Genomic DNA, 57,671 nt, shown 5'->3' with positions numbered 1-57,671 from the left:
AAAATAAGATTGTTCAAAGCCATTATAATCCCTAATGGCTTTGAACAATCCTATCATCCCCTCTTGGATAATATCTTCTCTATCTGCCCCAATTAAGAAGTATCTGTTAGCCTTATTCTTTACAAAAGATTGATATTTCTTCATCAGAACTTCTAGTGCCTCCATATTTCCTTGCCGGACCTTTTCTATTAATACTCCATCTTCAAAATTAGCACATAGGAATGACGGTTTTTCTTCGATAGCTATACTCACAAAAATCCCTCCACCGGCTGCATTGAGTTGAGCCTTGTTGTTTAAACAGACGACCATTTTATATGCGATATGTTACCAGTTTATTTAATAATAGCCTTTAGCAATCTCCGATGATATTAGATTCTTTCGACAATTAACTACATTCCTTTACACCTTCGTTTAGTTTGAAGGAACCGTTTACACCCTCTTTTTATGCTGTTTTATTGCATATCTCTTTTAATTAGGAGGAGATTGGTATATGAAAAATACTACATCAACCTTTTTCAGGTATTCGTGCTCGATATGTAACCATGCTATTGGTATCAATTCTGATAAAACGACCAACATTGCTTCCATTGTCTTATTAACAATTATTAATTTAATTACTATTAACGATATTATACATTTTGTTTTCCTGCTTCATTCACCTAAGATGCCATCGTGGTGAAAATCATTTCAAAACCAATAGAAAAAGCCGAGGAGTTAACCTCGACTTGTGTATACACCATTTAATGTTTTACCACTGTAATCGTTCTCTTAGAACTAGTATTTCCTGCTTTATCTTTTGCAGTTATGGAAAGTGTCGTTCCTTTTTTCTGTGCTTTAATGTTAACTGAGTAGACCCCTTTAGAACTAGCTTTTGCTGAACCAATGGATTTACTTCCTACTTTAACAGTTACAGTTGAGTTTGCTTCAGCTTTCCCTTTTACAACTTTATCGTTATCATCTACTTTATTTACTGTTGGCTTGCTTGGTGCAACAACATCAGCAACAGTTACCGATACACTTGAACTCACATTGCCGGTACTATCTTTAACTGTGACTGTCAATTTAGTTCCTGCTTTTTGAACAGGTATTTTAATAGAGAACGTACCTTTTGATGTTGCTTTTGCTGAACCTAACACCTTACTTCCATTTTTAACAGTAACAGTAGAATTAGCCTCTGCTTTTCCAGTTAATACTTTGTCATTATTATCAACCTTATAAACAGTTGGCTTAGATGGTTTAACATTGTCTACAAATCCAGTTCCGATAGCATATATGTCTTCTGTTGTATTATCGTCAATATATTCGTTATCTAGGTCTATGACACCCACATAGTATGTGCCCTTCTTAGCTTGATACGCTTGTATTTCAACTCCATCCGCATCTTCCTCATAGCCTAAATATTCTAAATTATTGTTTTCAACAAAATCTTTTTGAACTGCCCCGAACCCAAGATCAATAAAGTATGAGTCCGTAAATCCTGCAACTAACAAAACTCCATCACTAGGAACGACTACTTTATGTAAATCCAAATCATTCAAAGGAAGCAATTGACCAATAGATGATTTTTCATAAGAAGTAATATCTGCTGAATCAAAGTCGTTATTGGGCTCAGATTCCAATATATAATTACTACTGGAAGAACTACTGATTCTACCCATTTTGTTAGAACCTTTAACTGATAGCGATTGAGAACCATTTAGTTTTATTTCAAGTTGATTAAATGTTTTAGAATCAATAATAGCTTTTTCAAGAGGCTTTTCCACTTTGTTTTCAAAGGCCTTCCTCGCCACCCCGTTATCGTTTCCTTCTGCCTTAACAACACCTACAGACAATGATGAAGCAAATAGACCTGCAGCTACCAATGACAATATACCTTTGTTACGCACAATACGTCCCCCTAAATTCGTTATAAAGAACTATTTACTCATATTAATACATAAGTACCTGAATTTCCATAAGTTTCTTTTTTATACTTTTTTACATAAAAATACATTAAAATCCAAACGATTAAGGTTCACGCTGCGAATTAGGAAGAGAAATGGCGAAGAATAGCAATTGAATTCCCCTATGAAGTTACATAGCCTAAAATTTTTTCTGTTCTTAGTGGAGAGAAGTTTCATTGAAACTTTTTTTTTATTTTTTCGTATATAGCTTTATAATGTTTGTTTCATTATTGATGAACGCCTTATTAAGATAAGGTTCATTATATTTTAGGAGGGGCTTAATTGTTTAAACGGATTTCCTTATTTATTTTCGTTAATATTCTCGTATTGATCACCATTACCACGATCACCACGTTAATAGGCGTAGAAAGTTATATTGGTGGCGGTGGTTACGGTTCCCTACTTGCTTTTAGCGTCATCGCCGGTTTTGCTGGTTCCTTCATTTCTTTGTTATTGTCCCGTAAAATGGCGAAATGGGTTATGGGTGTTCAATTAATTGATGAACATTCCCCGCGTGGCGATCACGAACGCTTTGTATTGGAAGAAACCTACCGATTAGCACATACAGCTGGTTTGAAATGTATGCCGCAAGTTGGTATTTATCATTCACAAGAGGTCAACGCATTTGCTACTGGACCAAGCAAAAAACGTTCTTTAGTAGCTGTTTCAAGCGGTCTGTTAGAAAGAATGGATCGAAAGGCGATTAGTGGAGTTATTGCACACGAAATAGCACACATTAAGAATGGTGATATGGTTACAACCACACTATTGCAAGGAATGATAAACACGTTCGTTATTTTCTTCTCCCGTATTGCTTCAAAAATCGTTTCAAGTTTTGTAAGAGAAGAAGTTGCCGGTATTGTTTACTTCGTATCTTCTATAGTTTTCGAGATTCTATTCGGTATTTTAAGCAGTCCCATTATCTTTTGGCATTCAAGAAAACGTGAATTTAAAGCGGACAAATTAGCTGCCGATTTAGGTGGAAAGGCAAATATGATTCACGCTTTAGAATCATTAAGACATACCACGAACTTGGTTGATGACAGCCAAAAGTCTATTGCTGCCTTTAAAATTAGTGGCAAGGGGAAATTTTCCAGACTGTTTTCTACACACCCACCATTAGAAAAACGTATTGAACATTTGAAATCACTTTAATAGATAAGACTTCCTACATTTAAACAATGTAGAAAGTCTCAGTTTGTAGACAAAAGGGGTTCGGAATTAAAAAATTCCGAACCCCTTTTGAAATTCCTTTGAAATTTTGACCAAAAATTAAGTGATTTGGGCTCTTCGAGCCACAATGTTAAGCCATTTTAGGACCTTGCCATGTCCAAGTGGCCATCTTCTTTAAATTAATGGCAGCGAAAGTAAGCATCGCTTGCATCGACAATTTTTTAAGTCCCCTTAAAGTAGTCCAACGCATACCATGCTTTTCTTTTGCATCCGCGAATACACGCTCAATCGTTTCTTTGCGTTTCGCATATATAGGTTTTACCTCTTGATGATGACGCAGATGATCTGCTTCTTCCACATATGCTTGCCAGATATGCCGTGTCACTACTTTTTGATGTTCTTTGCTTTCAGTACACCGTGATAAAAATGAGCATGTTGCACAAATTTGTTTTGGCGATTTGTACTCGCGATAGCCCTCTTTATTTGTTGTTGAGTACTTTAAAGTTTCTCCCGAAGGGCAAAGGTAACAATCAAAGTGTTCATCGTAAACATAGTCATGTTTGCGAAAGAATCCTTCTTTTGTACGAGGACGTGTATAAGGTAAAGCAGGTGTTATTTCTTTGTTAAATAGGTAGCTTGTTATCGCTGGTGTTTTATAAGCTGCATCTGCGGCAACTGCTTCTGGTTTTCCAACTTTCTCAATCACTTGCTCAACAAGTGGCTCCAAAATATGACTGTCATGTGTATTACCAGGTGTTACAATCGTTCCCAATACAAAACCGTTGCGGTCTGCGGCCGCATGGAATGAATAGGCAAACTGTTTTGTTCGTTCATCTTTCACATAGTAGCCATTCTCAGGATCCGTAGTACTTTCTTTAATTGCTTTGGTTTCTTCCTTATCAAATTTATCTGGTGGAAAAGGCTTCTTTCCATGGTTTTCACGATCTTGATTTATTTCATCTTGAAGACGTCCTTGAAATGCTCGTGTTTCTTTGCGTACGATTTTCTTTTCAAATTTGCTCTTATTCGCATTGGCTTTCACATGTGTGGAATCGACGAATACGTGTTCAGCACTTATTAACTTTCTATCAGCAGCTGTCATTAAGATGCGATAGAAAATCTGTTCAAACAGGTCTGTATCTTTAAATCGTCGTTCATAATTTTTCCCGAACGTTGAGAAATGGGGTACTTTATCATTGAAACCATAGCCTAAGAACCAACGGTAAGCCATATTTGTTTCAACTTCTTCAATCGTTTTACGCATGGAACGAATACCGAAGGTATATTGAATGAATGTCAGTTTAACTAAAATAACTGGATCAATACTTGGGCGTCCTACCTCTGAATACATATCTATCACCAAATCATAAATGAAAGTGAAGTCAATGGAAGCCTCCATTTTACGAACCAAATGATTCGCCGGCACCAGTTGATCTAAAGTAATCATTTCAAGTTGATCTCGCTGAATAGAATGATGTTTCGAAAGCATCCTCATCACCTCAAGTTTTAATAGTTCTATTTTAAAACAAAAAAGACTGTAGGCAAAAGGAGTTTCCATCTAAAATTTTAAACATAGTTGATTGGAACGGAAGGTGCGAGACTCCTGCGGGAATAGCGAGTCTAAGGGAGACCCCACAGGCGCAATAGCGCCGAGGAGGCTCCCGGACCGCCCGCGGAAAGCGAGTGCCTGAAGTGGAAATCAACGTCCAAATTTGTACAAGCCAAAAAAAATGTAGACAAACTCGATTTTCATCGAGTTTGTCTACAGTCTGAGACTTCCTACATTTAAACAATGTAGAAAGTCTTTTTTTGTTAGGCTGTTTTCTAAATTATTGCTCTCAGGATAAAAAACCAACAACTTGCATTTTATGGTAAAATACTTAATATCAGTTTAGAGTTTTATTTCAAGCACCTATTAGGACAATTATTATTTTTCCCTAAGATGATTTAATAGTGCAATAGCTAATAAAAGTATTGATATGCCAGTCCCTGAACTATCAGGTCCTACATCGAAGAAAATTGGAGAAACAAAGTGATTTAAAACTGTAATGATTACGGCAAATGTAATCAAAGAAATATTTGTTTTCTTCAAGAGAAAAAACCTCCTATAAAATATCAAAGCAAGTAAAAATTCTCCTTTAAATTGTAACTCTTATTGAACTATCCTCCCTCAATAAACTAAACACAATCTCACGATTGCTCTAGAATTCTTAGGATTTCATAGTCATATCATTAACCGTTATCTATGTAAGCTCGGCATTACGCCTCAAGAATAGGGATTTACCGAAAAAAGTGCATGCTAAACTAGCCAATCATAGGAAAAAATTGGTTTAAACAATGTTATGATCGCACTTTAGGATATCCACATGTCTCATGGAGGTCAACCCTCCCATGTCTCACAGAGTCGATGCTCCTACATTCCTTCGTTCAACCTTTCCATGAGGTGGATGTCGGTCATGCTGCCCCACAGGATCTAAGTCCTCACGTTAGTTGCTTTGCCGACTAATCCGTGCTTCACTTTTAAATGAATGTTAATTAAATGACCGTGTAACCTTAAAATCCAATGAACTATGCGACTGTTTGATGTACTACAAATGTTGCCATATGAGGGATATCCTTTAACATCTTGTCTTCTTGAAACGTAAATTGTTTTTTACCGATTGAAAACAGAATTCGAATAAGCTTGTTACACAAGGCTATCAGAGATTGCATTTTCTTTAAAGGATTGTGAGAACGTGTTGTGTAATATATATGAAGAGCTTTAAAAGCCTTGTTCTTTGCCACCAGTACCATGGCTGCCCGGAATAAGAGAGCCCTCAATTTCTTTCGTCCCCTTTTGGTAATCTTGGTCTGACCTTTGTGCTTTCCGGATGTGTTTTCTTTTAAACTTAAACCTGCTAATTTCACGATTTGGCGACGATGTTGATAGTCTCTGAGGTCGCCGACCTCTGCGAAAAACCCTGCTACAGTATCTCGACCGATTCCTGACACCTCTAACATCTGTGTGACACCTGGGATATGGTCTAATAACTGATCATTAGTAAACTCCTTCATCTAAAAATATTTATTGACTTCCATTAATAAAGAACGTATAGTTTCTATAGATATAATTGATAATGATTTTCATTACCGTTTATATAGATTATTTTTACATAACAAGATACTTTTCATTCCATAGGGGGCCATTATGAAAAGCAAGTTAGTTACGACTTTTTTAATTTTACTCACAGCTTTTTTCATTTTACCAATAAATAGTTTTGCAGCTACTGCATCCGATGATATGAAAAAGGCTAATGAGATAATTGTAGACACTATCCAATCTGTGGATAAGGGCGACACAAAGGAAGCTTTTAAGCAATACAAAACCTTTACATCTACTTGGATTTCAATTGAAGATGGAGTGAAAAACCATTCTCAGCAAGCCTATCATGATATTGAAGATAACATGGGTCAAGCTCAGTTCGCTATTGCTCAGCAGCCTGTGGATAATGAGAAATTAAAAAATGCACTTATTAGATTAAAAGAGACCAACCAAAAGTTTATAGAGGGTAAGTATTCTTCTTCATCTAAAAATGGTAATAATTCAGGTACCACTGGAAATGTAGCAGAACTTGTGACACTGCTAAATCAGTCTCTTTCGAAAATTAATGATAATGATATCGAAGGCGCAAGAGGGGACATTGAGAAATTCCGAAAATCATGGTTGAATGTCGAGGGAATTGTCCTTACTCAGTCCTCAAAGATATATGGTAATGCAGAAAGGGATATGGTTGTTAGCTACGCCATGCTATCCTCCAATCATCCAGATGTGCCAGGTGCAAAAAAAACGATTGAAGGTATGCGTGATTACCTCTCTCCACTGGTAGCAAAGACAAGTTATACGATGCTGGATGCAACGACCATTCTTCTTCGCGAAGGATTGGAAGGATTGCTAGTAGTGATGGCTTTGCTTGGATTTTTGAGAAAAGCTGGCCATGAAGCGAAAAGTAAATGGATCTGGTACGGAGTAGGAGCCGGACTTGGAGTAAGCCTTGTACTTGGAGTAATTGTAAACCTAATATTTTCTGCAGGTACATTCGGCAGTAATAATTTTATGATATCCGGCTGGACAGGGATATTTGCAGCAGTGATGCTTCTATATATGAGTTATTGGCTTCACAGTAAATCAAGTCTTGCTGAATGGCAACGATATATTCGGACACAAAGTACAAAAGCACTGGATACCGGTAGCTTGTTCTCCCTAGCCATTCTTTCGTTCCTGGCTGTTTTCCGTGAAGGAACAGAGACTGTCCTATTCTTTATCGGTATGGCTGCTTCCATTAAGTTAGCATCGCTTTTACTAGGGATTGCCATTGGACTGCTCATCCTTGTAATTGTTTCATACCTCATACTCAAGGTAGGTTTGAAAATTCCAATGCGTCCATTCTTTCTCGTATCAAGCATTTTGATGTTCTACCTATGCATTAAGTTTGCTGGCATGGGGATTCATGGGTTGCAGCTTGCCGGGTTATTACCCGCAACTCAGGCACCCATCCCTAGCATTGACTTTTTCGGTGTATATTCAACCTGGGAAAGTATTATTCCTCAGGTGATCTTACTTATAATTGCTGTTATTGCAGCACTTTTAAATAAAAGAAAAGATAGTAAAATAAAAGTACATACTGGAGGTAACAAAATTGAAATCTCGTAAATTACTAGTTCCTATCCTCGTAGTAGCTGCATTAAGTTTAACTGCTTGCGGGACCAATAACGAAAAGAAAGCTGATGAAACCAAGAAAACCGAACAGTCCTCTCCAAAATCTGTTTCCATTAGTAATGGCGCGAAGGATATGAAACAAACGATTGCTGACCTAAATACACAGCTAAAAGCCAAGGATGCTAAAAAAGTAAAAGAAAGTGGAACGATGCTTGAGGAATCTTGGCAAACATTTGAAGACGACGTGAAAGCTAAAAGTCCAGATCTATATGGTAAGGTCGAAACTCCCCTTCACACAATAGAAGCTGGTGCAACATCTTCCCCGCTTGATGTGCCAACAATTACAAAAGCGGCAAAAGAGTTAGATGGTGTTTTATCTGACGTTCAAAATATAAAATAACAGGTAAATCATTTTATATTAGTTAAACCATAGAACAAAAAGGGATAGAAGCCTATAGGCTCTATTCTTTTTTGTAGGTGGAAATCATAGTTATTGACTGTAAATAATCAGTATTATGTTAACTAATCCTCCCTAATTGACGAACCATATACTAATCCAGAAGAAATTTCAAATCCAAATAATATAAAGATTTGAGAACATATCGATATTCGTTTTATGATATCCACACAAAAAAAGTAGTAAATATACATCTGCTACTTTTTTTGTGTTTCTTATTTTACAATGAAGCTTTTAAGATAGATAAGATATCTGCTTTATTTAACTTTTTAAAGTTGCCAAATACTCCATGCTCCATATCACGAGCAGCTATTTCTGCAATTTCGTCTAGTCTCTCTTCTCCGATATCATAATTAGATAAGCGAGACGGTGCACCAAGGCTTGACCAGAAAGTACGCAGCTTATATTCTTCATCATCTATAATTTTCTTTTTTTCTTCAAAATCTATATTTAGCCCACTAAATATCTTTCTCCAAAATATAACAGAAATATTCTTGGCTAATTCAACAACAAAGTAGCAACCCTTTTTTTGTTTAAACAATTCCTTTAATAATGCAATTGCAATACCCTTTCTTCTATACTTTTTCAAAATAAAAATATCATTAATACTGTAATCATAGTCCTTATATAAAAACCGCCTTTCTAAAGTAATAAAAACCCTACGATTATTTTATCTTTTTTCAAAAAATATGGTGTTAACCCTTCCGTCTTCCAAATTAATTCAAATGAATCAAATTCAAATGAACCATCTGATGATATGTCTAAACCCATGGTATACTCAGAAAGGTCATGTAAATAAAGGGAATATAAATTCTTAAGAATATGCTTTTCATCTGTGGAAATGTGATTTAATGAAACAGTAAGAGGGATTGGGATACACCAATAGAAAAATTGCCCATAAGTCTACTCATAAAATTTAAAAAGGATAAAATATAGAATAAAGAAATAATATAAGCGACTTTATCATTCTGATTGGATTGATAAAGCCGCTTGTTGTTGTTTTATTATAAAGTTTTTTGTGAAGAAAAAACGTGAGAATTACCTTCTAGAAACTTAAAGATTTTGTACTAGATCCTATTTGAATAATATTCACAATTTTAATCTATGAAGTATCTCTACACCCACTTCTGTAATTTCTGTTCCCTGTTTTTTAATTCCAACTTTAATGCATTTAGATTTATTTAATATTGATAATCGATGTCGCAATTGTGAATCAGACAAAAAATAAGGGAGCATTTCTTGCATAACTCCTCTCCCTACACTTATTTCTCTCTTTTTACAAATCCATAGTGCTTGTAGTATGGATTTAAAATCTTCTATGAAATTTCCTGTTTTTAAAAAGAGAAGTGTCTCATCAATCTCTGATAATGAATTATCCGATGAATTAACAGTTTCTTGTGATAATAAAATATGTTCTGGTATATGATTCTCAGTGACCATATTTCCTTCAACAATGACCATTAAATAATGGATGAAATTTTCAAGTTCTCGTATATTACCTGGCCAATTATAGTTCATTAATAGATTTTTTACACTTGAGTCAAACATTAGATTTTTCTTTAATAATTTTAAAAAGAAATCTATTAGTATAAATAAATCTTGTTTTCTTTCTCTAAGTGAAGGGAGTTGTAACGGTAAAACATTTAGACGATAATATAAATCTTGACGAAACGTACCATCTTGAATCATTTGATGTACGTTTTGATTGGTGGCTGCAATAACTCGTACATTTATTGGTATGACCTTATGGCCACCTACACGCATAACTTGGCGTTCCTGAAGAACTCGTAAAAGGGAAGACTGAATACTTAGTGAAGCATCTCCAATTTCATCCATGAAAATAGTGCCATTATGTGCTAATTCAAATAAACCCATTTTCCCTTCTTTCTTAGCGCCTGTAAACGCTCCACCTTCATAACCAAATAATTCACTTTCTATTAATGTTTCAGTTAACCCTGCAAAGTTTACTGCTACAAATGGACCGTCTTTCCTTTCAGAATTATTATGTATGGCCTGTGCAAATACCTCTTTCCCCGTCCCGTTTTCTCCAGTAATTAATACTGTATAATCACTTTGAGCCAACCGGATTGCTTTTTGTTTTGCAGATACAAGTAAATGGCTATTTCCAATAATATTATCAAATGAATATTTTGTAGTTAAACCTAACTCAGCGCTTTTTCGTCTAATTTCTTGCTCCATTCTTTGAACTCTTGTAACATCTTGAAACGTGATCACAAGGCCTGTTAGTTTTTTATCAAAGGTTAAGGGAACTTTCGTTACTAACAATGAACGATTATTTATTTGAAATAAGTTATCAAGTTGTTCCTTTTGATCAACAAAAGTCTCATTAATCTGAAAATCAGGTATAACCTCATTGTAATGCTTTCCAATACAGTTAGAAGGGAGTTGTAGAATTTGATGAGCATCTTCATTAATTAATGTAATGATTCCTTTTTCATCTAGCCCTATAATCCCTTCATGTACTGCATTTAAAACAGATTCTAATTTCTGTATTAGTTGTTTCTCATTTTGAATAGATAATGATAAATTCCTTCCCATCTTCACAAAATCTCTAAAAAATTCTGCTGTATAAAAATGGGCCTTTTCTAAAGAAAGGTTCAAAAGACGAGCAATATCGAGCATAGTGGTTAAATCAATTGGTCGATTTTCTAAATTAATGATTTTTTTAATATGTTTAGGTACAAGTTCATCTTGTCCAAGCGTAATAGCAAAATCAATATTTTCTGCCTGTTTGACATTTGCTATCCCAGGAACATAAGGAATTAAATTTAAATGCCCAAATCCGAACGAGTGCAGAAGATCAATAGAATCTCTAACATTATTTATATAGTTAGTAACTAATAAAATATTTGTTTTTGGTGCCAAATCTAAAAGTTGCTCTAACTTTGCAATTCGAATAGAACGTCTAGCAACCATAACAGGAATACTTGAATTCAATGCTTTAATAGAGTCTTCAAGCACTGGACTAGATAATAAAATTAAATCAGCGTTATGAATGATTTTCTCAGTTAATTGTAGGGATTCATAGCATGTCTCAATATAGATTTTTGAACCAAAAAACATTCTTAGATTTTCTTCAAATGTTTTGCATACTTTTTTGCTGATAGTCACAAGAAGTATAGTGGGCTTTTTCATCTTCTTCTCCTTACCACACGGTTGCTTTTTGTTCTTATTCTATCAGATTTTAAAAAAACTTAGAAAGGTCCCCATTTTATTAATACACCAATTGTTAAAAAGATAGCTGCTAAGATGGCCCATATAATAGTTAACGGAATCATAAATTTAAGCCATTTTCCATATGAAATACCACTAGTAGCCAGTATTGCCATTAGTACACCTGATGTTGGATTAATACAGTTTACTACTCCCTCCCCAAATAAAACGGATTGTACCGCTACCTGGCGAGTAATATGTAGCAAATCAGCAAGTGGTACCAATATTGGCATTAACATAGTCGATTCTCCTGAGCCAGACGAAATTAAAAAATGAATAGCTGCACTACCTACAAACATGCCTAGTGTTCCTGCAATTGGAGAAAGTGGAGCTAAAAGGGTAGAAAGACCATGCACAATCGTATCTAAAAGTTGTCCCTGTTCAAGCAGAATTATCACAGCTCGAGCCATTCCTACAATTAACGCCCCATATACAAGTTTCTGGCAGCCATCCATAAATGTTTTGGCAATATCATTAACATTCATACGGGAAATAAGTCCAGCACCTATAGCCATAAAAATAAATAAACCTGCCATTTCGTTTTCAGTCCATTTAAAAATGAGAGTACAGATAATAAATGCTAGTAAAGACCCACCGGAAAACAATAAAACAATCTTATGTTGTAATGTTAGTTTCTGTATTTTTATTTTGTTCTCATTTGCGCCTAATGAATTTGGAAACCGCTCTAAACCTAGTATACTTTGACTAGCATCTTTCTGGATTTTACGTGCATACCAATATATATAAGAAATAGTACATAGTAAAAAAGTGAAATAAATGACAATGCGAAAGCTCATTCCAGATAATAGTGGCAGTTCAGCAATTCGCTGCGATAACCCTAATGTTTGTGGGCTTATCAGGGATACATTCCACCCTGCGTAAGTACCTAGATATATAAGAGATACCCCAAAAATGGCATCTAATTTTAATTTACGAGCAATCATTACTCCTATAGGGATAAATGCAATAACAGAGTTAACAATGATACCTGTGGTACCAAGTATAGAAAACATTAAACAAATAGGAATAATAAGTAGAAGAACTCTCCCCTTACATAAATTTATAACACTTCGAATAAACGTATCGATAGCCCCTGTCTTATCAATAACAGCTAATGCACCACCAGTAAATAAAATAAGAAAGATTAAAGGAGCTCCAGCAACCATTCCGCTTTGAATTGCAGTAAAAATTTCAAGGAAATTAACCGGAGTAGATTCCACTAAATGATAACTTCCAGGAACAGTCATCGTAATGTCACCGTTTTTTACTCGATCAAACACCCCTGATGGAACAAGATAGGTAGCTATAGTGCAGATTATTAAAATATAGAACAAAAGGACATAAGCATCAGGTTTAAATAACTTTCTTCTAATAGGTTTATGAATCGTTTTTTGAGCTGTAGATTGCATAATATAATTCCCCCTCAAAATTAATATGTATTGGATTAAGAAACTCTCGCTATCCCTCCCTCACTTATATTGTGATTATTCAGAAATTTTATCCCTGAATACAACTAACACCATATACCTAAACACAATGCAAAAATCGTGCCAGTTTTTAAGATTAATAAATTATCCCTTTAAAGTATTTTACATTAAAAAATTAGTTTTTATAGGTCTATTTATAGGATATAAACCAACCATAAAACATCCTATAAAAAAATTAGTAGGTTAAAGATAGTCGATTTAATTAAAAAACAAAGTTGGCAAGGTTCTTGCAATAGTATTAATTAAAGTATATAAACATACAGAATTGGTTTACAGTTCAGAGGAGGAATTATTTTGAGTAAGTTACTAATCGAAAAAAACGTTTCTAGCTATCTGCAAGACCATGAACAAGCCATGTTAGATGATTTAATTGAATTCGTAAAAAAAGAATCACCTTCTTACAATAAAGAATTAGTAGATGAGTGCGGTACATATTTAAGCCAGCTATTTCAAAGACGCTTAGACGTAGGGTACGAATTAATAGAAGAAACAAAAGTGGGGAATCATCTGAAATTTACAATTGGAGAAGGAGAACAACAAATTTTGATCATTGGGCATTTTGATACAGTTTGGAAGGAAGGTAGACTTAAGCTTAGAAGAGAAGGAAATAAACTGTATGGTCCTGGTATTTTAGATATGAAAGGCGGCATTATCCAGTCTCTATGGGCAATTAAAGCTATCCAGGAACTCGAACTTCCATTAAATAAAAAGATCGTTTTCCTTTGCAATTCAGATGAAGAAATTGGTTCAATTGCTTCTAAAGAATACATTGAAGAAGAAGCAAAAAAAAGTGATGCTGTATTAGTGGCTGAGCCTGCTGTGGCTGGGTCGGGTGCTTTAAAAACAGCTCGCAAAGGCACAGGGATTTTCAAGTTAAAAGTATGGGGACGCGCTGCCCATGCCGGTAACCATCACGAAGAAGGCATTAATGCTATTGAAGAACTAGCTCGGCAAGTTATTGTTTTACAAGAGCTAACCAATTATAAAAAAGGAACAACTGTAAATGTAGGAACTTTTACTGGAGGAAGTGGAACAAACGTGGTTCCAGAATACGCAGAAGCTCGCGTTGATTTACGTGTTTCAACAGAAAAAGAAGCAAAACTTGTGACGAATATTATTTTAAATTTAAAACCGATTTTAAAAGGAAGTAAATTGGAAGTAACCGGTGGTATGAATAGACCTCCAATGGTGAAAACCGAACAAACGAAAGAACTGTTTGGATGTGCTCAATCCATTGCATCCGAACTTGGCATGAAATTAGAAGAAGCATCTGTTGGAGGGGGAAGTGATGGGAATTTCACAGCAGCTATTGGTATTCCTACTCTCGACGGTTTAGGTGCGTGTGGAAAAGGAATTCACGCAGAATATGAACATATTCAAATTGAAACACTCGCTGAACGAGCATCTTTATTTGCCAATTTGTTATTGAGACTGTAATGCATGCAAACAAGATTGAATAACATCAAAATTCACCCTACATAAAGGAATTTTATAACGTTAATACGAACAATTAAACAGTTAAAAGATTGGACCGCCCCCAAACTGGGTGACGGTTCTTTTTAATATAAAAATAAAAGAAGCCACCTATTATATATAAACTTAATTCTTCCACTAAACTCCCTCAATAAACAAACACTTATCTCTTAAATACGCAGTTTTTCTCAATATTGCTATCTAACTTGTTTAACTTTACAGATTTGGTTAGAGCGAAAAGAACACAATCAAGCTGTTTACGAAGAAAATAAGCGCAAGAAACCAGCCAACCTTCGGTTAATTTCAAAAAGTTGGATAATTAGGTATGTACGCACCAATGGATGTCCACATATCTTACGGGGGGTCTACCCTCCCAAGTCTCACAGAGTCTACGCTCCTACATTCCTTCGTTCAACCTTTCCATAAGGTGGATGTCGGTCATGCTGCCCTACAGGATCTATGTCCTTACATTAGTTTCGTTGCCAACTAATCCCATGCTGATTTTGTCTGTTGATCTGTCTAAATATATTTGTCAAAAGTCAGTTTTATATTGATTAAGCTGCTATTGGTTCTTGAATAAATGCATGCATATGGGGGATATCCTTTAACATTTTCTCTTCCTGGAATACAAACTGTTTTTTCCCGATAGAAAAGAGAATGCGTATGAGCTTATTACATAAAGCAATTAAAGACTGCATCTTTTTCAACGGATTGTCAGGTCTCGTTGTGTAATAATGATGTAAGGCTTTAAAGGCTTTGTTCTTCGCTACTAGAATCATAGATGCCCGAAATAATAAGGCTCGTAATTTTTTACGACCACGTTTCGTTATTTTGGTCCTCCCTTTATGCTTACCTGATGTATTTTCTTTTAAGCTGAGTCCTGCCAGTTTGGTTATTTGACGAGGATGATTATATTCACTCAAATCGCCTACTTCAGCGAAGAAACCCGCCACTGTATCGCGTCCGATTCCTGTTATCTCTAACATTTGATCAACGCCTGGAATATCTTGAAGCAGTGTATCCAGAATTTGGTCAAGCTCTTCGAACTTGGCTTGAATGAGTTCATACTTTTGAATTAACGCTCTCAATTCCATTTTAGCCATCATGGCGCCCTGACGAATGCCAATCGAGCGATTGGCTGCTTCCTTTAAGGCCTGAATCTTCTTTATCCCTATACTACGTTTCACTGCCTGCCTAAGGTATTCTAGTAATTCTTCGTCTGTATATCTCACAAGTTCATCCGGTAATGCTTCAAGCTTTAATAAATGAAGAGCTGCCTTTCCTTCCCAACTTTTAAACACGGTAAAGAACTCTGGAAAGTATCGATCAATCCAGTTGTGTACTTGTCCCTGCACAATTTGTAAGTCTACATTTAATAAATCGCGTAATTTCTTAGCCACACGCAGTTCCGCGAAAACCCCTTGTGGTATTGTTGGTTCAGCGTATCTACCATCTTTAACTAGTTGTGCAATGACTTTTGCGTCTTTAACATCATTTTTTGTTGGAGAGTTATCGTCTAACTCCTTACTATGCTTGACGTGTAAAGGGTTGACCGTTACGAATTTAATCTGTTTTTCCTTTAGGATATGAGCTAAATTAAGCCAATAATGACCTGTTGGCTCCATTCCAGTAATGACAGACTCCATTTCGCATGACTCTTTTATTTGATTAATCCAATTAATAAATGCGCTAAACCCTTCTTGGGTATTATCAAAAAAGCAAGTAGATCCTAACTCCATACCACGATAATCCTGTGCTCTAGCCACGTGATGATGTTTGGCAATATCAATACCAATTACTAAGGTTTTAGGTGTAATTTGAGCTATTTTATGATTTTGGTTATAATTCATAGTAAGACCTCCGAGTAGATGTTTTGTCCCTTTTAGCTGGCCAGCTCAGGACATATTCATCTTATCAAGAGGTCTTTTTTCATTCAAACCGCATTTTCAGTTATTACAGGAATGCTGCCCCGTTAGTTGAATAACAAAAAGGTTGCTTCAGCAACCTTGAAGCTTTTTTGGAAATGGTTTCACTTCAATCACCTGGGTTTTTGTTTCATTGCTTGCCCCAAAAAGTCTGATTGGGATTGCTGGTGGTACCTTCAATCCCATTGGTGGTACAGCATCAATTATTATACCGATTGTGATGGGCTTCCTGGCCAAGGGCGGTAATTTTGCTCCTGCGCTTACCTTTATTGCTTGTATAACCATTGCAGGAGCCCTGTCCTATATTTTCTTGGTTGGTAAAATTGAAAGGGTTCAGGATTATGCTGATTTTAATTTACCGAATGATAAAAAGTTATCGAGCTAATGATGAATACGTAGAATACCTAAACAAAGCAGTGCATCCCGAAGGATCACTGCTTTGTTTAGGTATTTCAAAGGAATAGGAAAGAAAACGTCCTACACCCTAGAAACTCGGATGCCTGTCACTTGGTAAGGTAAAGCTGCCCAAATAACTTAGAATGGTTCAGTATAGAAGAAGTTTTAAAATTATTATCCCAACTCTAGCTATACATCACTAATTTTTTGAATAGTAGATGGTTGAAGTTGAAGCTGGTCAAATCTTTTAAAGGATCTAGATAAAATTCAAAATTTATGAGAAATATTATACAAAACTTGATTGTTGAATTGCCTTTACAAGAGCAAAGGCTCACTTTTTTTTCAAGTTTCTTCTATTAAATATTGTTCTTTCATGGAGCATCATGGTCATATAATTTTTCGGGACTACATATGATTGTGTCCTCTTCTTTATTGCTTCGCCCACTTCTTCACTATGTAAAAATTTTACCAACAGGCGCTTTGCAACGAATTCATTATCAAAATGTAAGTATGTCAAATTTCTTTAATATAGGTCCATCCATTGTCCGAATAAGGATTGATTTCCCTTCCGAAACTACATATTCACTTAACGAAAAAGCTCCTTCTAACGCCTCCACCTGCACATCCACATGAACTGGAATTATTTCTAATCCTGCTTTTATATCCTGAGCAAGTTGTGTTGTGAATCCTTCTGAAAAGCGAATAATAACATCAATATCACTTGTCGCCTTGACCGTCTCTTTTCCGCTCGCAAGTTCAAATCCAATACTACCACCAGGTCCCCACATAAGGGAATAATTATTCATCAATTCACTAACCCGTTCCAGATAATGAAAAATCTCTTTCGAATAATTACGCCACTTTTTTCCTAGTGCCAACTGCTCTGGCGTAATCCTGCTTACAATTTGATTTGCCGGCAAAAATGCTGCAAACCGTTCATTTCTCATCGAACCGCGCACACCGACCGCCACAAGCCCTTCAGGCGCACGGGCACGCCGCACCACCACGTAAGGCGCAATGGTGAGCGCCGTTTCCACCCATTCTGGTATGTTTGAATAACAAATTAAATCCTCCACACCTTTAATTTCTAGTAAATCATGTGGCTTTATTACCATTGTTCAAACAACTTTTCTCTAACCAAAATCGCCGCAGCTCGGCCTCCTGATTGAGCAATAGATGAAGTTAACCGTCCACTTAAATCCCTAGATCCATCCAACCGCACATCTTCAATAGCCTGGCCAATCTCTTTATAAATAATGTCCCGATCCTTTCGTTCCGGAGCGCTCGCTTCCACTCGGTCAACTAATGAAAACAAAGCTCCGAGCTTTTCAAATGATTCAATATCATACGCCATAGCTGGTACTTTTTTCGTTGCAGTCTCCAACTCTTCCAGGCTTCGCTGTGTAATGCGAGCAGCCGATTGTTTTGACATTACATGCACATTAACACCTGGATCGCGCAGTGCAATTAACCGGTTCGCCTGCAATCCATGTGATAAAAAAGCACCGGAAATCGCATTGCCTGGGATGAAGGATACAACGGGATGGCCAGCCAACCTTGCTGTCGCATAGGCATCAACAGCCGCAGCGCATGCTTGATGAATACCCAGTAGCTCTTCATGGTATCCATATGCCTGACTCGGCACATCGACAATCGCTACGATCGCTCGTTTTTCTCCGTCTTGATCTGCCGCGATTACTTTCCGAATATGTTTCGCAATCGACCAGCCTTCCTGCAAACCAACTTCTCCTTTTCGCGCTCGCGGAAAACGACTTTGAGCATCCGGTACTACTGCAATGTAACGTACTTTCGTATTCCCAACCATGCTATCCGCGACACGAACAGAAGGAATATCACCTATCTCGACAGCATCATCGCGTAGTAAATCAAACCAGACCTGTCCGCGACCTGCTGATTTTTCATTTTCTGAAACAACTTCTGCTTTATTCTCAATCTTTCTTTCAGAACAACTCCACAAGTCTTGCACTTTTTCAGGTGACAAGCGCTGCAACGGATTAATCAAGTTTAAAAATGCTTGATATCTCTCCACCTGTTCCGTCTTTACTTTAAGGGTAACTTCACCATTTATAATGGAAGCAACCGCTTCTTTGACAGCTTCTGTATAATCTTCAATCAATATATCCGCAAGTCCAGTGGCTGTTCGCTGATTCCCGCCAATCGTCCCCCAGATAAGCTGCCGGTCTTTTGAATCAAACTCTCGAATACCCACTTCCTGCTCAATTACTTCCGGTCCATTTAATCCAAGACGCCCTTCTCGTGTCATGATGATTGCACTACAAAGACCTGCTGTAATGGACATCCCACCAAATGCACCGATTTTCCCCGGGATAACAGCGATAACAGGCACGTGGCGGCGAAGAGCCACAATCGCCGCACCAATTTCAGCGATGGACAACAATCCATAATTTGCTTCCTGTAGCCTCACGCCCCCTGTATCAAACATCAATACAGGAATCGTTTTTATACCTGCTTCGCAATCTTTCAATGCCATTTCGAGAGCACCGGCAATTTTTGCACCGGATACTTCGCCAATTCCACCGCCCTGAAAATTTCCTTCAATGGATATGACAACCACTCGCTGACTGTTGAGTGTTCCTTTGGCAATAATAACACCGTCATCGCTTTGTGGTACGATACCCTGCAGCTCCAGATGAGGCGATTCTATTCCATCAAATGGACCGAGCAACTCTTTAAACGTTCCATCGTCCAATAATTTTTCAGCCCTCTCGCGGCCGTTGCATTCCACAAAACTATCTTTTAACGTTCTAATCATTACAGCTCACCTCCAATGCCTGTGCAAGACGGATTGAAACAACACCTGGCGTAGCGCCAAAGTCATTAATTTTCACTTTCGCCGCGACATCATGTTGAGTGAAAAAACGCTGGATAACGGATTCCCACGTATCTTTAAACCCCGTAATCCCGGTCCGAATTGTCACTTCGGTCTGGCAACTGTCACTCGGCTCCATCATAATCTCTAAATCTCCTGATCCAACGACCCCAACGTGAGCGCGTTTACCAATTCTTTTTGTTGCAGGAAATGTGTATGTAATATTCTCCAAATGAAACTCCCCCATTTAATGTATATATTCATATTCTTTCCGGAATTCATTGACCGCTTTATTTGCTTGAATTTTATCTAAAAACAACGTAGCCGCCAGCAAATCCGCACTTCCTCCTGGAGAAATATTGCGTCTCGTAAACTCATCATTTAGGTTTTCCAATTCGCTGAAGTTTCCTGAATTTAACAAGGAAGCTGCCTGATTTTTCGCAAATGAAAGTGCTTCAGCTCCGCCTCTATGCAAAATACATGTATCATCTAAATGGGCGATTAATGCCAGAAGCGCATGCAACTGAGCATCGCCTTCTGACCTCCCTTGTGATCGCACCCTCTTTAACATCGGTAGTGAAAAGCGCATAATATGCGGAAAATCCTGTTGCGCTTCTCCTTTTGCTCCATTCACACCATATTTTATAGCAACCCGCCCGCCATTTGTTTTTACAATTGGGCAATATCTGTCCGGAAAACGTGCTGTTTCACCGGCCTTTGTCACAATTTTTCCGATTGTATAAGAACCTTTTCCCATTGCAGCGGCCGAAACAAGGAGACCTAGCGCCCAAATAGCACCTTTATGAGTATTGATGCCTCCCGTTACTTCATACATTATTTTTTCACCTTTGCGACCAATTTCTGCAATTTCTTCACGCAAGGTTTGGGAAGGGCTGATACCATAACTGACACTTGCCATTTCAGTAAAAGTGTCTTTTAAGGATTCGGCTGATTTTCTCATTAAATGAATGGTTAAATCACTATGAGAACCAGTATTGGCGCTGTCGACAAGACCCGGTTTCGGTGTAAGCTCCACTTCTTCTATTAAAGATAGGACGGCTGCCCTGGCAGCGTATTGACTAAAAAACTGCTTTTCGTTGTTCATTTCGTCCCTCCCTGTTTACCAGCTTCTGAATTTCGCCGGCGGCTCATACAATCCGTCTGACCACTCGACAATCTCCTCCACACTTTTCGCAGCTAGAAGCGATCTCTTTGCATCTGTCCGGCGAATCTGTAAATCTTCTGGAAGCGCAATTAGTCCTTCACGACGTAGCTCATCTGTCTTTTTGGAATTATGTTTTAGTCCAACCGGTGTAACACCCGCCACTGCTGCAAGCGCCTCTCTCCGTTTCTCTATGCTGTCCGTTTTATACAAATAAGCAATGCCTTCTTCTGTTACAACGTGCGTGACATCATCTCCATAAATCATAACCGGCGCTATCGCAAGTCCAGTATCCTTTTTCACGTTCACCGCATCAAGCGACTCGACGAAAACAGGCTTATTCCCTGATTGGAATGTTTCGACCACTTGCACAACTAATTTTTTCCCACGAGCTAGCGGATCCTCTGACGTCATCATATTTAACCAAGCAGGTGTTGAATGACGGCGTCCACCTGGGTCATGCCCCATATTTGGAGCACCACCATAGCCAGCAAGCCTTCCACGTGTTACGGTAGAAGAATTTCCGTCTTGATCCATTTGTAAAGTCGAGCCGATAAACAAATCTACCGCATATTGTCCAGCCAATTGTGAGAGTGTCCGATTTGAGCGTAAACTGCCATCACGTCCGGTGAAAAAAACATCGCGGCGTGCTGAAACATATTTTTCCATACCGACTTCTCCGCCGAAACAATGAACGCTGTCAACCCAACCGCTTTCAATAGCCGGAATGAGTGTTGGGTGCGGGTTCAATGTCCAATGTTTGCAAATCTTGCCCTTCAAACCGAGCGATTCTGCATATGTAGGCAGTAACAATTCAATTGCTGCTGTATTGTACCCGATGCCGTGATTCAATGACTGCACTCCATGCTTCTCATAAATTCCTCGTATGACCATCATGGCCTGCAAAATTTGAATATCGGTAATATGGCGAGGATCGCGGGTAAATAATGGTTCCAATTCATACGGCTCTTTAGCGACGACAATAAAGTCGACCCATGAGCCAGGGATATCGACGCGCGGAAGCTCATCCGTCAATTCATTTACCTGAACAATCACAATGCCATCGCGAAATGCTGCTGCTTCAACCAGTGTCGGTGTTTCTTCTGTGTTCGGTCCTGTGTACAAATTTCCGTAACGATCAGCTTTATCTGCAGCAACCAACGTAACAGATGGAATCAAGTCAACGAAAAGACGCCCGTACAACTCAATGTACGTATGGATTTCACCCATTGTTAATTTGCCGTCTTCAAGCATTTGTGCCATACGGAGACTTTGCGGACCCGCATAGGCAAAATCCACTTTTTTCGCAATTCCTAGTTCAAATAGGTCGAGATGTTCCGGTCTTGAAATACTAGGAATAATCATATGCAAATCAAACAAATTTTTCGGGTTAGTCTGTGCTAATGTTTCTGACAAAAACGAAGCTTGCTTTTGATTATTTCCTTCTAGAACAACACGATCACCCGGCCTGATCAATTTCTCCATGGCTTCCACAATGTGATCAGTAGGAATGACTAGTCCGTTAACAAGATCTTTGACACTCTCCAATCGTTTCTTCTTTGCTTCAAACCGTGTCGTCCATGATCTTTTTTGATTGACTACCTGTTTCGTCGCTTCCATCATTCAATCCCCTTTCATCATTTCAATCGTTCACGTTTTGCTACAAACAGACAATCATCAAACCCATTCTCTGTTACAGATAAAGCTCTAGCTTCCGGAAATGCTTTGGCCGCCAAACGTGACAGTACATTTCCAGGAGGCATTTCGATAAATAGTCTAACCCCTTTTTCATACAAAACTGTAGAAGCATCATGCCATTGAACGGCAGAAGAAATACTCTCAGCGAGATCCAGTCGAATGTCGACCGGATTTAACAAAAGCCGTGCCCTTCGATTTCCTGCGTATGGAATAATAGGTCGATGAATCGGTATATCATGTAGGGCTTCGGTGAGCACATCTGAAACTGATGCCAGAAGTGGGCAATGTGATGGTGTACTGACATTTAACAATGAGGCACAACGTGCATCATTCTTCCATGCAGCATCCAGGACTTTTTCTATGCCGGACAAAGCACCTGAGACCGTTATTTGATCCGGCGCATTTTGATTCGCCATAAATACCGGGTATTTTTCATCGAAGTGATGATTGATGAGTGATTGAAGTTTATTTGCATCAAGTCCAAGTACTACACCCATGCCGTATCCTTCCGGGTATGCCTGCTCCATTAATTCTCCGCGTAACGCCACTATTTTCACTGCGTCCTGAAAATCAATGACACCGGCCGCCACTGCTGCGCTAAACGCTCCTATGGAGTGTCCGGCAACAAAGTCCGGTATCACCCCTTCCGATTCAAATGCTTTAAAAGCAGCCACTCCGGCAGTCAAAAGAGAGATCTGTACTGCTTTTGTCGAAGCAAGAGCTTCTTTAGAATGATAATTAAAAACGCTTTCATTTAGCTTTTCACTCGCTATTTCCAGCATATCTTCCACTGCATTACATGCCGGCAAATCATTAAGAAGACCTGGTTTTTGGGAACCCTGTCCAGGAAACAAAAAAGCGAGTTTCACGATGTTCAACTCCTCCCATTTAGCAAAACTTATGAACGAAGCATTGTTTGAATGTTGGATATAACGTCTTTATTGTGTTTCAACAAAACTATTGATAATTCCTCCATATCTTGTTTCGATAATAACTCGATAATGATTTTATGTTCAGTAATCGATTTTTCGATTTTCCCTTTGTTTGTAAAGGATAAATTTTGAACTCTTAATAGCGGCCAACCTAGTCGTGAATACATGTCTTTAATGATTTCACTTTTGCTCATCTTAATGAGGCACATATGAAAAGAGTGATTCAATTGCGTATAAGCATGGACATCCTCCACTGTTTTCATCTTTTCATGAAGTTGATTCATTTCTTGTAACAAACCTGAATCTGTTCCGATCCCTTTAATCCGATCCATCGCCATATTTTCAAGCATGTTCCGTATTTCCAGTAAGTCGTATATTTCATTTTCTGTATATTCTTTTACAACCGCACCTTTCCGCGGAATTCTTTCCACGAGCCCTTCGGTGGCAAGCAGATAAATCGCTTCACGAACCGGAGCTCTGCTCGTACCGTATTCTTCAGCATAGCTGTGTTCCACTAATTTTTCACCTGGCTTCAGGTCACCAGTAATAATTTGTTTTGTAATATGTTCTGCTATTGAATTAGATAATGCATTATATGTGAAGTCAATCGCCCCCATGAAGCATCCCCCTCAAAATTTAGAATATTGTCGACTAAACCGATTTTCATTGAATTATACTACATGCATTAAGTAAATTTCAATATTTTGAGAAAATGCCCTTTTTTTATCAGGAGCCCTTTTTAATTATCAAAATAAAGCTTTTGTAATTAAAAAGAGTATAGACGGGCATAAAATACAGCCTATTCCCGTATGAAATGTAGATGTCATTGCACCATAAGGAACTAACTTAGCATCTGTTGCTGCTAAACCAGCTGCCACACCACTTGCAGTACCCATCACACCTCCATAAATCATTGCAGTTCTAGGATTATCAAGACCAATAAACTTGGCAGCAAACGGTGTTGTAGTCATAACTAAAATGGATTTAAGGACTCCTGCGGCAATACTTAATGCAATCACATCCGAACTAGCTCCGACAGCCGCCCCTGTTACAGGACCTACAATATAGGTTACTGCTCCTGCTCCAATGGTAGTCAAAGCCACCGGGTCACTGTATCCAAATGATAAAGCCACAAAAACGCCACTGAAAAACTGAAGGAAAATTCCGATAAGTAATCCAATGAAGCCACGTACACCTGTTTGTTTCACTTCACTTAAACTCGCTCCAAATACAGTGGAGACGATCGCAAAATCTCGAAGCATAGCACCGCCCATCACACCAATGCCTGCGAACATGGGAATATCCGCAAGACCTTTCTCACCATTTGTTTGGATGCCTCCTATGTATGCGAGAATTAACCCAATTATAATAGCGATAGCTGAACCGTGTAATCTTCCCCTAGTGAGCTTATCCGAAAGTGTATAAGAAATATAAACGGTAATGCCTACCACCGCAAAAGCTGCCAAAAGAGCATTTTCTTCAAGAACGGACATTATTATTTCTATCATAACCACATTCACCCCTTGTATATTTTAAAAGTGAGCTTCTTTAGCTTCTGATTCAAGTTCCACTTCATTTTCATGAGGTTCCTTATGGTTATTACCCTTACTTAGAATCGGAACTAATGCATAAGATAGTATAATGGCAGCAAGTGCAGAGAATATAGCCACCGGTCCACCCTCCAATGCCTTCACTACATTTTGCTGTGCTGCCATGGCTACAACAATAGGAATGTACATGGCACTCCAGAATTTTAACCCTTCTTGAGATTTCATGTGAAATTTGTTTTTTTTCTTTAGATTGTCTGTTATTAACAATAACAGCACGATTGCAAAACCTATTCCTCCAACATTAGCGTCAATACCGATAATCTTGCCTAATAGTTCTCCTAAGAATATTCCTACCAATGTACAAACTGACAACAAAGCAACCCCATAAATCACCAAATCCGTTATCCCCCCTTGTTTTTTTAAAATGTAGAATACATTTTAATTTCGCATGTGTTACTTAACAGCCATAAAGATGATAGCGCTTACTAAAAATCAAATTACATTTTTAGATAGTCTATTGTCGACCGTTTTTATATCATAAAATATACCTTTGGTATTTGCAAACATTTTTTGTAATATTTTGATTATTATTCATCTTCCTCAATCACTCAGGAAGAATTTATCTGAATATTTCAAAAAAAATATTGTGTTTCAACAAAACAACGTTTAAAATTTTTAGAATACTGTCGACTTTATTCTAATTGAGTTGTCAATCAATAAAAAGGGTGTGAATTAGTATGACTTTAGACAAGTTTCAACAAGTAATATTTGATCAAAAGGAAAATTATTTAGAACAATTGTTTACACTTTTACGTCAAGAAAGTATTAGCACGCAAAATATAGGGATTACTGAATGTGCAGCATTACTCAAGGAAATGATGGAAGATATGGGAATTGTAACTCGGTTAATGGAGACAGATGGACATCCCGTTGTTTACGGTGAAAAGATACAGGATAAAAACCTATTTACATTGCTTATTTATGGGCATTATGATGTTCAGCCACCTGACCCAATTGAAGATTGGATATCTCCACCTTTCGAACCCACTATACGAGATAAAAGGATTTATTGCCGAGGAGCAGGAGACAACAAGGGACAACTTATGGCCCAACTCCTTGGTATTAAAACATATATTGATACCATAGGGGAATTGCCCATTAATATTAAATTTGTATTTGAAGGAGAAGAGGAAATCGGCAGTGTCAATTTATCCTCTTTTGTAAAAGAACACAAAGAACTTTTGAAAGCAGATTTGGTTTATACAGCGGACGGTTCTTCACATAATAGTGGCTCTCCCCTTATTTTATTAGGTGTAAGAGGTATGCTTTCACTTGAATTAACAGCAAAAGCAGCAGAATGGGATAACCATTCAGGAAATACAGGAAATATTCTACCAAATCCAGCTTGGAAGTTAATTGAGTTATTACAGACAATGCGCAATAAAGACGGACGTGTTTTAATTGAAGGTTTCTATGATCATATTCGTGAACCCTCTGAACGAGAAAAAGAATTGCTTAAACAGTTACCTTTTGATGTTGAAGACATTGGGAACAAAATCGGTTATTCACATTTAAATATGGATGGGGAAACGTACTATCATAAGTTAACCATGGAACCAACATTTAATATCTGCGGGATGGAAAGTGGATATACAGGAAAAGGGATAAAAACGATCATTCCGTCTACAGCTTCAGTAAAAATGGATATTCGTCTCGTAGTTGATCAGGATCCTATGTATATTTACGACAAAATATGTCAACACGTGCAAAAACATGATCCTAACATTAAGGTAGAGTATTTAGGGTCTATGGAACCGTCAAGAACTCCTGCAGATCTTCATATAGTTGAAATTGTAACCAATGCTATCCATCAGGCTTACCGACAAAAGCCACTTGTTCAGCCAAGCCTTGGAGGTTCACTTCCTGATTATGTATGGACAAATATTTTGGGGGTCCCTTCCATTATCATGCCTTATGCGAATTTTGATCAAAGAAATCATTCTCCTAATGAGAATATGCAAGTCGATTATTTTTTAAATGGGGTTAATTGCACTTGCCATGTAATTCATGAACTCGGTGAGTATATAAAAAAACGGTAGACTTATATTTGAAAGGAAGTTTAGTATATGGGGCAAATAACTACGGAAAATCCGAAACCTGGTAGAATTTTAAACACTATTGAACGCTTAGGAAATCGACTCCCTCATCCTGCCATGCTATTCCTATATCTAATTATCATCATCATGATTATTTCCTGGTTACTTCATTTTTTAGGAGCAAGTGTAACACAACCTGGCACAGGAGAACATCTTGCGGTAAAGAGTTTGGTATCCAGTGAGGGATTACTTTATATAATAGATTCCATGTTTAGTAACTTTATTGAATTCAAACCATTAGGATTGGTGTTAGTCTTCACTCTTGGTGTGGGATTAGCAGAGAAGGTTGGTTTTTTTGACGCAGCTATTAAAAGGACAATAATACGAGCGCCTAAATCAATTATTTCATATGCTGTCATATTTATTGGCATCATGGGTAGTATTACAGCAGATGCAGCATATATCATTGTTCCACCAATAGCCGCAATGATATTTATGCTTTTTGGTAGAAATCCTATTGCAGGGCTAGCCGCTGGGATAGCCGGAGTTGGTTGTGGCTTTTCAGCAAACTTATTTGTTTCTGCATTTGACGCAATGCTATCCGGAATATCAACAGAAGTTGCTCAAACTATAGATCCCAATATGATAGTAAAACCTGTTGATAATTGGTATTTTATGAGTATATCTGTATTTGTACTTACGATTGTGGGTGGCTTGGTTACTGAAAAAATTGTCGAACCAAGGTTAGGACCATATAAGGGAAATGAAAAAATTACATTTGATAATGATAAAGATCCCAAGGTAAGTTTATTAATAAGCAAAGCCTTGAGAAATACTCTTATCGCAGCTATTGTATACATTGCTCTCGTTATCTTGGCCCTTTTTATACCTGACTCACCACTAAGAGGAGAAAACGGAAGTATCATAGATTCACCCCTAATGAGTGGTATTAGCACATTTATTTTTCTTTTCTTTATTATTATTGGTTTAACTTATGGGATTACTGCAAAAAAAATTAATAGTCCTACAGATGCAGTAAATTACATGATTGAAGCAATAAAGGACATCTCTGGATTTGTTGTCTTAGTCTTTATTATTGCACAATTTATAGCATATCTTCAATGGACAAACATATCCTTATTAACGGCAGTTAACGGTGCTGAGTTGCTTAAATCAGTTGATTTGGTTGGTATTCCAGCTATTGTCTTGTTGGTTCTACTAACTGTAATTTCAAGTTTATTTATAACGAGTGGTACAGCTCTCTGGTCAGTTTTAGCCCCTATATTTATTCCTATGTTTATGTTAATAGACATTCACCCTGCTTTCATACAGGTAAGTTATCGAATTGGTGATTCTGTGACAAACATGATTACTCCTCTTAATCCTTTTGTTGCCGTTATGTTAGGGTTTTTAATGAAATATGATAAAAAAGCAGGGTTAGGCACACATGTGTCTTTAATCCTGCCTTACACCATTGCTTTCTTGATTGTTTGGCTTATTATGCTCATTGCATTTTTATTATTAGATATTCCTATCGGGCCAGGGGTAACAATGAATATAAAGTAAGTCAAAGTTGGAAATAGTGGTGAAGCTATTCGCGCCTCCTATAGCCATCAAGTTAAGAAAAATACCTGGTTTATTTGAATACTTTGATGTATCCTTCCATAGAAAAATGAATGGAAGGGTTTTTTTATGAGAAATTGAAAGTTAAAGACGGACCAATCTGTTTTATACCCTGCTGCTGCTGCTACATGATCGCTTTGGCAGCAAGTCGATAACTGAATTTGAACTGACCCCTTAAAGTTAGACAGGTTATATCGTTTTGTTTGGCTGCTATACATCCCAAGAAAATAGTGAACTTTACAGAAGATTTGTTAACCACCTTAAGGAACTTCTTTATATCCTTCACTGTTAATCATTTGGTAACAACTTTTGATTTGGATAGATCATCTTGTTCATTTAATCTTGTTCATTTAACCTTCTTCAGCTAAAGTAGATGGGTATATACGATGTAGAGGTGAAGAGATGGCATTGCGGCTATTACGTTATTTTATTTTTTTTCTTGGATTAACTTTCGTCCGTTTTGAGGAAAAACGGTTAGAAATAAAGGTGCTAAAGAAATATTAAAATCCCCTAAATCATTTATTTTTGTACCGTTTAAGCTCTCTTCTAAGTAAAACGTAGACGAAACTGCAATGTGATATTCTTCTTCAAGAACAATTACATTTGTAATAATATCGTCAAAAAACCTATTATCTAAGTCCGTTTTTAATTTTTGACGATATCTTTCTAAGCTTTTTTCTGCATCCTCCGAACCTAACCTTGTTCCAAGAAACATATCTCCAATAAAACTTATGTGCTCTTTTGATGGTGGCTCCGCCTCGAAAACTTTGCTTATTTCTGTATAACTGCCCTTATTTAGCAAATCTAAAAGGGTCCTGTACATATTAGTAACAGATTTCTTCGTATGATATTCTTTAGCAGTTGCCCTATAAGTAAATAAAAACTCCTGCTCTGCATTTCCCGGTGTGTAATCATAGTCTTCAATTGGTCTAAATATGCTATGATCGTGATAACCACAAAATCCAGTGAAAGTAGTGGCTTTTTTACGACCTTGCTCTTGAAGTGAGTTTGTCATTTCATCCCCTCCAACCGCACCAAACATTAGAACTTTACCATTTTCTGAAATTTTGTTAAGTATTTTGTTATTTTGTATTGAATGAGCTTTGATTATCCTTTGACTGCAATTACTGTCTGTATGAAAACAACCACTCCATAGATTTTTGTTTTTAAACTTATTAAATTCAATTGAAAAGTCCCTAAATTCCTTCTCCATTCTTCCCTAATCACTCCCAACCTATCCTTACACTAATTTTACATTTTTTTAGTTTAATAAACTATTATTAGGAGTAATTAATCGATAACAATATAACTAAAAAATTGCCCCGATAGTTCAAGAAGTGTATTTTTTAGTTGAATTTGAAGGTACGATAAGGTTAAGAATCGCACATTAAAAAAAGGCCGCCAAATGAAGTGAACCCAAAAAGTTAGACACTTTATTTACTTAGGCAGCCTTGAGGGCATGAACCCGGTAATCTACTGGGCTCATGCCTTTTTTTAGGTCCTCATACCTTAAGGCATGCTTTTTCAATCATTCCTCACTTAAAAGGAGTGGATGTCTATCAGATTATGAAGAGTCTGGCCATGTGCAGCTTTTCACTTTAGAAATATATTTAGAGAAAGTTTTTGAAAAAGGACGCCATGCGATTCATTTGTGGTTTGGGGAGTATATATAGAAGAAGATCTTCATATTCAGAGGGATTTTTGTGATTTTTAGCGCGCACTTAAAAGATCCAGTTTCGAAAATGGTTAAATTAAGAAAATGAAAAAAGAGGGAGAACAAATCATCTGGATGACTTGTTCTCCCTCTTTTTTAGAATCCCTTAGGTAGGCACGACAAAGGAATGATAGAGACTGGGAGGGAAAGCCGCCAGGGGCGGCGTTGGAAAATGTTCATAACAAGTTAAAAAATGGAGTTCTAATTATTTAGTTTGAAAAACTCGGATTAAAATCTTTAATTCTTCTCCCCGAACTCTTTTCCTGCTGATTTTTGATCCTTTATTTTAAAAGAAATGAGGAAGCTAATTAACGAAAGTACAGCGATGACAATAAATGAGATTTGCGCGCCATACATATCAGGATGGACTATCTCGGGACGCTGCTGAGCATTTTCGGTAGCTGATGTCATCACAGTAACAAGTATTGCCGTACCTACAGATGCGGCAATCATTTTCATCGTATTATCCATTGCTGCACCATGGGCGATTAAACGTTTAGGCAGCTGGTTTAAGGCGGCTGTTGAAACAGGCATCATAACCATGGCTAATCCGAACATCCGAATACTGTACATTACCATAATAAATGTAAAACTTGTCGAAGGACCAACATCCATAAAAGTAAAGGATGAAGCGGTTATGAGGAGTAATCCACCAATAACCAGCCACCTGGCCCCAATCCGGTCAAAAATACGTCCAATGAACGGTGACATTATTCCGGTAATAAGTGCTCCAGGAAGTATGGCTAATCCAGCTTCAAACGCAGTAAATCCTCGCATGTTTTGCATAAATAGCGGGATGAGCGTTTCTGCGCCGATCAGACCCATAAAGGTAATGGCTCCAATAATGATAGCAATCGGGAATAATGAATACGTGAACACACGGAACTCCAGCATTGGATGCTTCAGTCGCAATTGCCTGTTGATGAACCAAACAAGTGAAATTGTCCCAATGCCTAGGGATATGATTGTACTCTCGTCTGTCCAGCCATAATTACCTGCAGCTGTAAATCCATACAATAATCCACCGAAACCTGCGGAAGATAAAACAATTGAAAGCACATCCACTTTTGGCCGTGTAACTTCTGTTACATTTTTTAAAGCGAAGAACGCAACTATGATATCAATAATAGCAATTGGAAGAATGATAAAGAATAACACCCTCCATGAGTAGGTCTCCGTAACCCAGCCCGACAAAGCGGGCCCAATAGCCGGCGCGAAGGAAATGACCAGACCGACCAGTCCCATGGCTGCACCCCGTTTATGAACAGGGAAAATCATTAGGAAGACTGTTTGCATTAACGGGAGCATGATTCCTGCTCCGCTCGACTGAATCATCCTTCCTAGCAGCAGCATTCCAAAATTAGGAGCCAGCCCCGCTACCAATGTACCAATAGCAAATATCCCCATCGCGGAAAGGAAAAGCTGTCTGGTGGTAAAGCGCTCCAGTAAAAACGCGCTAACAGGGATCATGATCCCATTAACCAGCATAAAAACGGTTGTTAGCCACTGTGCACTATTTGCCGTAACATTCATCTCCTCCATTACAGGAGGAATGGCGGTAATCATTAAAGTTTGATTCAAGATCGCAATGAATGTACCCGCAAGCAAAAGAGCAACAATTGTTGTCTGTTTACGATTTGTTGAACTCAATTATGGTCCCCCTTTACGATTTGGAAAAAAACATACTTTTGTAGATTACACGAATTCACATCAGATTTCCAGTAATTTGCTGTTAAAATGAAAGCAATAAAGTCGGCATTAAATCATTACTTCCCCTACAACTAAAAGGGGATTTCGTTTGAAGAACAGGTTGCGATTGATGCGTATTAGCCTAGTCTAAGGGTAGCTGTTGAGCCAAACACGAAAGGAAGTACCTTCAAAAGTCACTCCCCTATAAGAGCGGATCAAATAGCTGCAGCAGACATCAAAACATTCTTATAAAGTGATCGACCTTTATTGCATAAAAAGCACTCTTAACTGGCTATAACAAATAATCACCATTGTAATTACGTTGCCGATATTTGCTTAGTATATTTCCACGTTTTGATACCGTGGTCCCTATGATCTAAAAGCAAATGATACTTTTTTGTTTTTTATAAATAACCTAGAAGAAAGTCGTCATTTTCAGGGTAGTTTTGCTGTATTTTGGATTCTATTGAATGGCGGTCACTTAAAACATAAATGGTTTAAAAATTAAAGATATGAAAAGCAGTCCGAATTTACAGATATTCCCACACCTAATCCTACAAATATAAAAAGCACCCCATTTAATGGATGCTTAGATTTCCTTTCTTTCGTAATCTTATTTCAAATTTATCACTGAAAAATTCATTTGCATTAAAAATCGTACTAATGTCTGAAATATCACCTATGTTCACAATTAATGCTTCATCAACTTCTTGATCTGTGAGAACTATGCGATATTCATATTGATTTTCAAAGTATTTATCTTTCCAAAAATAAATATCTGTCCCTTGGTTTTTATAAGAGCTCATCCTAGCTGAGGAATTGATGTTATAATCATCATATTTTACCAAGCCCCCTCTGTAAGCATAACCTTTTTCATTGAGTGTTCTAGTAATTCTGTCAATAAATTGCGATGGGGTAACAAAAATTAAGCTATCTCCGAACTCCCTGATCATTTTATCGATTTGTTCATTAGGTAAATCAAATTTGGTATAGTAATAGTTTTCATCCTCGTTAACCACTTTTAACATATCGCCAATAATTGCAAACATACAATATAATGGTCTTTTTTCATTTATATTTTTTCTGAAATTCAATTTTTTAGTTCGCCCCGACATTATTAATTCATTGGTATCTTGAGTAAAAAAATTCATGGTTAATTCCGTAAAAACATGTGTTGCTTCAAATTTGTCTCCTACACCTTTTTCTCCTGAAGCACTTTCTATATCAATATACTTTTTGAAATTATTCATATATAAATCTCCAGACAAAAAACTTTCCACAAAAGGTGTGAACTTTATAAATCCAAAAACTTGACCTTTAAATCCAACGTCTGACATTTTCATACGCTTCATTCCCTCCTATTTAACTACTAAATTCACAAAAGGGACTATTCACCAGTATTTATTCCAAGACTATTATTAATGTTTACTATTAGTGAACATGTAAAAATGTATGCCTAGTTTACAAAGAATATACTTCAGTAAAAAACGCTTATCCAAAGGTATACAGTCTTTTCTTCTTTACAGTCTTCTTTTTAACCTCTCCTGATTTCATAATCTCTCCCCAAAAAAGCAACCAATTTATCACGTGCATTTTATCAAAAAAATCCTTGTAGATACGACTCAAAATGTAATGTTTAAAAAAAATACGAAATAAACACTATCCACTTTTATTGTAGGGTTCTTTTTCAAATTTAATTAAAGCAGGAATCGTGAATATACCGAATATCCTAGGGCAGCGGTACTGTATAATGGAAGTATAAGTTTACTCATTTTTAATGCTGATTAATTGGCGTTCAGCTTATTAACTAATCCATCGGCAGAAAGGTTGGTAACTATTTTGAGTATAAATCCAAATATGGTGGAGATAGCCTCCCTCCTTGGGGAAACGTCACGTGCAACAATACTTGCAAGTCTGCTGGACGGGCGTTTTCATACGGCAGGTGAATTAGCATTGATGGCTGCAATATCACCTCAAACCGCCAGCTTTCACCTTTCTAAGTTAGTGGAAGGAAACCTTGTTATAGTTGAAAAACACGGACGACATCGCTATTATCAGCTAGCAAATGGAGAAATTGCTCACATTTTGGAATCGTTTCTTGCCATTTCCCCGCCTCCTGAAGTTCGGTCGTTAAAACAATCAAGTCAGGTCAAAATGCTTCAGGAAGCCAGAACTTGCTATGATCATTTGGCAGGAAAACTAGGCGTCCAATTAACTGAATCGATGTTGAAAGCAGGATATTTGAAAAAAGAAGAGAGAGAGTTTACAGTTACACCCAAAGGAGATCATTTTTTTTCAGAATTCGGCGTCGATTTACTTGATTTAAGAAGAAAACGCCGTTCATTTTCCCACTCATGTTTAGACTGGAGTGAACGTCACCATCATCTAGGCGGAGCTTTAGGGAATGGGCTTCTTACCCATTTTTTTGATTTAGGCTGGATAGTCCGTGTTCCATCTATTCGCGCAGTAAAAGTCACACCTAAAGGGAAAGAAGGATTTAAAGAAGTTTTTTGTATAGAGGTATAATTTAATAATCCCTCACGATGAAAAAGAAAAGGGCCCTTTTCTTTTTCATCATGAGGGAATTTCTGTCTTTAGCGGCAAGAATCAATCCATACGATTACTATAAAGCTCTTTTAACGAATTTATTTTCCTTTTGAAAATTGCTATTTACAAGATAGATGCCAATGATGATAAACAGTCCGCCAATCAAGAGTGAAGTGTATATCTGTTCACCTAATAGTGCCCACCCTGATAATACACCGAAGAAAGGTGCCAAAAATAAAAAGGCACTTGTTTTTCCTGAATCACTCTTTTGTAAAAGGTAATACCAAACAGCAAATTGCACGATCGATGACATGATACTTAACCATAATAAAATGAACAACGAATTGCCATTCAGTATGAAAAATGGTTTTTCAAGAATAAAGCTGCCAAGTAAAAGCAGTAAACCGCCAAAAAGCATCTGATAGGCAGATAAAACCCATGTATCGGAAATTGCCCCCCACTTTTTCGCCAATAAAGTGGAAATCGCCCAGAAAACAGCAGAAAGAATGCCGAAAAGAATACCAACCTTAAATTCAAGTTGCGCCCCCATCGTTATAATTACTCCGACTAATCCTAATAAAACACCAATCCATTGATATAGTTTATAGCGTGTTTGTGAAAAGATTGTACCGAAAACAACAACAAGCAACGGGTTCGTGAATGTAAGAATGGAGGATTCACTTGCTGTAATCGTGCGTAAACTCAGGAAAATGCACCCCATTACTCCGGCTGTTTGAAAAGTGCCGATAATGAGCATTTTTATCCAATCCCCTTTAGAGTTTGGGTGCGGTCTTTTTAAAAAGATTACGATTATCGCCATTATGAGTCCGGCAAGTGTGAAGCGTAATGCTGCTAATAATAATGGGGATGAATACGGTAGACCAATTTTAACTACTGCAAAAGAAGAACCCATCAAAAATGTCGTTAAAAGTATCAACACTGTAAATTTGTAAACATTCATTTTTTTATCTCCTGACATATTTAAATGACCATCTACAGATAGTATAGCTGTTGATTAATTCAGCTCTCATCGAAATATGGAATACAAGTGGATCAAACTTAATGGTATCGACATATCATAGGGAATCTTCATAGTTTAATTGATATAAGTAACCTCTTTAAATCATCGTATTCATCTTTGAAATCAACTTAAGAAATAGAGGTAACCACATCCTATTTTTCATATATTTCAAGAGGCAAATCATCCGGATCACTAAAAAAAGTGAACCTTTTTCCTGTTAACTCATCAACACGGATTGGTTCGACTGGAATGTTTTCTTTTTCTAAATCTTCAATCGCTTGATTAATATCTTCCACTTCAAAAGCAAGATGTCTAAGCCCCCTAGCTTCAGGATAACTAGGACGATGCGGGGAATCAGGAAATGAGAACAATTCCAGCTGATATTCCCCTCCGACGATTAAGTCCAATTTATACGATTTCCTTTCTGACCGATATGTTTCCTTCTCGATATCACACCCTAAAATATTTACATAGAAGTTCTTTGACTTTTCATAATCGGAACAAATTATTGCTACATGATGTATTTTATTTACTTTCATTTGCTTCCTCCTTAAAAACATTGGTTATTTTCATCTGATTTTACCAAAGTTATACATGTGCTTCCCTCGGACTCTACTGCACGATATGGTATATTCATTTCCCTTTGACAGGTCCACCATTTAGATTAATTGCAGACATTAGAAAAGTTATATATTCATAATGGAAAATGCCAAGGCCATACTGTTTGATTAATATTATTGCTAATGGCGTATAAAAAAATAAAAAGCCCTGTTAGCTGAAATTCAGTAACATCAGGCTTTCAAGATCTAACCGGTAGAGTTTTTGCACTATCTATATATGATTTCGAACAAACTATTATAAATCATACCCACTTTTTCCTGCATTGATTTCAAACTATTTTATAGCAGGAATTGTTTTGGATGTTCAGTCATGAAATTTTCCTTATCCGATTTCAAGGTCATGAAAGCGATAAAACAAACGACTCCGAATGAAACCAATAACCAAACAGCTCCATTAAACGATCCATCGAAAGCGTCTATGACAAACCAATCGTTAAAGGAGCGATGGAGCCAGCCAATTGATCTCTAAATCGACCACCCCCACTGCAACCTCCATTAGGGTGCAGTTCACTTCACGTATGCTTTTCTTTACCAGTTATTCGTTTTATCTAATAATTGATCAATATCAAATGCATCGAGATGAAATGGAATTGACTCTTCGGCAAGTTCTTCAGTAGCAAAAAGCAATTGGTCAATATCTATTATAGTCAAAAACAATTCCCCTCCCTTTTAATCACTTTTCCCTCAAACATTACTTTAATAGTTAATTTTTTTGAGGGCATCTTTATTCAGAAATTGTTTAGATCCTTTTTAATTCTAGAATTTGAAGAATGAATAGCTCTCTATATGTAAATATTCATACACCAGAATACATTTCTAATAATTTCCATTATACCGCAAATGAAACTGTATAATTTTACAATTGTATAACAATTATCGTTTAGCATTTAACTTGTGTTTATCGAATTTTCAGTTGAGCCCAAAAAACCTCATGGGACTTATTATTTTTGTAAGAATGCTAATAATATAGTTCTATAAGTAAAGCGATTCTTAATAAAAGATTGCTCCCTATTGCGGAACAAGAACCGGTTGAAATAAAGCTAATTTCAGGAAATTCAAACCATATTCTTTTCCGGCTTTTACTGGTATAATATGGATGATTTTGTTAGTGAGAGGGGAGAAAAGATGAATCAATTTGTATTTAAGCAATTTGAGATGACGAGAGAATACTTCATCAAGAATGTAGAGTCCATTTCTAAGGAACTAAACGATGTGCAGCCAGATGGCTTTAATAACACAATTCATTGGCATACTGGTCACGTTTTGACAATTACAGAACAAACTATGTTTGGTTTCCCGAATGTAACAACCCATCTTCCCACGAATTATATAAAGTTGTTTGGGAATGGCACAAAACCAGCGGATTGGACAGGGAATATACCTGCTATGGATCAGCTGGTTGTACAGTTGAAAGATCAATTAACTCGTTTAAAGCAAATTCCTCCTGAACAGCTAGATCAAGATTTGGATACACCATTCCTAGGATGTAAGACTGTTGGAGAACTTGCAGGTTTAACATTAATGCATGAAGCGACTCATATGGGGCAAATTCAGGCAATGAAGCGGATGATTGAGCATATAAGTCTCAAAAACTGAATTTAACAAAGTGTTATATTAAGATGAAAAAGCCAGTCTAATAAAACTGGTTTTTTCTTTTGTTTATTATATTTTATACATCATTTTTTTCTACATAACACTCTCTATTTTCATTACTCCACAAACTATTCTTTCTTGAACACACTTAATCTACTTATTTTTATTAAGCTATTCTGCCCCTTAGCTATAATTTATCTAAATGAGGTTTTCTATTATGTCAAAAAACAATCAACAGCAAAAAAATAGACACTCAACTATCTGTAGCAACCTATACTGGTACTGAATTAGGACAAGAGCTTGCAAATATTCATCAAGAAGATTCTCAATTAATTTAATTCGTATCTCCATTCAAAATTCCCCACAAGGTTGCCCAGCAAATCTAGCTTCAAACTCATAAAAAAAACAGATAGTATCATATAGTTCTCAAGCTCAACAACAAATGAAGAAAGCAGATCAACAAGAAGAAACTCCAATAGAAAAACACAATATATGAGATTATGATAGGGCATGGGAAGATGACCGTCTTTAATAAAGTGCATTTTCCTTTAATTTTTTTGACTTAAGTCCTTCATTTCCTTTCACTAAAAATGAGATGCCGTTCAGCTCCTGATAATGAAGTAAAGCACCTGTCAGCCATCCATAAAGCGCAAAAATCAGCGCTCCGCCACAGAGAATGGTGGAAAATCGTCCATACTCATTCTATGGCTGGGTGAGTAAGGCGATGAACTATGGTGCCAATAGAGCCCATTCGTTAGTTTGACTCCAACGGCCTCGGTGCATCACAGACTGTCGCTCCCTTAAGGGGTTGACAATAAATAATGGATGATAACAATACAACCAGGCTCGGACCTTTTTTCGTGGATCTCATTAACTAGCTCACCTCGACAATAAACCCATGAGCTAGCCTGTTTTATCCCTGATGATGTAGATGTACAAGAGTTCCCAGATTATCCTCTGAGGTTATTGTTTACTTTAAGGTATCCAATCCAACTTTAAAGAATGAGTTTAATTCATAAGCCACTGATTGAACCGTATTCGCATTATCCAATAGTGACTGTTTATTCTCCCCAGTTGGATTCTCTTTTGCACGTATGTAGGAGGCTTCCAGAGCTGACAACTTTTGTTTCAACTCATTGATTTGCTCTTGGACTGAACCCTTAATTGCAGTGGCTTCCCTGAAGCACTGTTTACCTTTTGGACTAATCGTTGCTCTGCTTATCTTCCCAGTTGTACTCTTTTTGATAGCTATGAGCTTCTTGTTCGCAAGTATCACTAACTCAGCCCTTACCACTTCAAGATTTTTATCGTACTTTTCAGCAATTTTACTTACACATCTTTCTCTATTGCATTCCTCAAGGAAAGAAAGTATTTGCTTTTGTAGCTGATTCATATTGGTTTCTCCTCTTAAGTTTGTTTCCATTTGCAAGAATTATAAAGTTTCTTTATACCGTTTCTTTAAAGTTTGCATACCATAAAACCCAAAAACACATATATTGTTTTATTCGTATTTTCTCTTACAAAAAACACCTTTAATTTATCACAGGAACCACAGAATCTAATATAAAACTACAGAAACTAACAAATGTTTTTTAAATATTCAATTAATCGCACAAATATTGGAAGTATATAACGTAAGGGAAAGAACGAGACAAGCATTGTTTAAGAATATAGGGACAAGAGGATCAGTGCCATTCGATTGCGGGAAGTATAAGGCTCAACAACTCGAAGAGTAAGAAAAACAGCTTCTATGTTAACCGAAATCGATGAATATAGTAAAAGGAGCTAAGAACATCTCACCAAGAAAAGCTGATGGCAGAAATTATGAAAGTAAATAAAATATCCATATGGGTTATACCAAGATAAAATCCTCTGGCACCCGATTTTTCTGAAGTATATATCAATTAGGGTTTTCCATCCTTTTCCCAAACAATAGTAAGCTCGGATTTTGAAGATATATCTTCTATAAATTCTTCATCACGATTTCTATATCTCTTTTTCTCCGTCTGAAGTAAGTCATTCACCTTGTGAATTCATATTTCCACTCAAATGCTTTACTATTACCGCAACAGACTCGATTTTATGAGTCCAATGTATTTTCCTTTCGGATAATTGATTTACCGTTTTATCTCCAAGGCTTTTTACACTTTTAAATCTTTCGATTAATCTTTAAATATTCGTTTCCAATATCACAATCAGTCCCTTCCAAAAATAGTATTTTCTTAAAATTAACTTGAAATTTTTGCTACAACCATTAAAATAAAGTTTTCTTCAACTAACTGCCCATTTAGTTCATTAAGAAAAACCGAAATCAGGTCATTTCGGTTTTTCTTTTTTATAAACAGTACAATTTTTTTCTAATCCACAATTTCGATTCTTACCGCAGTTTAAAACATCTATTAATAACCGATAAAACTTAACAACTTTCATTTTCTTTTCATTTGTATATTCCGCAAAACTTTTGCCCTTTTTAAGCCATTAAAAACCCCTCTAGATAGTAGTTGTAACATCGTTTGTTCGTGATCTTATTACACTGCCTACCTTAATTATGACTAGAAAATCCAAGTAGTCTTACTCTCTCGTGTCTATCTTAGTCCATATTGATTTGAACTTGCCCAAAACTTTCGAACTTTTTATTAAAATAACTTGAATTAAGGTCAGATATATGAACACCAGTATTCCTTGTTGTATGAATAAAGCGACCATCCCCTAGATAAATACCGACGTGGGTTATCTCTTGACTTAAGTCTGTATCTCTAAAAAATACTAAGTCCCCTGCCTTTGGATCTCTGAGTTTAGGCAGCAAGGAATAGTAGTCCGCTGCCGAACCCCGTTTAAGGGAAATGCCCTGCTCCTTCATGGCCCAATAGATAAAACCGCTGCAATCCATTCCAATCATCGGATCATATTCTCCGAAAACATAGGTAAATCCACGTAGAGTATAAGCATACTTTATGACATCATAAGCTTTATCATAGGAAGCCTCTTGATTTGCATAAAATGGATACAAGGGACTGCTGTATATTTGAAGATACTGTCCCTGCATCAAGCTATCAGTTGGTAACGCGTTACGCTTTTTGATTGTATCCACCGATACACCGTAATTATCCGAGATACTTTTAAGTGTTTCATTATTTTGAACGACATGCTCTCCTTTTGGTGTATACGTTTTATACTCGGCTTGGTATTGAGCAAAATATTTTTCTATGGTAGATCTCACCTGAACTGTCTCCGCTCCGTATCCAGAATTAACGAACTGATTTCCCCCCAGATAGATCCCTGCGGTCACGACTTTTGAACTCCCCTTTTCCAGAAAAAATATAACATCTCCAGCCTTAGGAGTATTTGTATCCATTCCTTGCTTATAATAGCCTTCAACTGACAAACGGTCGATAGGCACCTTTTGCCGGGAGAGTACCCAATGAATCAATCCGCTAGAATCAAACCCCTTGTTAGGTGTCTCTTGTCCAGCCGTTTTTTTAAATCCTGTAAAAGTTTTCGCATAATTCCCAATTTGTTTCCCTCTCTCTGACCACTGATAGTTCGAAGGAGTATAAGCAGTCTTAATGGTTAACTTCTGGCCAATATATAACTTACCATCCGGTAAACCATTCATATCCATTAATTGCTCTGTCGATATATCATAAATCGCTGCAATCGATTCTACCGTTTCTTGAGAGGATACAGTATGCACTGGATCTGCTGCTTCAACTTTTAAGCCAGATAAAAAAGTAAAACTAACCATGCCTAGTAATAAAAACAACATACTACCTACTATTCTTTTCGCCATTTGACCCTTCCTTTTTCATACAGATTTTGTTCCTTTCTATTGAAATTATGTAATAAAATATCAACTGTATAACTTTAACATAAAAAAACTATTAATTGGATTCACTTCCACTTTCATCAATGAACTAACCTTCTCTTTTGATTATACTTTTGCGATATTAATATAAGGCCATTTTGTAAAAAAATGCCCCTTCGTAAAAGTGTCTTTTACGAAATACGCTATTAAGCTAATTATAGGATCAACAATAAAAATGATCTGACGCGAAATACAAAAAGCTCAGTTCCAAAGTAAGAAAGAACTGAGTTCAGACTATAGACGAACTCGATGAAGAACGAGTTTGTCTCCATTTTATTTAGGATTATAAAACCTTGAACGTCGCTTGGAACATAGGGCACCCGTTTTTCGCGGGCGGTCCGGCCTCGTTGCTTTTGCGCCTGTGGGGTCTCCCTCGACGTGCTTTTCCCGCAGGAGTCTCGCACACACTCTCCAATCAACTCTGTTTTGAATTTTAGATAAAACCCCCTTTTTTCCCCGGACGTATATAAAATTATATAGAGAATATCTATAAAGCGACCAATCTAGATCGCAATCAAATTATCCGTTTGGCCTTATTTATCACTGCACATTCTAAAAAGTATAAAAGTATCCTCCATAAACATAAAAATACTGAATTCCCTCTCCCCTGCAACTGCTTGTATCGTTTCTTCTTCCAAGAAAAATGTATTTAGCATTCCCCGGTACTTTTTTATAATATGCAAAAAAAAGAGCCCTCCAGCAGAGTTGAGTAACCTAACACCACTCATCTTACGGAAGAAGCTCAATTTCACATGCAATTATCACATCTAACGATTTTCCTGATTGATAGAACCAGCTATTAACCCTTACACGGTTTTATACTGCCGTATAACCGCCATCGACAATTAGGCTAGTGCCAGTGACAAATGATGCATCGTCACTTGCAAGGAAGAGAACGGCTTTAGCCACTTCTTCCGCTCTGCCTAAACGGCCGATTGGATGTAAATCGATCAAACCTTGTCTTATTTCACCTTGTGCTTCGGCAATAAGTGGTGTATCAATATATCCAGGGCAAACTGCATTGACACGAATGCCATCTTTCGCATAAGTCGCACCTAATGTTTGTGTTAATAGTTTGACACCGCCTTTAGCAGCAGAATAAGCTGTTACCCCCGGTTTCCCTGCATGGCTATGGATGGAGCCTGTATTGACAATGGCGCCGCCAGTGGATTGTTTTTGCATTTGCTCTATCGCATATTTATCGGATAGGAAGACACCGGATAAATTAATATCAATCGTTTTTTGCCATTGCTCGTAGCTTAACTCATGGATGTTTCCGTCTCTGGCAATTCCTGCGTTTGCGAACATGATATCCAGTTTTCCATATTTGTTAACCGTCTCTTCGATCATATTCTTTACGTCATTTTCATTCGTCACGTCAGTTTTAACAAAAAGAGTATCATACCCTTTTCCATTTAACTCTTCTGACACCGCTTGTCCATGATCAGCAAAATCGGCAATGACCACCTTTGCTCCTTCTTCTGCAAATAATTGAGCCGTACTTGCTCCAATCCCGCTTGCTCCCCCTGTTACGATTGCCACTTTGTTTTCAAGTCTCATCATATTACCAGATCTCCTTTTCTTATTTCCTACAGATCCCTTGAGCACCAGAAATCTCCATCCCTAGAGGTTCTCCCTTGACGACCATTCTTATACAAACAAAAAGCTGATGACAATGTTGAAATAAAATGGCCATCAAATAGCTTCATTCTGTGTTCATACATTTATTTTACTCCTTACAATTTGAATTACTATCCTATAAAGTGCTGTATAATAATAGGGTTAGTTCCCCCTTTTTATAGGGTATTTTGTTTTTAGGAGAAGGAATTCACATGGCTCATCCCTTTCATGCATATGAAGAAATAACATTTCAGCAATTCATATTATTCATTAAAAGTCATAACAAACGGATTGAAGAAAATATCAATATTCATTTGAATCTAGAACCCTTCATATTAGAACCTGAACGTAAGATTATACAAACATTACTGGAATCATTTTTACTATTTTTATCCGCTCCAAATATCGAGGACGTAAAAGACACATACGAAGAGCACATGGATACTTGGCTACAATCACATTTACCCCTTTTAAATGATAAACATTTCAGCATGTTCCGATTGATCTTTGAAAAGTCCATCGCTACCTCATTGGTAAACCTGAAACATGCCCAAACCCTTTCCATCCTTATGTTCTTATTATCCATTTTCTCTCATCTCATCCATAGCTATAACAAGTGGACAGGCGACGAACCGGAGCAACACCGCAAAACCAAACAAGAGCATACAGAACTTAAAAGACTGCAGCTACTGGACCAATTGGATGAACTTTTAATTATCTCAGCAGGATTTAAGGATTTTGCTTTTATCCTAAAAAAATGTGAGGAGTTCTTTAACTATAAAAGATGTGTTTTTTATGCTTATATTCCTTGGTCCAATCAATTTCACGGCACCATTGGATCCGAGCTGCCAAAAGTTCAGAGTATGAGGGGACACGTCAGCTCCAAGCAATCCATGGTATTCAATTCAAAAAAGCCGGTATTTATAAAGAATCCCCATATTTACATTAAAGAGGAACATATACAGCTATTTAATCTTTCATCTGTCATTTTTGTACCGATTGTTCATGACCAGCAAGTGTTCGGCTGGCTGACCTTTGATCAATTAGGAGAGGAATTCGATTATTCAATGGATGAAATGACTTTGCTTGAACAAGTCGGAAAACGGCTCGGTTTATATTTATCAAGAAAAGGATGATGAGGTATCAATTGGTACCGACATACAATTGACCGAACGGGAAGCCATGATTTTAAATTTGCTGGCTGAGGGTTATAACAATAAAAAAATGGCCGAATTGCTGCAATTAAGCGAGCACACCGTTAGAGATTATGTAAGCAGTTTAATGACAAAGTTTAAAGCCAAGAACCGTACACAGGCAGTCGTTTATGGTTTTCGGTTAGGCCTATTGAAATAAATTATTACCGAATCTATAAAGAACCAAAAAAAGACCGAAAAATCTTTTTCGATCTTTTTAAAATTTTCATTTATTACAAAAGCATATATACTTTATTTACCTTCACTTTTTTTCACTGTTTTTCCAGATAAAACCCATCCGCCTATAGCGATAAGAAGCATGACTGACCAAAAGATTATATTCCAAACCGGTCCTTCAACAAAATCGTGAGAGATAATGTGCACGGCTGGATGTGCAAGGGTATGCATTAATAACTTAACCCCTACCCAACCAACGATTAACATGGCTGCCGTTTCGAGGCTAGGCCGCTCCGTCAGTACCTTAACGAAGTATCCTGCCGCAAACCGGATGACGATTAAGCCTGCAATGGCCCCTAATAAAATAACAATGAATTTTGCCCCATCCATTCCTCCTATATCCCCCATTGGCGTATCTGGCAAGGCAATGACTAGAGCGACTGCAGCTAAAATGGAATCAATAGCAAAAGCAATATCAGCCAATGCAATTTGCGCAATGGTCATCCGGTAGCTTTTCCCTTTTTTATCTTTTTCTCCGTGGTCCCTTTTTAATAAATGCTTTAATGAGATGAAAATCAAATATGCAGCCCCAATGGCTTGAACTTGCCAAACATGGAAAAGGTACGAAATGATGAAGATTGCACCAATCCTAAATATAAAAGCCAAAAGCAACCCAATATTAATCGCTTTTTTTTGCTGTTCTTTTGGTAAATGCTTTGACATTATGGCTAAAACCAATGCATTATCAGCAGATAATAAACCTTCTAAAAAAATTAGAATAATTAACACCCAGCCATATTCCAATAATAACGATAGTTCCATGATACCCCCCTAAAAGCATGTAAAAGAATGCGTATATGACTTCAAACCCAACAACACTTTCTCCTCCAAATATTGTCCCATCTTCTCTTCTTCCTTATTCAATCCTTCCGTCCAATTAGCTTACTCCCTATTTAAAGTAAAGCATCCGTCAGCTCTATAATATTCTTTTATGCTTAGACTTCATTCCAATTGGTTAGGATTTATATCCTCGCTTCGAAAGGCACCAACTTAATTCCTATTCTTCCATTAAATGATATTTCCGCAATGTATTTTTATGATGTTCCTGGCGTCTGCAATTGTACGGAGATATTCGTAACAAAAACATAGCCACTTTCATTTTTGAGTGTTAATAATTCCCACCTTTTCATACAAGCTTAATTAAAAAGAGAGCTACGGCAGATAACATGGAAAGGTAAACATCATTGTTCCTTATATGATTTAGTTGCAACATTAATCAAATGAATAAAATCAAGGATTTCCCTAAATAATAGGAAGACTAATTAACAGGGAGGGATTTATATGGATGCTAAGCGTGTAAAGCAGATTCTTTCGTCTTCATCTGACATTGAGGTTAGATATAATGGCACTTCAGTTTGGATTGATAATTTAAATGAAGATGGAAGAACAGCTACAGTACATCTAAGAGGACCATTAGAGGAAAGATCAGACGTAGCAATAGACGAACTTAAAGAAATATAATTTCCATTAAAATAAGCTCCTCTTTAATAAGAAGAGCCAGTTTGTCTACAGTAAATTAAGGATTTGTACAAATTGTACGTTGATCTACTCTCTAGGCATTCGCTTTCCGCGGGCGTTCCGGGAAGCCTCCTCGGCGCCTTTGCGCCTGTGGGGTCTCCCCCTGGACTCGCTTTTCCCGCAGGAGTCTCGCACACCCGCTCCCCCTACTTGTTTTGACCTTTTGAAAGTTCCTTTGCTCATTTCAACCTTAATTTTTGACCGATATAAATTTTGTCTGGGTCTTTAATTCCGTTTAGACTGACAAGCGATTTTACGGTTGTTTTATGTTTTTTTGCAATGAAGCTAAGTGTGTCGCCTTTTGTTACAGTATAAGTTGAGATTGTTTCAGTTTTAAATGCACGTGGTTCGTCAGTCCTAAAAGTATTTATGGTATTTGTAAAATCCCTATAGGCTATATTCAAATCCACCTTTGTGCTGATCCCACTTACCTTACCTGAATCAGAATGCTGCCAAATGTCCGTGCTGCGTCCCAACGTCCTGTTGTATCTGGCAATCCAAAAAGCGTAATTCTTCAACCTTGATTCATCTAAATCATTTTCGAGAAAGTATTTACCAGTATACAGCATCGCCGTGTATCCAGCTTTTTCAATGGCTGCTAAAAAAGCGATTGCGGCATCAGTCAGCGTTTTTTTATTTGCCTTTTTTTTATTTTCCTCAAGATCAAGAACAACAGGGTAATTTAAAGCAAACGAGCTGATTGAATCTAAGAAATAAGCAGCCTCAGCCTTTGCTTCTGCAACAGTTGCAAACTTTGCATAATGATAGGCCCCGACTTTCAATCCCGCTGCCAATGCTAGTGGTGCATTTTCTTTGAAATAGGATAGCTTAGAATAACTCGTTCCCTCTGTTGCTTTAATGAAAACGAACTTCACGCCTGCCTTTGCAACTTCTCCCCAATTTATAGTACCTTGCCAATGTGAAACATCGATTCCCTTGATATATTCCATATTAAGTCCTCCTAAAGGAAATAACCCTATGGTGGTAAATGTTTTATGATTTTAACATATCCCTTATAAAAACATCATATAGTGAAAACTGCTGTCTTGTTGCCCACTGTCCACCTTATAATAAGATATTTGATTGAGTTAAAACAATTTTAAATCTTTTAATTTGGCTCTTTTCGTAAAGATTGGTTGTTTTTAAAACGAAAGTATTTAAGGTTGATTGGAACGGAAGTGCGAGACTCCTGCGGGAGCAGCGGGACAGGTGAGACCCCACAGGCGTTTACGCCGAAGGAGGCTCACCGCCCGCACCAAGGAAAGCGAGCATCTGGAGGGGAAATCACCCACACCTCACTACTTGGTAAATAGCGACAAAGTATGTGAAAACAGCCTTGAATTTCGATTGAAAGCAAAGTAATATGCTGTTTCCTTTTGTTTTCAAAGATTATTTTATGCTATACTGATTTTATTAATATCAGAAGGGATGATGGGTGGCCGATGATTAACTAATCTTATTTTTTAAATTTGAAATCGCATATTTCAAATCATACAAAATAGGATTAGTCTGCCCATTTTCTATAAATTTTAGAGCTATCGTGAAAATAGCTCTTATTTGATAATGCACAGGTACGGCTAATCCTTCCATATGAACTGGGAGGATTTTTTTTATTCTCCCTTTAAGTAGAGGGATAATTATATGAAAGAACTATTAAAATTAACCAATATCAGCTTTGAAGTATTGGACCATAACATTTTTGAAAATGTTAATGCTAGTGTTCAACAAGGGGAAATCATCGGTATCATTGGCAAAAATGGTGCCGGTAAATCTACGTTGCTGCAATTAATTAATAATGATTTAGAGCCTGCACATGGACAAATCCAATGGCTGCAGCAAGACGTGAACGTTTTTATGGTTGAACAAGAAGTCGAGTCGCATTCTTCAGAAGATAAGACGCCTTCAGAGGTTAAATTACTTGATAAAATGCATGTACCAAGCCATGACTTCCTACAATTAAGCGGGGGAGAAAAACTGAAAGCCCGGTTAGCAAAAGGACTTTCTAAAGATGCTGACCTTTTACTATTAGATGAACCGACGAACCACCTTGATGAGGAAAGTTTAGAATTCCTCAAAGGACAAATTAAAAATTATGGAGGTACCATCATTTTTGTTTCGCACGATCGTTATTTTTTGGATGCTGTAGCAACGAAAATTTGGTCGATTGAAGATAAAAAGCTAATTGAGCACAGAGGGAATTATTCCAGTTATATGGAGGTTCGCAAACAGAAAAGACTTACACAACAACGTGAATATGAAAAACAGCAAAAAATGGTTGAACGGATTGAGGGACAAATGAAAGAAATCACTTCTTGGTCAAAAAAAGCCCATTCCCAATCGACCAAAAAGGAAGGAATTAAGGAATACTATCGCGTGAAAGCAAAGCGCATGGATGCACAGGTAAAGTCTAAACAAAAGCGTCTTGAAAAAGAGCTTGAAAAAGCAAAAACTGAACCTGTTGAACCAGAATACACTGTACGCTTTTCAATTCATGCAAAAAACAAGATGGGAAAACGTTTTTTGGAAGTTAAGAATTTAACTAAGTCTTTTAACGGTCGAACACTATTTAAAAACGTCAATTTCACGATTCAACATGGTGAGAAGGTTTCCATAATAGGTCCCAATGGCAGCGGAAAGACGACATTATTAAAAATAATCCTTGGACATGAAACTTATGTGGGCGATGTATGGATTTCACCATCTGCAAAAATAGGCTATCTGACGCAGGAAGTGTTTGATTTACCACTTGAACTAACACCCGCCCAGCTATTTCATAAAGAAACCTTCGAGTCTAGAGGGCACGTTCAAACTTTAATGAAGCATTTAGGCTTCACGGTATCTCATTGGACAGAACCCATTAAGAATATGAGTATGGGTGAGCGAGTAAAATGTAAGTTAATGGAATATATATTAGAGGAAAAAGATGTGCTCCTATTGGATGAACCGACAAATCACCTGGACTTAGCTTCACGGGAACAACTTGAGGATACCTTAGCACAGTACACCGGAACGCTACTCGTCGTTTCGCATGATCGATATTTTCTCGAAAAAACGACAAGCAGCAAACTCGTCATTTCAAATAATCGCATACAAAAGCAATTGTATGAATCACCCTTAAAAAGAGATGATCTGGAAGAACTGCGATTAACGCTTGAAACAGAAAGACAAGAAGTTTTAGGCAAGCTTAGCTTTATGACTCCAAACGATAAAGCGTACACAGAACTCGACCAAAAATTTAATGAGCTTACGAAAAAAATAAATGAACTTGCTGACAAATGACTATCAACTGTAACTTATTGAAACGGATAAATTAAATGTAGAAACCCTTAGAATGATTTAAGTCTAAGGGTTTTTTAGATAGGCTATTTTCGTAAAGATTGTTGTTTTTAAACGAAACTATTTAAGGTTGATTGGAGCGGATGTGCGAGACTCCTGCGGGAGCAGCGGGACAGGTGAGACCCCACAGGCGTTTACGCCGAGGATGCTCACCGCCCGCACCAAGGAAAGCGAGCATCTGGAGGGGAAATCAACCACAACTCACTACCTGGTAAATAGCAACAAAGTATGTGAAAACAGCCTTTAGATAAGACTCAAATCGTCCAGGATTTTTGTACACCCCTCAGTTCGAAATCCATTTCCCTTCCTTTATACTCGCTTACTTTTCTTCAAGAACATGGATGAATCACGGTATTTTTCCTACAAGAGAAAACCAAAAAACTCATTGGGTTGAGATGTTAAAAGGATATCGGTAATGATAGAATTTGCAATTTGAACAGAATAATAATGCCCCCTCGTTAATATGCTTTTAATGATGGATTTGTTAAAAGGGGGCATTAGTTATGAGTGAGAACATACAGGAAGCCAATATGAGGAATAACTCGGGAATGTTTGTTGCACGCTCTTTAGATGAGATTCGTTTTTGGTCAAGAATAATGAAGGAACACTCGTTATTTCTAAGACTGGGTTTTAGATGTGAAGATACACAGTTAATTGAGGAAGCTAATCAATTTTATCATTTGTTTGAACGGATAGAACAGCAATCCCATTCATTAACAAATCAAGCTGATCCCGAACAGATCAGGAGATTTAACACGGAGGTGCAGCAAGCTGCTACAGGCATATTTTTATTTAAAAGAAAAGTATTGGGATTAATACTCACGTGTAAATTGCCCGGTGCGAACAATTTCCCGCTATTAGTCGACCATACAAGCAGGGAAGCCAATTATTTTAGAAAACGATTAAAAGAATTAAATGAGGGTAAATTGAAACCATTGGCAGATGCCATCATCAAAGAAAATGTTTTCTTTTTAAGAATCATGGCGGATCATGCAAAATTCATCGGACATCTCCTTGATCCATCGGAAAGAAAGCTGGTGGATATGGCGCGAAACTTCAGTAATGATTTTGATCAATTAGTCTTTCAAGCCGTAGACTTAGAGTCCATGAAACCGCAATCACAAACCGCCCCTCTTTTGGATCAATTTCTAGATCAGAACCGTGTTTCCGTCGTATCACTTCGAGACTTTAAGAAAACGGCCAGGGATTTAATCGAAGAATGCAAAATCAAGAGCATTATCCATCCACTTTTGGCTGATCACGTTTTCCGTGAGGCCGAACGATTCCTTGAAATTATCGATATGTTTGAATCCCACCTTACAGGTGAAACATACAATTAATTAGAGGTTTTTATAAAATTGCTATTATGGATTAATAAATTCAAATAAAAATTGGCCCTTCTCGATATAGAGAAGGGCTTTGATATGTAAAAAGTTAAGATTGGGAGTTCACCAATGTTTCAAGTTTCTCTTTATCAGAAACAGAAATCCATGGTAATTCCTGATTGACTTCATTAATACCAGGTTGGATAACGCGGCTATTTAAGAGGTCACAAATACACTCATTTATTAATTGGATATCCTGGTCTGATATTTTTCGGTTATATGTAGCGGCTCCTGTTTGTTTGGTTACCCCCCCTATCAAGCCTCTTTGATTTAAAGAACTTCTGATCACTTCTCTGATAGCCTCTATACTAGTCAACGGAAATACATCAAGGTGCTTAACAATCATCCTAAAAATATCCTCTTTAGATAAATCCTGTTCAATATGTTGTCGCAATTATTCCACCCCCATTTGTCAAAACATTCTCCAAATGAAATGTAAAATCCTCCTTTTTCCCTAAAAAGGACGATACACAATTCCCTTTTGTGTACCGCACTGACCCTTTATTCCAAATATAGAAATTAACACATAAAAACCCGATTAACTGACGATTTTCCGCAACAAATACAGCGCCTGACCGTTTTGCAAAGGATGCTTCATTGTATGGAAACTCATCTGCCATTACTGAATTGATTTTTTCTTTGAAAATTAACATTCATACTTTTGGTAAATATTTGTATTATAATAATATAAATATTTAATCTGTTACATTATGATAAAGATTATTTAACGAAGGGAAGGTTGCTTATCTTTAAGACCATTCTGTTCATTCACATTTGCGCTGGAGCAATATGTCTTATTAGTGGAATAGGTGCTATGTCTTCAAAGAAAAAAAGAGGTATGCATACAATTTGTGGTGAAATTTATCACAGTGCATATGTTGTAGTCTTTGTCACATCCCTGACTATGGCAATATTGAATTGGGAAAGCAGCGCATATTTATTTTTCATTGGAATATTTTCATATTCTTTCGCATTTATAGGCTATGTAGCTGGTAAGAAGAAATGGAAAAACTGGATTGCCTCTCATATTAGCGGGATGCTCGGTTCCTATATCGCTATTTGTACAGCAATTCTTGTAGTAAATGTATCCAATATAACTATCTTGAATGAATGGAACCCATTAATTTTTTGGTTTCTTCCAAGCATTATAGGTTCCCCTCTGATATTGTTGGTTGGAAAGAAGTATAAAAAATCCAATTCGATCTAAGTTCAGTCCAAATACCTCCTATTAACAAAAACCATTTAACAAATCCCAAAACAAAAAAACCCTCTCAATTAAGAGAAGGGCTTTTAACAATGGAGGAGTACCACTTAGGGGGTAGTACAATAATATAATTATCGCCAAACGAATACATTTATATTCACCCCCTTCCTCAAGTTGGTGAAAACGGCCTTGCGTGACATTGAAAAATGACGCCATAGTCGTTCCCATTCTGCCCTTCCAACGTTTTATCTCCTTTGATCGGAGTGTCGTGATTGGCATTATATTAATGGATTCAAATGATTAAAAGGTTGGATGGTCCTATCTTTGGTATTAAGGATGCCTCTTACACTATTCAATTTTCACCATGTTTCTGATATGCTTTTATCAATTGACAAAAGAAAGGTGTAGTTACAATGATAAAGGAATTCAAGGAATTTATTACTAAAGGAAACGTTCTAGATCTTGCAATAGCTGTAGTAATGGGTGCTGCTTTTGGGAAAATCGTTTCATCACTAGTAGATAATATTATCACACCGCTAATAGGAATTTTATTAGGTGGGGTAAATTTTTCTTCGTTATCTTTCACAGTTGGAAAAGCAGATGTTCAATACGGTCAATTTGTCCAAGCTGTGATTGATTTCTTGATCATTTCATTTGCGATTTTCATGTTTATGAAGGTAGCGAATTCTCTTATTAGAAAAAAACAAGCTAAAGAGGAAGAGGTATTGGAAGCGGTACCGGCATCCGAGCAATATTTAAAGGAAATCCGTGATCTTTTACAAAAAAATGCACGGCAGGATGAAACATCGTAAGTAAATACTGAATCAGTGAAAAAGTGCAGAAATAGTCAAAAATCAGAATAAGAAAAAGCCCCTCTCTTTAATGAACTGTGCCCTTCAAAATGGACAGTCTTAAAAAAAGACCTATAAATTAAGCAGCTAATAGTTGACTCCCGTATTGTGCGGGAGTCATTCTATTTAGGCTCCATTGGTAACGATTTGTATTGTAATCTTCCATATATTCTTCAATTAATTGGTGTAACTCATCAAAAGTTTGACACTCCAAATAATCCACTTCATCTTTATTAAAATGGCCAAAGAATGATTCCATAGGGGCATTGTCCCAACAGTTTCCCTTTCGGGACATGGATTGTTTCAGCCCTAGTTCTTTCACTCGGCGCTGGAACTCAGGGTGTGTATAATGAACGCCTTGGTCTGAATGAATGATCGCTTCAGGATGAATCAGATCATTTAGGGAATCAGAGAGCTTCTCCAATGTGTGATAGACAATCCCCATCTTGAGACTTCTAGATAAGTGAAAAGCGATGATTTCTCGTGTAACAGCATCTTTGACACAAGAAAGATAAGCTGGTTGTCCAGAACCATAATAAACGTAAGTAATATCTGTAAGGAAAACTTTCCTCGGTTCTCCTTGGTTAAAATTCCTGTTTAAGTGGTTTGGAACGGCCTTATGCTCATGAGTGGCTTTCGCTAATTTCTTATAAGGTTTTGCTTGACGAATTATGGCTTTAAGATTGAACTTATGCATAAGCCTTCGAATCTTTTTATGGTTCATCGTGACAAAATACTTATTCTCTAAAATCATTTTGATGGTGAGGGCACCTGCTTTTTTCTTCTTGGCCTCAAATACTTCCTTAATAAGTTCATAATCCTGCGAATCTTTCTTCTCGTGAGTCAATCGAATCCTTTCAGGATGTATCCAAGCATAATATCCACTACGACTGACTTCGGCCATTTCACAAAAATAACGGACCATATTGGTAAGATTATATTGGCGAATGATTTGTTCAATTAACGTGAATTTTTCACTCGTTGTCATTTTCTCTTCTTCGAAGCCTGCCTTTCGAGTTCGTCTAACTTTTTTAGAAATTCAAGTTCAGCCTCTAAATATTTAATACGAGCTTCAGCCTTTTTTAACTGATCTTCCTGCGAATACTCCTTGGATTTTGGTCTTCCTGGACTTCCTTTCCCACGTCGCTCTGTATAGAAGCCATCCTCGCCATATTGTTCAAACGTTTTTCTCCAACGTTTTAAGCAGCCTTTTGGTTTATCCGATCCAATCATCTCTAACTCAAAGCCATGTTCAATAAAGATTTGGGTAGGTGATTTACCAGCTTGATTCTCTTTAATAGCCTTTACCTTAAAGTCTGGATGATAAGCAATCGAACGATCTGAAACCTGTTTCACATGTGGATTATTCTCTAATTCCTTTATTTGAAATTCATTAAAATAAATCTTACTCATTTTGATTTCCTCCGCCCTATATCTGAAATGATTATAAACGGGGTTCTAGAAAAAGGACATAGAAAACCCCGAATAAGGGACTTTTTTTACTGTGTCCATTATTCGGGGTATAGTTCATTAATGGGAGGGGCTTTTTAATGTCATAATGAACTAGTATCCGTTACTATTACTATAACAAGACAGGCGACACTTATTAAAGAACCGTGTGTTGGAATTCGTAAAGCAAAGCGACAGTAATGTTGGCAATCAAAAGAGGCTCTCTATCAACTCAATAGCAAGTACAGCTGTAATAATTTTTATGATATGAACAGAATTATACAACACCCCTGCTTCTACATATTATTTATCGGCAATATTTATCCCGTAATGCAAGGGTATACTTAACCGATTGTACTGTACCTTTTTCTTGATCTTCAATCATTTGTTCTAAAAGTTCCTTTGGAGGATAATAGTAATCCAATGGTTTAATGACACTTAAATCATATGGAGGTTGTTCGACTTTGAAAGCTCCTTCTCCAACCGCAAAGACTCCGCCAGCACCAAGCTCTCTCTTAAAATTGACTGCATATGGAAAACACATTTCAACGTTGATTCTAGTTAGGGTAGATTTCTCAACAAGTATCTTAAAACACTCTTCTGTATCAATATTGCCTGTCCCTACTGGTACACCACATACCCTATAATCCTCGCCATCATGAATGATAATATGATCTTTAAAATGGGTTGTGAATGCATATGGCGCTAATTTTCTTACAGCTTCAACTGGATCCTCCCATGTCATCATTCCGTTGCCCACATCACAATGAGCGCTAACCCAAGGGCTGTTGACTTCATTTATTATTTGGATAACCTCATCTGTTAACTCTTCCTCATGATTTTCCACAGCTAGTTTTATCCTGTATTTCTCTAATAATGGTACAATTTGTTTGATATCTTCTGGTGCTTTTTTCAATCTTTCCGAATCATACTCTCCCAAGCATGTATACGTGCGAATCACATCCGCTCCGATTCTATGTGATGCCTCAATGACCTTTTTTAGATGTTCCGGATCGCTTCCATTTGTGTCTATTTCAGCGAAAAATCCATACTTTTGAATTTCTTTTCTTACTCTCTCTAAATATTCCGGCTCAAATGATTCTAATGTACCCCATCCTGACAACCCTGGCCATGGAACAATATTGATCATGACTCCGTCTAATCCCAATTCAGCTGTTTTTCTGATAAAACCGAAAATATCCATTCGACCCGTAATAATTTCAAGTGATAGCTTTCTGTTTCTAATCCAATTTTCATTTTTTCCCCACCTTTAATTAAGCATTTGATTTTTTTAAAAAGTTTTGTTGATTTTTTTCTTGTTTACGATTTTTAACTAAGCCGCTTATAATAAAACCTTTGACACCGAACGCAATCATTGTCAAAAGACAAGTCTTTTGCCTTCTATTCCTGGTGATCGGTCGAACATGCTTCCGTGTAGAATAAATCCAAACATAGAAGGGGCATATCCAACTAAGCAGGCTATAGAAACTGCTGTGCCACTTTTTTCTACCGGTCCGCTTAACATACCATTTTGATTTATTTTGATGAGTTACACTAATTAATTGAATAATATATAGAAGAATACAATTCGACCAATGAAGCCTAAATAGAATGCCTCCCGCACCATACGGGAATCATCAATTAGCTCCTTAAATTAAAAGTCTTTTTCGATTAATGTCCAGAAGTCATTTTAATACCTATAGCGCCTACAATGATACAAATAATGAATAGGTTTAATCTTAAACTTCTAGGTTCATTAAAGAAGATCATTCCTGCTAAAACACTTCCAACTGAGCCGATACTGGTCCATATTGCATAGGCAGTACCCACTGGAAGTGAAGTTAATGACAAGGATAGAAAATAAAAGCTTAAACTACCCAAAAAAAGACACGCTACAGAGGGGAGCAATTTTTTAAAGCCGTCTGCACGCTTCAGGCTAATAACACTACCAATCTCGGCAAATCCGGCAATAATAAGAAAAAACCAAGCCATTGAATCATCCCCTAACCTTGTATATTAGTTCATTTCCTTTAATGTTTAGGCTCTGCTGGATTGACTTTTATTCCAATTATCCCTAATATCATTAAAGCCATAAAAAATACTTTCAGTGGATCAATGGTCTCACCCCAAAAAAGCATCCCAATTACTACAGTTCCAACCGTTCCCAATCCAGTGAAAATGGCGTAACCAGTTCCTAATGGTATTGAATGTAAAGCTTTTGAAAGTAAAAAGAAACTAAAGATTATAATAACTACCGTAAATATACTAGGTATAATTTTGGTGAATCCGTATGAATGTTTAAGACCAATCACCCAGACAATTTCCAAAAGTCCTGCCATTATGATATATATCCATGCCATTTTATCGCTCTCTCCTTTGGCATTGACACTTATTTTTGAACCACGAAGTTCTCCATATATCGATAAATCGCATAAGCTACCCCATTTTCATCATTATTAAGGGTTGTCGTTGTGCAAACAGTTTTTATGACATCTTTTGCATTTCCCATCGCTACGCTGTATCCAACTTTCTGGAACATGGATAAATCATTGTTGCTGTCCCCGATTGCCATAGCCGTATCTAATGAGCCATTCATCAAGAAAGCCAATTTTTCAAGGGCTATTCCTTTTGAAGCTTTTTTACTGGTAATCTCAATGTTATGATCAGCAGATGAAACGACCATCAACTCATCAAACTTTTTGAATTGGTTCCAGGCTTCCTCTAATTTATTTTCATCAAAAGAACATGCTAAAATGTTATAGAATTCTTCCTCCTGTTTTAAGATATCATGATAGTTGTCAACTAAAACATATCCAAACTGGTCAAATTGCCTTTCCGCTATTTCAACTAATTCTTTCATATCTGGATTCAAATCTGCGCTTTTCAAACTTTTAATCTCGTTATGGAAATGTTCTCTTCCTTTTTTAAGAGTATAGATGGCTTTATCAGTGAACACTTCGTAATAATAATTCCGTTCATCTAACCATTGGAGAATGGATTCAACACGATCTTTAGTTATCGTAATAGAAGAAATGCACTTTGCGCTTTTTGAATGAATGGTTGCTCCATTTGTCCCGATTACAAATGGGGATATCCCGGCTTTTTCACATATTGTTTGAACGTCAAAATAAGC

Annotated in this window: 52 protein-coding genes and 2 pseudogenes (2 of these 54 only partly in view); 17 read left to right on the top strand and 37 right to left on the bottom strand. The window is 37.0% G+C overall.

Annotated elements, in window-relative coordinates:
• Together sigH and AC0VX1_RS09575 are read right to left on the bottom strand one after the other, a co-directional pair.
• A protein-coding gene (sigH, locus tag AC0VX1_RS09580) for an RNA polymerase sporulation sigma factor SigH (RefSeq protein WP_475470919.1) crosses the window boundary here: on the bottom strand, positions 1-309 show its start. It extends 417 nt beyond the left edge of the window; only the first 309 of its 726 coding nucleotides appear in the window; its start codon is at positions 307-309; its stop codon lies beyond the left edge, outside the window.
• A gap of 431 nt (positions 310-740) precedes the next feature.
• Positions 741-1,886 carry an Ig-like domain-containing protein gene (locus tag AC0VX1_RS09575; RefSeq protein WP_475470917.1) on the bottom strand — a complete coding sequence of 382 codons (1,146 nt, stop codon included), beginning with the start codon at positions 1,884-1,886 and terminating at the stop codon, positions 741-743.
• Between the two features lie 339 nt (positions 1,887-2,225).
• On the opposite strand from AC0VX1_RS09575, the gene htpX reads away from it, so the two are divergent.
• Positions 2,226-3,098, top strand: coding sequence for a protease HtpX (gene htpX / locus AC0VX1_RS09570; protein WP_475470916.1), 873 nt, complete (start codon positions 2,226-2,228; stop codon positions 3,096-3,098).
• A 148-nt stretch (positions 3,099-3,246) separates the two neighbouring features.
• Here the strand turns inward: htpX and AC0VX1_RS09565 are convergent, their stop codons facing one another.
• The 3 genes and pseudogenes from AC0VX1_RS09565 to AC0VX1_RS09555 all read right to left on the bottom strand — a co-directional run.
• Positions 3,247-4,605: an IS1182 family transposase gene (locus tag AC0VX1_RS09565; RefSeq protein WP_475470914.1), complete on the bottom strand. Its 1,359-nt coding sequence runs from the start codon at positions 4,603-4,605 to the stop codon at positions 3,247-3,249.
• Between the two features lie 438 nt (positions 4,606-5,043).
• Positions 5,044-5,208, bottom strand: a complete 165-nt coding sequence (locus AC0VX1_RS09560; protein WP_475470912.1) for a hypothetical protein — start codon at positions 5,206-5,208, stop codon at positions 5,044-5,046.
• Between the two features lie 476 nt (positions 5,209-5,684).
• Positions 5,685-6,152, bottom strand: a pseudogene (locus tag AC0VX1_RS09555) (transposase); the annotation flags it as partial.
• Between the two features lie 151 nt (positions 6,153-6,303).
• On the opposite strand from AC0VX1_RS09555, the gene AC0VX1_RS09550 reads away from it, so the two are divergent.
• Together AC0VX1_RS09550 and AC0VX1_RS09545 are read left to right on the top strand one after the other, a co-directional pair.
• The gene (locus AC0VX1_RS09550) at positions 6,304-7,806 is read left to right on the top strand and encodes an FTR1 family iron permease (RefSeq protein WP_413002428.1); all 1,503 of its coding nucleotides are present in this window, start codon (positions 6,304-6,306) and stop codon (positions 7,804-7,806) included.
• Complete coding sequence (locus tag AC0VX1_RS09545) at positions 7,793-8,212, top strand: hypothetical protein (protein ID WP_413002426.1); 420 nt, start codon at positions 7,793-7,795, stop codon at positions 8,210-8,212. Before AC0VX1_RS09550 ends, AC0VX1_RS09545 begins: the two co-directional genes overlap by 14 nt.
• A gap of 277 nt (positions 8,213-8,489) precedes the next feature.
• Here the strand turns inward: AC0VX1_RS09545 and AC0VX1_RS09540 are convergent.
• The 3 genes and pseudogenes from AC0VX1_RS09540 to AC0VX1_RS09530 all read right to left on the bottom strand — a co-directional run.
• Positions 8,490-8,720, bottom strand: a pseudogene (locus AC0VX1_RS09540) (NADH-dependent alcohol dehydrogenase); the annotation flags it as partial.
• 638 nt (positions 8,721-9,358) lie between these two features.
• On the bottom strand, positions 9,359-11,425 hold the full coding sequence (locus tag AC0VX1_RS09535) for a sigma-54 interaction domain-containing protein (protein WP_475470909.1): 2,067 nt from the start codon (positions 11,423-11,425) through the stop codon (positions 9,359-9,361).
• 59 nt (positions 11,426-11,484) lie between these two features.
• Positions 11,485-12,912: a YfcC family protein gene (locus tag AC0VX1_RS09530; RefSeq protein WP_413002422.1), complete on the bottom strand. Its 1,428-nt coding sequence runs from the start codon at positions 12,910-12,912 to the stop codon at positions 11,485-11,487.
• Positions 12,913-13,284: 372 nt separating this feature from the next.
• Between AC0VX1_RS09530 and AC0VX1_RS09525 the strand changes: the two genes are divergently transcribed.
• The gene (locus tag AC0VX1_RS09525) at positions 13,285-14,427 is read left to right on the top strand and encodes a M20 family metallopeptidase (protein WP_475470907.1); all 1,143 of its coding nucleotides are present in this window, start codon (positions 13,285-13,287) and stop codon (positions 14,425-14,427) included.
• 590 nt (positions 14,428-15,017) lie between these two features.
• On the opposite strand, the gene AC0VX1_RS09520 is transcribed toward AC0VX1_RS09525, so the two are convergent.
• The gene (locus AC0VX1_RS09520; RefSeq protein WP_475469172.1) at positions 15,018-16,313 is read right to left on the bottom strand and encodes an IS110 family RNA-guided transposase; all 1,296 of its coding nucleotides are present in this window, start codon (positions 16,311-16,313) and stop codon (positions 15,018-15,020) included.
• A 208-nt stretch (positions 16,314-16,521) separates the two neighbouring features.
• Here AC0VX1_RS09520 and AC0VX1_RS09515 point away from each other — a divergent pair, with 208 nt between their 5' ends.
• Positions 16,522-16,773 carry a hypothetical protein gene (locus AC0VX1_RS09515; RefSeq protein WP_413002054.1) on the top strand — a complete coding sequence of 84 codons (252 nt, stop codon included), beginning with the start codon at positions 16,522-16,524 and terminating at the stop codon, positions 16,771-16,773.
• 508 nt (positions 16,774-17,281) lie between these two features.
• Here AC0VX1_RS09515 and AC0VX1_RS09510 read toward each other — a convergent pair.
• From AC0VX1_RS09510 to madL, 9 genes are all read right to left on the bottom strand, one after another.
• Complete coding sequence (locus AC0VX1_RS09510) at positions 17,282-17,899, bottom strand: malonate decarboxylase holo-ACP synthase (protein WP_413002052.1); 618 nt, start codon at positions 17,897-17,899, stop codon at positions 17,282-17,284.
• On the bottom strand, positions 17,893-19,578 hold the full coding sequence (locus AC0VX1_RS09505; protein ID WP_475470905.1) for a biotin-independent malonate decarboxylase subunit beta: 1,686 nt from the start codon (positions 19,576-19,578) through the stop codon (positions 17,893-17,895). The genes AC0VX1_RS09510 and AC0VX1_RS09505 overlap by 7 nt, the downstream gene beginning before the upstream one ends.
• Positions 19,571-19,867, bottom strand: a complete 297-nt coding sequence (locus AC0VX1_RS09500; RefSeq protein ID WP_413002048.1) for a malonate decarboxylase subunit delta — start codon at positions 19,865-19,867, stop codon at positions 19,571-19,573. Before AC0VX1_RS09500 ends, AC0VX1_RS09505 begins: the two co-directional genes overlap by 8 nt.
• A gap of 15 nt (positions 19,868-19,882) precedes the next feature.
• Positions 19,883-20,740 (bottom strand): triphosphoribosyl-dephospho-CoA synthase, encoded by an 858-nt coding sequence (locus AC0VX1_RS09495; RefSeq protein ID WP_413002046.1) that lies wholly within the window; start codon positions 20,738-20,740, stop codon positions 19,883-19,885.
• 15 nt (positions 20,741-20,755) lie between these two features.
• The gene (gene mdcA, locus AC0VX1_RS09490; RefSeq protein WP_413002044.1) at positions 20,756-22,417 is read right to left on the bottom strand and encodes a malonate decarboxylase subunit alpha; all 1,662 of its coding nucleotides are present in this window, start codon (positions 22,415-22,417) and stop codon (positions 20,756-20,758) included.
• Between the two features lie 17 nt (positions 22,418-22,434).
• Positions 22,435-23,364, bottom strand: a complete 930-nt coding sequence (locus AC0VX1_RS09485; RefSeq protein ID WP_413002042.1) for an ACP S-malonyltransferase — start codon at positions 23,362-23,364, stop codon at positions 22,435-22,437.
• Between the two features lie 29 nt (positions 23,365-23,393).
• Positions 23,394-24,044 carry a GntR family transcriptional regulator gene (locus AC0VX1_RS09480; RefSeq protein WP_475470902.1) on the bottom strand — a complete coding sequence of 217 codons (651 nt, stop codon included), beginning with the start codon at positions 24,042-24,044 and terminating at the stop codon, positions 23,394-23,396.
• A 129-nt stretch (positions 24,045-24,173) separates the two neighbouring features.
• Positions 24,174-24,935, bottom strand: coding sequence for a malonate transporter subunit MadM (gene madM / locus AC0VX1_RS09475; RefSeq protein WP_413002038.1), 762 nt, complete (start codon positions 24,933-24,935; stop codon positions 24,174-24,176).
• Between the two features lie 24 nt (positions 24,936-24,959).
• Positions 24,960-25,370: a malonate transporter subunit MadL gene (gene madL, locus AC0VX1_RS09470; protein ID WP_413002065.1), complete on the bottom strand. Its 411-nt coding sequence runs from the start codon at positions 25,368-25,370 to the stop codon at positions 24,960-24,962.
• A 344-nt stretch (positions 25,371-25,714) separates the two neighbouring features.
• Here madL and AC0VX1_RS09465 point away from each other — a divergent pair, with 344 nt between their 5' ends.
• Entirely contained in the window at positions 25,715-27,076 is a 1,362-nt protein-coding gene (locus AC0VX1_RS09465; protein WP_413002036.1) for a M20/M25/M40 family metallo-hydrolase, read from the top strand.
• 27 nt (positions 27,077-27,103) lie between these two features.
• Positions 27,104-28,639 (top strand): AbgT family transporter, encoded by a 1,536-nt coding sequence (locus AC0VX1_RS09460; protein WP_413002034.1) that lies wholly within the window; start codon positions 27,104-27,106, stop codon positions 28,637-28,639.
• 484 nt (positions 28,640-29,123) lie between these two features.
• Here AC0VX1_RS09460 and AC0VX1_RS09455 read toward each other — a convergent pair whose 3' ends face one another.
• The 3 genes from AC0VX1_RS09455 to AC0VX1_RS09445 all read right to left on the bottom strand — a co-directional run bounded on the left by AC0VX1_RS09455 (position 29,124) and on the right by AC0VX1_RS09445 (position 33,442).
• A complete protein-coding gene (locus AC0VX1_RS09455; protein WP_475470900.1) occupies positions 29,124-29,909 on the bottom strand; it encodes a hypothetical protein in 786 nt (261 codons plus the stop codon).
• Positions 29,910-30,647: 738 nt separating this feature from the next.
• The gene (locus tag AC0VX1_RS09450) at positions 30,648-32,060 is read right to left on the bottom strand and encodes a DHA2 family efflux MFS transporter permease subunit (RefSeq protein ID WP_369316512.1); all 1,413 of its coding nucleotides are present in this window, start codon (positions 32,058-32,060) and stop codon (positions 30,648-30,650) included.
• Positions 32,061-32,677: 617 nt separating this feature from the next.
• Complete coding sequence (locus tag AC0VX1_RS09445) at positions 32,678-33,442, bottom strand: hypothetical protein (protein ID WP_475470898.1); 765 nt, start codon at positions 33,440-33,442, stop codon at positions 32,678-32,680.
• Positions 33,443-33,938: 496 nt separating this feature from the next.
• Here AC0VX1_RS09445 and AC0VX1_RS09440 point away from each other — a divergent pair, with 496 nt between their 5' ends.
• The gene (locus AC0VX1_RS09440) at positions 33,939-34,625 is read left to right on the top strand and encodes an ArsR/SmtB family transcription factor (RefSeq protein WP_475470896.1); all 687 of its coding nucleotides are present in this window, start codon (positions 33,939-33,941) and stop codon (positions 34,623-34,625) included.
• A gap of 97 nt (positions 34,626-34,722) precedes the next feature.
• On the opposite strand, the gene AC0VX1_RS09435 is transcribed toward AC0VX1_RS09440, so the two are convergent.
• Together AC0VX1_RS09435 and gloA2 are read right to left on the bottom strand one after the other, a co-directional pair.
• Positions 34,723-35,607 (bottom strand): DMT family transporter, encoded by an 885-nt coding sequence (locus AC0VX1_RS09435; protein WP_475470894.1) that lies wholly within the window; start codon positions 35,605-35,607, stop codon positions 34,723-34,725.
• 212 nt (positions 35,608-35,819) lie between these two features.
• A complete protein-coding gene (gene gloA2 / locus AC0VX1_RS09430; protein ID WP_249596006.1) occupies positions 35,820-36,206 on the bottom strand; it encodes an SMU1112c/YaeR family gloxylase I-like metalloprotein in 387 nt (128 codons plus the stop codon).
• A gap of 391 nt (positions 36,207-36,597) precedes the next feature.
• Here gloA2 and AC0VX1_RS09425 point away from each other — a divergent pair, with 391 nt between their 5' ends.
• The gene (locus tag AC0VX1_RS09425; protein WP_475470892.1) at positions 36,598-36,756 is read left to right on the top strand and encodes a hypothetical protein; all 159 of its coding nucleotides are present in this window, start codon (positions 36,598-36,600) and stop codon (positions 36,754-36,756) included.
• A gap of 59 nt (positions 36,757-36,815) precedes the next feature.
• Here AC0VX1_RS09425 and AC0VX1_RS09420 read toward each other — a convergent pair whose 3' ends face one another.
• On the bottom strand, positions 36,816-36,938 hold the full coding sequence (locus AC0VX1_RS09420; RefSeq protein WP_255294707.1) for a hypothetical protein: 123 nt from the start codon (positions 36,936-36,938) through the stop codon (positions 36,816-36,818).
• A 474-nt stretch (positions 36,939-37,412) separates the two neighbouring features.
• Between AC0VX1_RS09420 and AC0VX1_RS09415 the strand changes: the two genes are divergently transcribed.
• Entirely contained in the window at positions 37,413-37,883 is a 471-nt protein-coding gene (locus AC0VX1_RS09415; RefSeq protein WP_475470890.1) for a DinB family protein, read from the top strand.
• A 967-nt stretch (positions 37,884-38,850) separates the two neighbouring features.
• On the opposite strand, the gene AC0VX1_RS09410 is transcribed toward AC0VX1_RS09415, so the two are convergent.
• The 5 genes from AC0VX1_RS09410 to AC0VX1_RS09390 all read right to left on the bottom strand — a co-directional run bounded on the left by AC0VX1_RS09410 (position 38,851) and on the right by AC0VX1_RS09390 (position 43,305).
• Positions 38,851-39,273, bottom strand: coding sequence for a hypothetical protein (locus AC0VX1_RS09410; RefSeq protein ID WP_268590331.1), 423 nt, complete (start codon positions 39,271-39,273; stop codon positions 38,851-38,853).
• Positions 39,274-39,784: 511 nt separating this feature from the next.
• A complete protein-coding gene (locus AC0VX1_RS09405) occupies positions 39,785-39,904 on the bottom strand; it encodes a DUF1572 family protein (RefSeq protein ID WP_413024041.1) in 120 nt (39 codons plus the stop codon).
• Positions 39,897-40,043 (bottom strand): DUF1572 family protein, encoded by a 147-nt coding sequence (locus AC0VX1_RS09400; RefSeq protein WP_413009009.1) that lies wholly within the window; start codon positions 40,041-40,043, stop codon positions 39,897-39,899. The genes AC0VX1_RS09405 and AC0VX1_RS09400 overlap by 8 nt, the downstream gene beginning before the upstream one ends.
• 427 nt (positions 40,044-40,470) lie before the next feature.
• The gene (locus AC0VX1_RS09395) at positions 40,471-41,670 is read right to left on the bottom strand and encodes a C40 family peptidase (RefSeq protein ID WP_475470888.1); all 1,200 of its coding nucleotides are present in this window, start codon (positions 41,668-41,670) and stop codon (positions 40,471-40,473) included.
• 891 nt (positions 41,671-42,561) lie between these two features.
• On the bottom strand, positions 42,562-43,305 hold the full coding sequence (locus AC0VX1_RS09390; protein ID WP_054396643.1) for an SDR family NAD(P)-dependent oxidoreductase: 744 nt from the start codon (positions 43,303-43,305) through the stop codon (positions 42,562-42,564).
• 272 nt (positions 43,306-43,577) lie between these two features.
• On the opposite strand from AC0VX1_RS09390, the gene AC0VX1_RS09385 reads away from it, so the two are divergent.
• Both AC0VX1_RS09385 and AC0VX1_RS09380 read left to right on the top strand, forming a co-directional pair.
• Positions 43,578-44,501 (top strand): GAF domain-containing protein, encoded by a 924-nt coding sequence (locus AC0VX1_RS09385; protein WP_475470886.1) that lies wholly within the window; start codon positions 43,578-43,580, stop codon positions 44,499-44,501.
• Positions 44,452-44,718, top strand: coding sequence for a response regulator transcription factor (locus AC0VX1_RS09380; RefSeq protein ID WP_475470884.1), 267 nt, complete (start codon positions 44,452-44,454; stop codon positions 44,716-44,718). The genes AC0VX1_RS09385 and AC0VX1_RS09380 overlap by 50 nt, the downstream gene beginning before the upstream one ends.
• Positions 44,719-44,810: 92 nt before the next feature.
• Here AC0VX1_RS09380 and AC0VX1_RS09375 read toward each other — a convergent pair whose 3' ends face one another.
• Complete coding sequence (locus AC0VX1_RS09375) at positions 44,811-45,557, bottom strand: TerC family protein (protein WP_475470882.1); 747 nt, start codon at positions 45,555-45,557, stop codon at positions 44,811-44,813.
• A gap of 519 nt (positions 45,558-46,076) precedes the next feature.
• Between AC0VX1_RS09375 and AC0VX1_RS09370 the strand changes: the two genes are divergently transcribed.
• On the top strand, positions 46,077-46,256 hold the full coding sequence (locus tag AC0VX1_RS09370) for an H-type small acid-soluble spore protein (RefSeq protein WP_034313120.1): 180 nt from the start codon (positions 46,077-46,079) through the stop codon (positions 46,254-46,256).
• A 236-nt stretch (positions 46,257-46,492) separates the two neighbouring features.
• On the opposite strand, the gene AC0VX1_RS09365 is transcribed toward AC0VX1_RS09370, so the two are convergent.
• On the bottom strand, positions 46,493-47,263 hold the full coding sequence (locus tag AC0VX1_RS09365; RefSeq protein ID WP_253510409.1) for a GH25 family lysozyme: 771 nt from the start codon (positions 47,261-47,263) through the stop codon (positions 46,493-46,495).
• 691 nt (positions 47,264-47,954) lie between these two features.
• On the opposite strand from AC0VX1_RS09365, the gene abc-f reads away from it, so the two are divergent.
• Together abc-f and AC0VX1_RS09355 are read left to right on the top strand one after the other, a co-directional pair.
• Positions 47,955-49,592: a ribosomal protection-like ABC-F family protein gene (gene abc-f / locus AC0VX1_RS09360; RefSeq protein WP_475470879.1), complete on the top strand. Its 1,638-nt coding sequence runs from the start codon at positions 47,955-47,957 to the stop codon at positions 49,590-49,592.
• Between the two features lie 560 nt (positions 49,593-50,152).
• Positions 50,153-50,989, top strand: coding sequence for a DUF2935 domain-containing protein (locus tag AC0VX1_RS09355; protein ID WP_098187000.1), 837 nt, complete (start codon positions 50,153-50,155; stop codon positions 50,987-50,989).
• A 94-nt stretch (positions 50,990-51,083) separates the two neighbouring features.
• Here the strand turns inward: AC0VX1_RS09355 and AC0VX1_RS09350 are convergent, their stop codons facing one another.
• The gene (locus AC0VX1_RS09350) at positions 51,084-51,428 is read right to left on the bottom strand and encodes a hypothetical protein (RefSeq protein WP_475470876.1); all 345 of its coding nucleotides are present in this window, start codon (positions 51,426-51,428) and stop codon (positions 51,084-51,086) included.
• A gap of 345 nt (positions 51,429-51,773) precedes the next feature.
• Between AC0VX1_RS09350 and AC0VX1_RS09345 the strand changes: the two genes are divergently transcribed.
• Both AC0VX1_RS09345 and mscL read left to right on the top strand, forming a co-directional pair.
• On the top strand, positions 51,774-52,241 hold the full coding sequence (locus tag AC0VX1_RS09345; RefSeq protein WP_095679504.1) for a DUF2306 domain-containing protein: 468 nt from the start codon (positions 51,774-51,776) through the stop codon (positions 52,239-52,241).
• Positions 52,242-52,651: 410 nt separating this feature from the next.
• Entirely contained in the window at positions 52,652-53,050 is a 399-nt protein-coding gene (gene mscL, locus AC0VX1_RS09340) for a large conductance mechanosensitive channel protein MscL (protein WP_475470874.1), read from the top strand.
• Positions 53,051-53,168: 118 nt separating this feature from the next.
• Here mscL and AC0VX1_RS09335 read toward each other — a convergent pair.
• From AC0VX1_RS09335 to AC0VX1_RS09315, 5 genes are all read right to left on the bottom strand, one after another.
• Positions 53,169-54,502, bottom strand: a protein-coding gene (locus tag AC0VX1_RS09335; RefSeq protein ID WP_475470872.1) for an IS3 family transposase whose coding sequence is annotated in 2 segments (ribosomal slippage) — positions 53,169-54,115 and positions 54,115-54,502 — 1,335 coding nt in all. Because the reading frame shifts where the segments join, the coding sequence is not laid out codon by codon here.
• Between the two features lie 343 nt (positions 54,503-54,845).
• Positions 54,846-55,688, bottom strand: a complete 843-nt coding sequence (locus AC0VX1_RS09330; protein ID WP_475470870.1) for a sugar phosphate isomerase/epimerase family protein — start codon at positions 55,686-55,688, stop codon at positions 54,846-54,848.
• A gap of 521 nt (positions 55,689-56,209) precedes the next feature.
• Positions 56,210-56,530 carry a DMT family transporter gene (locus tag AC0VX1_RS09325; protein ID WP_034313134.1) on the bottom strand — a complete coding sequence of 107 codons (321 nt, stop codon included), beginning with the start codon at positions 56,528-56,530 and terminating at the stop codon, positions 56,210-56,212.
• Positions 56,531-56,568: 38 nt separating this feature from the next.
• A complete protein-coding gene (locus tag AC0VX1_RS09320; protein ID WP_034313138.1) occupies positions 56,569-56,898 on the bottom strand; it encodes a DMT family transporter in 330 nt (109 codons plus the stop codon).
• Between the two features lie 29 nt (positions 56,899-56,927).
• Positions 56,928-57,671 carry the 3' portion of a Cof-type HAD-IIB family hydrolase gene (locus tag AC0VX1_RS09315; protein ID WP_475470867.1) on the bottom strand. It continues 129 nt past the right edge of the window, so the window shows 744 of its 873 coding nt (coding positions 130-873); its start codon lies off the right edge, out of view; it ends in the stop codon at positions 56,928-56,930.

The organism is Peribacillus sp. QJM3NY_7 (assembly GCF_056173225.1).
The sequence above is the reverse complement of the archived record's forward strand: the minus strand, read 5'-3'. Positions and strand labels throughout refer to the sequence as shown.

Excerpts from the sequence above, each read along its gene's own strand:
- AC0VX1_RS09410 (WP_268590331.1), bottom strand. The coding sequence starts at position 39,273 with ATGAATCAGCTACAAAAGCAAATACTTTCTTTCCTTGAGGAATGCAAT.
- AC0VX1_RS09390 (WP_054396643.1), bottom strand. The coding sequence starts at position 43,305 with ATGAGACTTGAAAACAAAGTGGCAATCGTAACAGGGGGAGCAAGCGGG.
- gloA2 (WP_249596006.1), bottom strand. The coding sequence starts at position 36,206 with ATGAAAGTAAATAAAATACATCATGTAGCAATAATTTGTTCCGATTAT.
- AC0VX1_RS09520 (WP_475469172.1), bottom strand. The coding sequence starts at position 16,313 with ATGAATTATAACCAAAATCATAAAATAGCTCAAATTACACCTAAAACC.
- AC0VX1_RS09325 (WP_034313134.1), bottom strand. The coding sequence starts at position 56,530 with ATGGCTTGGTTTTTTCTTATTATTGCCGGATTTGCCGAGATTGGTAGT.
- AC0VX1_RS09375 (WP_475470882.1), bottom strand. The coding sequence starts at position 45,557 with ATGGAACTATCGTTATTATTGGAATATGGCTGGGTGTTAATTATTCTA.
- abc-f (WP_475470879.1), top strand. The coding sequence starts at position 47,955 with ATGAAAGAACTATTAAAATTAACCAATATCAGCTTTGAAGTATTGGAC.
- AC0VX1_RS09510 (WP_413002052.1), bottom strand. The coding sequence starts at position 17,899 with ATGGTAATAAAGCCACATGATTTACTAGAAATTAAAGGTGTGGAGGAT.
- AC0VX1_RS09535 (WP_475470909.1), bottom strand. The coding sequence starts at position 11,425 with ATGAAAAAGCCCACTATACTTCTTGTGACTATCAGCAAAAAAGTATGC.
- AC0VX1_RS09495 (WP_413002046.1), bottom strand. The coding sequence starts at position 20,740 with ATGAACAACGAAAAGCAGTTTTTTAGTCAATACGCTGCCAGGGCAGCC.
- AC0VX1_RS09425 (WP_475470892.1), top strand. The coding sequence starts at position 36,598 with ATGAAATTTTCCTTATCCGATTTCAAGGTCATGAAAGCGATAAAACAA.
- mscL (WP_475470874.1), top strand. The coding sequence starts at position 52,652 with ATGATAAAGGAATTCAAGGAATTTATTACTAAAGGAAACGTTCTAGAT.
- AC0VX1_RS09370 (WP_034313120.1), top strand. The coding sequence starts at position 46,077 with ATGGATGCTAAGCGTGTAAAGCAGATTCTTTCGTCTTCATCTGACATT.
- AC0VX1_RS09565 (WP_475470914.1), bottom strand. The coding sequence starts at position 4,605 with ATGCTTTCGAAACATCATTCTATTCAGCGAGATCAACTTGAAATGATT.
- AC0VX1_RS09330 (WP_475470870.1), bottom strand. The coding sequence starts at position 55,688 with ATGATCAATATTGTTCCATGGCCAGGGTTGTCAGGATGGGGTACATTA.
- AC0VX1_RS09465 (WP_413002036.1), top strand. The coding sequence starts at position 25,715 with ATGACTTTAGACAAGTTTCAACAAGTAATATTTGATCAAAAGGAAAAT.
- AC0VX1_RS09320 (WP_034313138.1), bottom strand. The coding sequence starts at position 56,898 with ATGGCATGGATATATATCATAATGGCAGGACTTTTGGAAATTGTCTGG.
- AC0VX1_RS09505 (WP_475470905.1), bottom strand. The coding sequence starts at position 19,578 with ATGATTAGAACGTTAAAAGATAGTTTTGTGGAATGCAACGGCCGCGAG.
- AC0VX1_RS09365 (WP_253510409.1), bottom strand. The coding sequence starts at position 47,263 with ATGGAATATATCAAGGGAATCGATGTTTCACATTGGCAAGGTACTATA.
- AC0VX1_RS09550 (WP_413002428.1), top strand. The coding sequence starts at position 6,304 with ATGAAAAGCAAGTTAGTTACGACTTTTTTAATTTTACTCACAGCTTTT.
- AC0VX1_RS09460 (WP_413002034.1), top strand. The coding sequence starts at position 27,104 with ATGGGGCAAATAACTACGGAAAATCCGAAACCTGGTAGAATTTTAAAC.
- mdcA (WP_413002044.1), bottom strand. The coding sequence starts at position 22,417 with ATGGAAGCGACGAAACAGGTAGTCAATCAAAAAAGATCATGGACGACA.
- madM (WP_413002038.1), bottom strand. The coding sequence starts at position 24,935 with ATGATAGAAATAATAATGTCCGTTCTTGAAGAAAATGCTCTTTTGGCA.
- AC0VX1_RS09445 (WP_475470898.1), bottom strand. The coding sequence starts at position 33,442 with ATGAAAATGTCAGACGTTGGATTTAAAGGTCAAGTTTTTGGATTTATA.
- AC0VX1_RS09480 (WP_475470902.1), bottom strand. The coding sequence starts at position 24,044 with ATGGGGGCGATTGACTTCACATATAATGCATTATCTAATTCAATAGCA.
- AC0VX1_RS09385 (WP_475470886.1), top strand. The coding sequence starts at position 43,578 with ATGGCTCATCCCTTTCATGCATATGAAGAAATAACATTTCAGCAATTC.
- AC0VX1_RS09435 (WP_475470894.1), bottom strand. The coding sequence starts at position 35,607 with ATGAATGTTTACAAATTTACAGTGTTGATACTTTTAACGACATTTTTG.
- AC0VX1_RS09530 (WP_413002422.1), bottom strand. The coding sequence starts at position 12,912 with ATGCAATCTACAGCTCAAAAAACGATTCATAAACCTATTAGAAGAAAG.
- AC0VX1_RS09455 (WP_475470900.1), bottom strand. The coding sequence starts at position 29,909 with ATGGAGAAGGAATTTAGGGACTTTTCAATTGAATTTAATAAGTTTAAA.
- AC0VX1_RS09355 (WP_098187000.1), top strand. The coding sequence starts at position 50,153 with ATGAGTGAGAACATACAGGAAGCCAATATGAGGAATAACTCGGGAATG.
- AC0VX1_RS09415 (WP_475470890.1), top strand. The coding sequence starts at position 37,413 with ATGAATCAATTTGTATTTAAGCAATTTGAGATGACGAGAGAATACTTC.
- AC0VX1_RS09395 (WP_475470888.1), bottom strand. The coding sequence starts at position 41,670 with ATGGCGAAAAGAATAGTAGGTAGTATGTTGTTTTTATTACTAGGCATG.